The organism is Rhodococcus sp. NPDC049939 (genome assembly GCF_040656415.1).
Classification (GTDB): domain Bacteria; phylum Actinomycetota; class Actinomycetes; order Mycobacteriales; family Mycobacteriaceae; genus Rhodococcus_F.
Map to the genome: position 1 here is coordinate 57,672 of NZ_JBFAMC010000001.1, position 56,458 is coordinate 114,129.

Here is a 56,458-nt window from a genome sequence, read left to right on the forward strand (position 1 = left end):
GACACCGTGTAGTTCGATGAGCAGGTCGATCACCCGCAGGCACAGCTCCCGCGTGTTCGCAGGGGTGAGGCCGAATTCGGCGGGGGGAGCAGAGCGCACAATGGTGCCCTCGACACGTTCCATTACGTAGAAGTCACTGCCGAGCACCGCCGGATCGGTGCACAATCCCACCATCTTCGGCACGTGGGGGTACACAGGTGCGAGCAACGACTGGATCCGGAACTCGCGGACCATGTCGTGACCGGACGACGGCTTGGCGCCCGCCGGGGGTCGACGCAGTACGAGGTCGCGGTCGGGGTAGCGCAACAGGTAGGTCAGGTTCGATGCACCCCCGGCGAACTGGCGGACCTCGGGAGTGGCGGTCAGATCGCCGGACCCGTTCTCGCGCAGCCAGTTCGCCACGGCCTCGACATCGAACGCATCCTCGTCGCGAACGGTACGGGCGTTGTCCGGCATCCCGGACGCCTTCGCGGTCACTTGTACTTGCCCAACTCGAAGCGAGCCACCAGGCCCTGATGTACCTCGTCCGGGCCGTCCGCGAGCCGTATCGCCCGAGCCGTCGTCCACGCGCCTGCGAGCGGGAAGTCGTCGGACAACCCGGCGCCACCGTGAATCTGGATCGCGAAGTCGATCACCTGCTGTGCTACCCGAGGTGCGGCGACCTTGATCTCCGATACTGCCGAGCGTGCCCCGGCGATGCCCTGTGTGTCGAGCAGCCAGGCGGCGTTGAGCACCAGCAGCCGCAACTGGTTGATCGCGATGCGGGCATCCGCGACGCGTTCCCGATTGCCGCCGAGGTTGATCAGCGGCTTGCCGAACGCGACGCGCTCGGTGCCACGGCGGATGGCGAGTTCGAGCGAGGCCTCCGCGAGGCCGACCAAACGCATGCAGTGGTGCACGCGGCCGGGGCCGAGCCGACCCTGCGCGATCTCGAATCCCCGTCCGGGACCGGCGATGATCGCGTCGAGAGGCAACCGCACGTTCGTGAACGACACCTCGCCGTGGCCGGCGGGCTCGTCGTAGAAGCCCATCGTCGACAGCATCCGCTCGACCTTGACACCGGGTGTGTCGATAGGCACGAGAACCATCGAATGTCTTTGGTACTTGTGCGCTTCCGGATCGGTGAGGCCCATGAAGATCAGGATCTTGCAGTCCGGGCTGCCTATGCCGGTGCTCCACCACTTGCGGCCGTTCAGCACCACCTCGTCTCCCTCGACGACGGCGGTCGCGGCCATGTTGGTGGCGTCGGACGATGCGACGTCGGGCTCGGTCATGCAGAACGCGGAGCGGATCTCGCCGTCGAGCAGCGGTTGTAGCCAGCGCTCCTTTTGCTCGGTGCTGCCGTAGTGGTAGAGCACCTCCATGTTGCCGGTATCGGGGGCGTTGCAGTTGAAGACCGCGGAGGCGAAGGGGGAGCGACCCATCTCCTCGGCGAGCGGCGCGTACTCGACGTTGCCCAGGCCGGCACCGAGTTCGGTGTCGGGCAGGAAGAGGTTCCACAGTCCCTGAGCCCGAGCCTTGGACTGGAGCTGCCGGAACTCGTCGGGCACTTGCCACATCGCGGCGGCGGGGACGTCGGAACGCTGCGCGAACGGCTCCACCCGCTCAGCCCGCAGACGCGCCTCGACTGGGGCGATCTCAGTAGCGATGAACGCACGTAACCGGTCGAGGTACTCCTTCGACCGCGCGCTGTGAGCGAAATCCATGCCTTCCTCCATGACGCCGCGGACTAACTAAGCATTGCTCAGTTAACCTAAACGTAGACTTGCCCGGCAATCAAATCTGGAGGGTGCCCTCACGTGTCGACCGAAACCTCACTCCCCGGCACAGCAGCCAACCGGCGGCGGCTCCCACCGGAAGAGCGCAAGCGGCAACTCGTCGCGATCGGCCTACAGGAGCTGGCGACCCGACCCATCCACGCGTTGTCCATCGACCAGGTGGCCGAGAAGGCCGGGATCTCCCGCGGATTGCTGTTCCGGTACTTCCCGACCAAACAGGACTACTACGTGGCCGTTGTGGGCGCGGCGGCCCGTCGCCTGCTACGCGCTGCGAAGGCGGACCCCGACGACGCATCCGGCGAGCCGTTGCGGGTCGTGGTCCGCGCGTTCGTCTCCTTCATCGACCGGCACGGCGCGAACTACCAGTCGTTCTTCCACGGCGGCTTCGGCGCCGATGCGCAGATCCACGAAATCCGCAAGAACCTGCAGAACACCATGGTCGAGCGCACGCTCGATGCCACCGGCACCGAATCGTCGCCCGCCAACAGGGTGCTGCTGCGGGCATGGTGGGCAATGGTCGAATCCCTCGCCATCGACCGCACCGTTGACCCCGTCTTCACCGTCGACGACGTCGTCGACCGTGCGATCGAGGCGCTACCGATCCCGCACCGACGCTGACGCCCGCCGGGGTCGGTCGCGTCTGGCCTTCCCCTGCCGAGAGCTTCGGCTACTCAGATACTTGATCATCGACCCCGTCATCTAGGCATACTGGCGATCCACCGTCAGCGCGGCGACGGCACTGCCGAGAGCGGCGGCGAGGAGAACGCCCCAGACGAACCACGGCGCCCCTAGCACCCCGAGAATGATGCCGCCGAGGCCGAATCCGATGACGCCGGTGTCGTACTTGTCGAGCGCCTTCGCCTCACCGCGGCGGGCCTTCCGGATCTCCCGGTAGACGGCAGGGAGGAGCAGGGCCCAGGCGAGGCCGTGGACAGCCAGGGCGGTCGGGCTCGAGTTCTCCCTCAGCAGCAGAACGGTGGAGACCGTGAATGAGAGAAATATGCCGACGATCGGTGTCCAGTACTTGTTAGTCATCGTTCGCCCTTTCGTTCGGTACATGATCGCAGACTCAGTCACTGAACGTCCTCGAGACCAGGCCCTGTGGTAGATGCACCGAACTTCAAGCGATTTGAACGTTGTCCGCCCGGCTGCGTCCGGTCTCTTTCCGGCGACTGAACGTCCTCGAACTCAAGTGCCGACGTGGTTCAGGACGAGGTCGTGGATGTCGCGGCTGCGTAGGATGCCTGCCTCGAACGAGTCGGCGAGGGGGCCGTCCACTTTCGTGCTCAGGATCAGCGGCACCGGCTGCTCGTGGCGACCGCCGTGCGAACGAAGGGGCCCGTGCAGCTGGCTCAGATCGTGATCGGCGGAGGCGCTTCCGAGGGCGGTGTCGGCGGAGGCAGTCACCGCCAGATCGCCGATACGGTCGCGGGGCAGCTCGTACACGGTGGCGGCATCTTCCCGGTCCCAGATCTCCTCCACACCGGGCAGTGCGCTCAGTACCCGGCGAGCGGCATCGCGGTGCTCGGCAGGCAGATGGAGCCAGGCGAACGAGCCCAGGGCGCCATGGTGTTTCACGTACGGGTCGGTAATCGGCAGCACGACCTCCTCGACCGGGATACCCGCCGCCTTCAGCACGTCCTTCAGGTAGATGACGCGGGGGTCACCGTTCTCGTCGTGTTTGGCGTTCATGCCGTGGTCGGCTGTGACGGCTACCGTGCAGCCAGCGTCCAGATACTCGCCGAGCAGAACATCGAATTCAGTGAAGAACAGATCTGAGACATCCTCGCCCGGCGCGTATGCGTGCTGGACACGGTCGGTCAGCGACACGTACAGCAGCCGGATCTGCGGGGCGGCGCGCAGCGCGCTCAGGCCGATACGCATGGCGTAGTGGCTGGCCAGCGGGTCGTAGACCCCCGGCGCCGGCTCGCCGACGAGCCCCTCGACGGACTCGATGCCGTACTCGGGGATGCCCGCGCCTGCAGCCCGCTCGACGCTGACGCTGGGCACGCCGCCATTGCCGAGCAGCTGGCGCAGCTTGTCCTTGGTCGTCACCATCAGGGTCGGCACCCCGGCCTCTTTGAACCGCGCGTGGATGCTGGGCGCGCGCAGGTACTTGGCATCGTTGAGGAGCACCAGGCCGTCCTCAGGCGTCCGGCAGTAGTTGCCGGGAATCCCATGGATGGCGGGCGGTACGCCGGTGACGATCGAGATGTTGTTGGGGTTGGTAAGGCTCGGGACCTCGGAGGACCCCACGCTGAACACGCCGCCCTCGTCGAGCATTCGCTGCAACCGGGGCATGATGCCCCGTGCGAGTCCGTCGTGGAAATAGGTGGGGTCGCCGCCGTCGACGGTGATGACGACGACGGTACGATCCGGCACCCGATATGCGCGGTTGTTTGCGATGACGGTAGTCATTCGATGCCTTCCTTTTCTCGAACGTGTACGAGAAAGAGTTCTTCGCTGAGGGTCAGCGGCCGCTCTGCAAGCCGGACGAGGTTGATCGGGCGATTGGGTGGGGCCGGGTCGAGATGGATTTCGCCAATTCGCCCAAGCTGGAGTGCGTCTTCGGCGCAACTTCGTGGGAGGCAGGCGATGCCGAGGCCGTGGGCAACCGCGCCGATGATGGCGCCGTTGCTGGCGATGGTGCTGGTGTGAGTGTTCGGGACACGCCACTTCCTCAGCAGGTCGAGTTGGTACCGGCGGCTCGCTGATCCTTCTTCACGGAGAAGGATGCGACTGCCTCGTAGCTCTTGGGGACTCGCTTGACAACCAGCGAGCGGGTGGTCACCGGCGACGATCATCGTCTGCGGTTCGCTGGCCACTCGACTTGCTGTGAGTGATGGCTTGTCGGTCTCGGCGGCAATGAGCGCAAACGCTAGTCGACCATCAGTGACGGCTTGCACCACTGCCGTCGAATTGTCTACGCGCAAGTCGATCTCGACACCGGGGTATTTGCATGCGAACGACGTGACCAGCCGCGGCAGTAGCTGATGTGTCACCGTCACCGTGCCGCCCACTGCAAGTACGCCTGAAACCGGCGCTTTGCGCAGCCGCGTCACCTGGTCGGCAGCCTCGTTGGCGAGCGAGAGCAGCGTGCGGGCGTGGTCGACGAGGGCCTCGCCCGCATAGGTGAGCCGGGCGGCACGTCCAGATCGGTCGACGAGGACCACGCCCAGCTCACGCTCTAGCAGTTGTAGGTTGCCCGATACGGTGGATTGTGCGATGCCGAGCGCGCGAGCCGCGGCGGACAGCCCCCCGTGATCTGCCACAGCGACGAATGTCTCGAGCCGCTGCAGGCTGAGCTTGGGGGCCATCAAATGATCCGCGCACGGATTCGAGACGAGATGAAGTCGATCGTCGCGACCGTGACGATGATGACGATCAGGATGGCCGAGACCTTGTGGTACTGGAACAGCCTCATCGCCACCGTCAACTCGAAGCCGAGCCCGCCTGCGCCGACCATGCCGAGCACGAACGCGTGGCGCACGTTCGATTCGAGACGGTAGAGACTGTAGGTGATCACCTCGGGAAGGATCTGCGGGATGACGGACCAGCGCAGAGTCGTGAGCAATCCCGCGCCCGTCGACTCCAGAGCTTCACGCGGGCCTGGATCGATGTTCTCGACTGCCTCGGCGTAGAGCTTGCTCAGCTCACCACACGAGTACACGGTCAGCGCGAGCACACCCGGGAAGGGGCCGAGACCCACCGCCGCGACGAAGATCAGAGCCCAGATCAGGTCGGGTAGCGAGCGCAGAACACTCAGGATTGTCCGCGATACCGCGTACACCACTGGGTTGCGACCGAGCAGGTTCTTTGCGGCGCCCATCGCGAGAAAGGTGCTGATGATCATCGCGAGCAGCGTGCCCCAGAGCGCCACGGCCACCGTCGTGAGAATCGCGTCCCACAGACTGGGGATGACCGCCAGGTCGGGCGGGAACATTCGAAGTAGGAAATCGACCAGGCGGGGGACGCCCTGGATGAACCGACCAGGGCTGAGACCGAGGTCATTCGCACTCCAGCCGAGAAAGATGAGCACCGCCAAGACCACGACGATGTTCCGTACCCACAGGACGTTGCGTCGCCGCGCCGACTCGGGCGGCAGAACGGGTGGCTTCGACGAGGTTGTGGTCGAAGGTTGCTGATCCACAGTCATGTCAGGCCGCCTTCTCAGCACCCTGGCCGTAGATCCGACCGATCTCGTCTTCCGAGAGTCCGCTGGGAGTGGTATCGATGGCGATCCGCCCGTCCAGGAGCGCGACAATCCGCTCGCCGTGGCTGCGCGCGAAACCTAGCTGATGAAGGCTCAAAATGACCGTGATGCCGTCACGTTCGTTGATTCCTTTGAGCAGGTCCAGAATCTCGCCCGCAGTCACCGGGTCAAGGCTCGCAATCGGCTCGTCCGCAAGGATTACCTTGGGGTTCTGCGCGAGCGCTCGAGCAATTCCCACGCGCTGCTTCTGCCCGCCACTGAGTTGGTCGGCGCGTTGGTCGGCGAAGCCCGCGAGTCCTACGGTCTCGAGGATCGACAGCGCATGTTCGCGCTCGTCCTGGGTGAAGATTCCGGGGAGAGACCGGTAGGCAGGTATATCCGGCAGCATGCCGGCCAATACGTTCTGCAGCACGGTGATCCGGTTGACGAGGTTGTAGCCCTGGAAGATCATGCCGACTTTGCGGCGGATACCTCGCAGCGCACTACGGTCGGCGGCGTGTACCTGCTCTTCGGCCACGGTAACCGTGCCTTGGTATGGGGCTACGAGACCGTTGACGCACCGCAGCAGTGTTGACTTCCCTGTGCCGCTGCGCCCCAACAAGATACAGAAGTCCGACGCCGGAATCTCGAGATCGACCCCGCGCAGGACCGCCTCTTCCTTCCGCCTGTATGTGAGGTGGACGTCGTCAAAGCTGACTGCCTCACCCGCGCCGGTCATAGCGCAGGCTCCAGACCCGTTACCTCGTAGGCGGTACGGACCACGTCGTAGTCGGAATCGTTGGCCAGTCCGAAGTGGCTGAAGCCGGTTCCTTCGAGGGCGGCGGACAGTGCGGGGGTCTGGTCCAGGAACGCGTGTCGGAGCAGTTCCTTCTTGTCCTGGGGAAGGTCGGCACGGTAGGTGATCGGGTCGGGAGGGATCACGGGGGATTCGAACACTGTCTTGATTTCATCTTGTCCGGCGACTCCGCTGTTGATGAACTCGGGGATCTTGCGACTCGAGATGGCTGCGACGTCGACTCGCCCGTTCAGGAGCGAGAGCAGGGACGCGTCGTGACTGCCCGAGTAGACGATCTGCGAAAACAGGCTGTCGGGGTCATAGCCGGCTTCGGCGAGGGCATACTGGCCGAAAATGTGTCCGGATGTAGACGCGGGGTCGGTGAATGCGACGACCTTGCCTTGGAAGTCTGCGGGCCCATTGATGCCCGAATCGGAACGCACGATGAAGCTCGAACGGTACGGCACGGTGTCGTCGGACTGGATGGCGGATGCGAACGGCTCGACGCCACCGTTGACCCGCTGGCTGGCTAGTACGTACTCTGAGGGGCCGAACCAGGCCATGTCGAGGTGGCCGGAGTTGAGTGCCTCGATGACTGCTGTGTAGTCGGCTCCGACGTAAGGCTCGACCCTTAACCCGGTGGCTTGGCTCAAGTAGTCGACGAGCGGTTCGTACTTGGCGAGTACCGCGGCCGAATCCTCGTCGGGGGAAAGACCCAACCGGATGGTATCGCTCGAATTGTCGCTGGAGACACCGCACGCTACGAGCGTCAGCGCCAGTAGAGCAATCAATCCGGCAACTACTTTGCTGCGCCGAAAGTTACGGATTCTCATGAGGAGTCACCCTTCTCCGCGCCCGTGACGCGGCAATGCCTGCACGTTGCAGCTCAGACGCTACGAAACGCAACCCAGCCCAGGATGTCGGATAGGAATCGTGGCAGGGAACGAGAGGTAAACGACCGGTGTTGCCCGATGATACCCATCGGCAACATCGATGGAGGTGCCCTGAAGTCGACGCGGTCAGGGGCGGACAAGTGCTCCACTGCAACGCTCTCGACCCGCATGACGTGCTGAAACTCCAACCGAATTCCGTCCGCGCGCACGCCCACGGAACCGAGCGACAGAAGTAAGCGACCGCATCAGCACTCCATCGACGGGTACGTTGGAAGAAATGTAAACGCAGAGCGGCGGAAGAGAGAACGGTGCAAATCGGGCGTAAACGGTGGATCGTCTTGGTGGCGGCTGGTTCGGCCTTGGCGATCGGCGTCGCGAGTTGTTCGTCCACCGAGGTCGCCGAACGTTCGAATTTCGCTTTCGATACCTCTGAACTTGACTTGGGGATCAACCCTTGCGACGACTTCAACGGCTTCGTGAACGGCCAGTGGGCCGCGCAGACCCAGATTCCCAGTGACCAATCGTCGTACGGCGTCATAGACCAACTTCGGGACGAGAGTCTCGAGATTCAGCGCGGAATCGCCGATAGAGCAGCCGCGGATCTTGGGAGTGCGGACGAGAATTCCGACAGGGCCAAGATCGGGTTGCTCTTCGAGTCGTCCATGGACGAAAGCTCCATAGACGATGCCGGATTCTCACCCATTGCGCCCGAACTGGATCGGGTCGACTCGATCCAGTCTCCTGCGGACGTCGCAGCGTTCCTGCGCGAGGACGCCGCAGACGGCGGATCCATTCTGTTCGGTCTTTCATCCGGTGCCGATTTCCAGGATGCGAGCAGGCAGATCGGGTACGTCAGTCCGACCGGAATCTCGTTGCCGTCCAAGAATTACTACACCGACCCGCAGTACGCAGAGATCCTCGACGCCTACCGCAACTACTTGCACTCCTCGCTGGGACTGATCGGCATCGATGACGCCCAGGCCTCGGTTCAGGCAGATCAGGCTCTCGACCTCGAGAAGGCTCTGGCAGCGGCCTCGCTGTCGCCGGAAGAAGCGCGTGATCCGGGCACTCAGTACAATCTGGTCACTGTCGACGAGGCGAACGCGACGACACCGGCATTCGATTGGCGGCCATATTTCGAGGAGCAGAATGTATCGCCCGACGAAGCGTTCTCGCTGGCCGACACCACGTACTTCACACAGGTAAACCAATTGCTCGACCAAGCGCCGATTGATCAGTGGAAGTCGTATCTGCGTGCGCAAGTGGTCAATAGATCGGCAGATCGGCTATCGAAGCCGTTCCGGGACAACAAATTCGAATTCAACAAGCAACTCACGGGCAATGCTGAACAAAGCGAACGGTGGAAGCTTGCCGTCGGCGACGTGAACTCTGCCATGGGTGAGGCGATGGGGAGATTGTACGTCGAGGAGGCGTTCGACCCGGCGGCCAAGCAGAGTGCCGAGGAACTTGTCCAAAATGTGCTCGATGCTCTGAGGGTTCGCATTCAAAACGTCGATTGGATGGGTCCGGAAACCAAGCAGCGGGCGCTGGACAAGTGGTCGCAGATGGTGCCCAAGATCGGATATCCGGACAACTGGCGTGACTGGTCCGGGTTGCAGATCAACGAGGGTGAATACTTCGCCAACCTCGCCGCTGCCGACAAGTTCAATCATGCCTACGATCTGGCGAAGATCGGAGAGCCGTCCAACCGGTCGGATTGGGTGATGACGCCGCAAACCGTCAACGCCTACTACAGCCCGAACGACAACACGATCAACTTCCCGGCAGCGATCCTGCAGGCCCCATTCTTCGACCCGAACGCCGACGACGCCCTCAACTATGGCGGCATCGGGTCGGTGATCGGCCATGAAGCGACACACGCGTTCGACGATCAGGGTAGCCAGTTCGACGGCCAGGGAAATCATGTGAACTGGTGGACACCGGAAGACAGAGCGCAGTTCGACAGCAGGACAGCCAAGTTGGTGGAACAGTACGACGCGTACACGCCGATCCCCGGTATGCCTGACGTTCATGTCAACGGTGAACTGACTCTCGGCGAGAACATCGCAGATCTGGGTGGTGTCAACACCTCGTACGACGCGTTGCAGACCATACTCGACTCCCACCCGGGTGCTGCGGTCGAGGAGATCGACGGCTACACGCCGAATCAGCGGTTCTTCCTCAACTACGCGCGTGTGTGGCGGGACAAGACACGCGACGCGGCCCTCCTCACTCAGATCAACAGCGACCCGCATTCGCCGGCGCCCTTGCGCGTCAGTGGTGTCGTAGCGAACGTCCCCGGATTTGCGGAGGCGTTCGGATGTCCACCGGGTGCTCCCGAGGCGAACGTCGGTGATGAACTAGTGGCGATATGGTGATCTGTTCGCGGTAGGTGCCGCACGTGTGGGGTGTGGGAGTGCGACCACTCGCAGTGCCAACCGCAGCAATTCGTATGTTTTCGCCCAGGACCGCGCCTCATGCTCGCAAACGTCTGCTTCCTCTGCCTCACCCTCGTCGCGAGCTGTTTCCGCGGATTCTCGCCAGGCAATCTCCTGTTCCTGTGTGATCGTCAAGTACTCGAGAATCGCGTCGCGGTCGTTGCCGCACACTGCCGCGACCTCGTGTCCGCTCAGCGACCCGGAACCTTCGGGATCGAGGTGTAGCAGTGTCAGAAGGGCAGGCGGAAGTTCTTCTTCGTCCTCGTCCTCGTTGCTTTCGCGGCTCGGGTCCTCGGCGAACAGGGAGCCGCCGAACCGCGCGGCGAACCGGGCGTCGACAGACGGGGTGAACTCGCTGAAATACTTGAGCGCATCGAGCAGGTGGCGGGGGACGAACGGATGTCCGGAGACCTCGATCGACGCGTTGAGGCGGTCCTCGTCGAGGATGAACCGGATTCCGGGCCAGTGCTTGGTGAGGTCGCAGGCGTTTTCGGCGGCTCGGGTGCGTCCGACTATTCCGTGCACCAGCGGAGCCCACACACGCACGAGTGGTTGGTTGGGATTCGTGATCACCAGCACCAGTTGGTCGTCCATCTTCAGGACGACGTCCCCGTCGTCGTCAACCTGGGGTCGAGAACCGAGAGCCTTTTCGACGGTGCAGGCGACGAGGTTTCTGAGCTGATCCGAGTCGCGGGACATCACAGCGGTGTCTTCGTCGAGATGGGTGGAGTCGGGTGGCGGTTCGAACTCGACGGTGTCTACCGCAAGGTCGGAGCCTTCGAGTGTGCCGACGATTTCGGTGCGGATGAAGCTGGGATCTGGAACGCTCCAAATATCGCGCAGTGTGTTTACGGTCATCGCCGCGAGCTGGTCGGCCCAACGCTGCTCCTTGTCAACGAAGAACGCGGGTGACCCCTCGTCAGGTTCATCGTCAGGGTGGCGTGTCGGGCGATCCCACCCGAGCTCTACCAGGCGTCGCTCGGCCTCCGGCGCAAGTGCGTAGCGGGGCGCGAGGTACACGTTCGACGACACCTCAGCGCGCACGTATTCGTCTTCCCAGAGCAGGAATTGGACATATGGCGTGAAGCCGACCACGGTATTCTCCTCGATCCACTCGAGGGTCAGAGTGTCGTCGTTCTGCATCGCCGAGAGGTGGTCGGCGAGTTTGCGCTGGAACATGATCCAGGATTGGTCGACGGCTTCGTCGAAGCTGGTGCTGTCGAACAAGTTGCCCCCTTGTCTGTCGGACCCGTACTTCACCATCTGATGTTGGCTGATGCAGTCGAGCCGTACCGTTTTCAACGTAGCGTGCCGGTCTGACAAGTCAGGCAACGGCAGGTCTGCGCGAGTGTGGTCAATCAGTGAGGATTCTGGCCGCGACGGCGGGCAGTTCGGAGTCACCCTTGCGGCGGAACAGCTCGGCGGGACGGCCGGTTCCGCTTCTCGACATCTGCCCGGTCGCCTCGATCGCGTCGATGACGAGTCGCCGAAACGAGTCCTTGGGGAGGGGACGGTCGAAGACGGTCTCGTACAGGTACCTGAGTTCGAGCACGGTGAAGGTGTCGGCGAGCAGCCCGGAGGGGTCGACCCCGCGGGCATAGCGGGCACGCACATCGTCGACCGCGCGCGACACCATGGCGGCGTGGTCGAAGGCCAATGGCGCGGTCACAGTCCGTCCGTCGACGTGGACAAGAATGGCGTCGGGTGGCAACGCGTCGCGGCGCAGCGTCGCACCGTGCGCCATGGACAGGACCCAGCCGCGCTCGTCGCGGTCCGGGGCGTCGAACATCGAGAGCTGATGGAATTCCGCGCCGACCAGTCTGGCCTTGGTGCTCAGCGCTCGTTCGGCCGCTTCGGCCAGCCGCTCCCCGGGTCGCAGGAACGAACCGGGAAGTGCCAGCGCGCCATCTGGTCTTTCGACGACCAGGACGTGGAGCCGGCCCGTGTGCACGGTGAGGACCGCAACGTCGACGGCCACGGATGGCCGGGGGTAGTCGGTAAGTGCCTTGCCGTCGGCATCGCGCCAGTCGGTTCGTGCTTTCGAGGTCACTCTTGCAGATTAGCGCAACGGTGATCTAATGTTTAGTGCAAATTCGATCTAAGGGGGTTCTGTGAGGTTGTCCGAGGAACAAACCGACCGCGCGTCGGGTGTGCTTCTCGCTACTGCGTCCGGTGATGCGTTGGGTGCGGGCTACGAATTCACGACGCCGAGGCCTGACGCGGTGATCGACATGATCGGTGGCGGAGTATGTGCGTCGGCCCCGGGTGAGTGGAGCGACGACACCTCGATGGCGATCGGGATCGCCAAGGTCGCCGCGCGCGGAACCGATATCTCCGGTGGACCGGGGCTGGATGCCGTTGCGGCGCAGTTCGTCCGGTGGTACGACTCCGGGACGGCCGACACTAGGAGCCAAACGTCGGCTGTGTTGTCGAGCAGACCCGCGTCGGCCGACGAGATGCGTAAGATCGCGCGGGCTCTGCCGGGGCGTAAGGGCGGCAACAGTTCGCTGATGCGGACAGGGCCTGTCGCGCTGGCCTACCTCGGCGACGCCGATGGCTGTCTGCGGGCGGCGCGAGCGGTCAGCCTGCTCACCCACGACGACAAGCGTGCCGTCGAGGCGTGCGAGATGTGGACCTACGCCGTCCGGCATGCCGTTCTGCACGGCACGTTCGACGGCATACGCAAGTATCTAGCGCGGGCATCGACTGGAGTGCGCGACTATTGGGAGTCGTTGCTCGACCTGGCCGAGCGGGGTACCCCGGAGCAGTTCCCGAACAACGGTTGGGTCGTCGATGCGCTGCTGACTGCGTGGTGGGCGATAACCACCACCGATTCGACCGGTCCCGAGCACCTTCAGCGAGCTCTGGAACAGGCAGTGCGCGCCGGTCACGACACCAGCACCACTGCGGCAATCGCTGGAGGATTACTCGGGGCCCGGTGGGGTGCGTCGGCGGTCCCGGTCCGCTGGCGCAAGGTTCTGCACGGCTGGCCCGGGTACCGCTCGTCAGACTTGGTGCGTCTGGGCGTGCGAACGACGAAGGGAGGCGACAACCGTGAGGGAGGGCGGTCGTCCACGCAGTTGAACAGGCCCGCTAGGTCAGGGGTGACGAGTGAGCGTGCGGCTGTGCAAGATCGCCGCAACACCCAAGGAGTACGCACACGCACACCAGTCATCAATATTGTTCATGGTGACATCACCAAGCAGCGGGTGGACGCTATCGTCAACGCGACCGATTCCTTGCTGAGCGGCAACGGTGGGGTTGACCGTGCGATCCACCGGTGGGGTGGCCCGGCGCTCCCTGCGGCGTGTCGACGGCTGCGGGCCACGACACTGCCGGACGGGCTGGCAGTGGGGGCGGCCATCGCGACGACGGCGGGAAAGTTGCCCGCGAAGTGGGTAATTCACACGGTCGGGCCGGAATACTCGCGCCAGGAGGACCGCAGCGACGTGTTGCGGGCGTGCTACCGCCGCAGCCTTGCTGTCGCTGACGGACTCGACGCCACCACGGTCGCGTTCCCGCTTATCTCGTCAGGTACGTTCGGGTGGCCGCGGGCCGACGCTGTGCTGCAGGCTGTCGAAGCAGTGCGTCGAACCCGAACGAACGTCGAGGTTGTCACGTTTGTCGCGTTCGATCAGATTTTCGCCGACCTACTGCGCCGCACTGTCTGAAAGTTGCGCGCGTCAGCTATCGCCGCGTGGAATTGTGTTCTCACGGATCTTGTTTCGCTCGATGGCGTCTCGGAGTCCGCTCGTGCGTTCCGCCAGGGGAAGCGGTTCGACGAGCGCGAAAGTGCAGCCCACCTTTCGTGCGGCTCCGTCGGCTTCCTCGCTGTCGCCGATCATCAGGGTGCGTGAGGGATCGGCGTCGAGCGCGTCGAGCGCGTATTCGAAAATCTTCGGATCGGGTTTCACCACACCAACCTCGAACGAGAGTACGAACTCGTCGACGAGGTGCTTTACACCTATGTCGGCAAACGTGGGCCGGATGTCGAAGGCGATGTTGCTGAGCACCCCGATCTTGATTCCACGGTTCTTGAGCGAGACGAGTACCTCGGCGGTGTCAGGATAGGCTCTCCAACTACGTGGGTTGATCGACCGCTCGTACAGCCCTACGGCCTGGTCTTCTCGCGCTACACCGGACTTTCGCAGCACCGTGAGGAACGCCTTCCTGTGGAGTCGTGGGTCCAGGTCGCGGTGGGTCCACGCGTAGTGTTCGGCGGCATCCATCTCAACAGGCTGGCCCACCGGCGCGGTCATGCGCCGCATCAGTTCGGCTTGGTGATGGACGTCGATCGGTTCGCCTTTGTGGTTGATGAAGTCGGCCATCCAACTCGCGTCCTCTTCCAGGCGGAAGAGGGTGCCGGAGAAGTCGAAGAGCACTGCATCGAAGTCGATGGAATCTGAGGACACCTTGTCAGGCTACTGACCTCGGACTATTTGTGCTCGTGCCGTTGGAACTGGAGTTCACTTGCGGCAGCGGGGTTTCTCCTACCCCAGAGTAGAACTCGACAGTAGAGGTGGACACCGAGGTTCTTTGCTCGAACGCGTATACTTTTGCCGAAGAGCAACTTTGGGATTGGTATCGATTCGGTGACGAACGTCATCGGGTCGTTAATTTGTGTGGTAGGGATGTGCCTACCCGTGAACGACAACGCGCCTATCCGTGGATGACAGCACCGAGTGGCGACACCTCAAAAGGCGGAATCTTGGCGATTGAAGCTCGTAGCGAGAGCCGCGCATTGCAGAACCTGTCCGCATTGGACGGAGCGATTCAAATTCTGACAACTGCGCGTGGGAACGCGTACAGCACGGATCAGGCTTCAGATGAACTCCTCGACACTTCGATGCGACATCAGGTCGATCTCGGAGATCTCGCGGAGGCGCTCGTCGACATCGCTCAGGGCGTCCAGGCTGTCGCTGACGAACGCCGGCGGGCGCGTGACGTGGTCAGGCAAGAGTGGGGAGCGCTGCTTCAGCTCCTGTGACGATTGTGCAGGCCAAGTGTCCACGTTTCCCCAGACGAGGACTCAATTCGTCAACTGAGGGTAGTGGCCTGGAGTGATAGTCTTGCGGACGTCATCCGGAACTGTCGGACGCGGGAGCGATCGACACGGAGATTTCGATCATCGAACTTCGCCGAAGCATCTGCGTGGGTACGAGAAAGTTGCACCGACGAGATCCCCTTCGTCGTAACTGAACTGCCTCTGGATGATGTTCGGTTCCTTTGTCACGACACGGCATCTCGACGCCACGGCTCACTCACGCCACTCAACTAGGAGAAGGTATGAAGACCAAGGCCGCCGTCCTGTTCGAAGCAAACAAGCCGTTCGAAATCGTGGAACTTGAGCTGGACGGGCCGGGCCCTGGCGAAGTTCTCATCAGGTATGTCGCTGCAGGACTGTGTCATTCGGATTTCCACCTGATCGACGGAGTATTTTCGCCGCGGTTCCCGATCGTCGGTGGTCACGAGGGTTCCGGAATCATCGAAGAAGTCGGCCCCGGTGTCACCAAGGTGAAGCCGGGTGATCATGTGGTCTGCAGTTACGTCCCGAACTGCGGGACGTGCCGCTATTGCTCCACCGGCAGGCAGAACCTGTGCGACTTGAGCGAGATGATCCCTCAGGGTTCGATGCCGGACGGCTCGTTCCGGTTCCGCTGGGGCAAGGAAGACTGCGGCGCCATGTGCATGCTCGGCACCTTCTCCGAACGGGCCATAGTCTTGCAGCACTCCGTGGTAAAGGTGGACGACTGGATTCCGCTGGAGGCGGCTGTGCTCGTAGGCTGCGGCGTACCGGCCGGTTGGGGCACGTCGGTGTATGCGGGTGGCGTCGGTGTCGGTGACACCGTCGTCATCTATGGCGTCGGGGGACTCGGAATCAACGCTGTGCAGGGCGCGGTCAGTGCCGGCGCCAAGTACGTAGTGGTCGTGGACCCAGTGGCGATGAAGCGGTCCTTCGCACTCGAGTTCGGCGCCACGCACGCGTTCGCCGACGCGGCCGCGGCCGCAGAGAAGGTCGACGAGTTGACTTGGGGACAGGGTGCTGATCAAGCACTCATCCTGGTCGGTGTGGTCGACGAAGAGGTCGTCCAGAACGCCACCGCCATCATCGGTAAGGGCGGCACGGTGGTCGTTACCGGACTCGCGGCCGAGGACGAGCTGACGGTTCATGTCTCGGGTGCCGATCTCACCATGAACCAGAAGACCATCAAGGGCTCACTTTTCGGTTCGTCCAACCCGCAGTACGACATCGTGCGGTTGCTGAGGCTCTACAATGCCGGACGACTTCGGCTCGACGAGTTGATCACTACCAAGTACACGCTCGAGCAGGTCAATGAGGGCTACCAAGATCTGTTCGACGGCAAGAACATCCGTGGCGTGATCGTCTATTAGATGTCGCCGTCACCTGTGATTGGTCGGGCGAGCGCTCGAGTTCGTCAACCACTCACGCGTGCGGAGTGCCACGCGTCGGCGATCAGATCGTAGGACCGCAGCCAGGATTCGGTGTTCTCCGTATAGGAAGCAATGATCAGCTCGTCTGCCTGTGCGTGCTCGGCGAACTCATCGAGGTAGACCTTGACCTCGCGGGGAGTGCCTATGGCCGCGTAGCGCACCATTTGTCGTATTTGCTGACCGGCGGGAGACGCCATGATCAGGTCCAACTCCTCGGGACTGAATGTCTGTCCACGTCCGATCATCTGCACTACTCGTCGTCGAACGGCCGATTCGAACTGCCGTTGCGCTTCGGCGGTGGTGTCCGCGGCAATGGCGTTGACGCCTGCGATCACATACGGCTCGGACAGTTGATCGGACGGCTCGAAACGGTCTCGATACAAAGTGACGGCCTCGACGAGCGAGTCCGGTGAGAAGTGGGAGGCGTTGGCGTACGGGAGCCCCAGCTTCGCGGCGAGTTGTGCCCCGAACAGCGAGGACCCGAGGATGTACAGCGGGACGTTCGTGCCCTTTCCAGGGACGGCGTCGACGCCGGGCACACGCGACGCCCCTCCGAGGTACGCCTGAAGCTCTAGAACGTCTTGCGGGAACCGGTCTGCCGAAGTCGCGTCGCGGCGCAGGGCGTACATCGTTTTCTGATCGGAGCCGGGTGCCCGTCCGAGTCCGAGGTCGATGCGGCCTGGGTGAAGGGTTTCGAGGGTGCCGAACTGTTCGGCGATCGTCAGCGGTGCGTGGTTGGGCAGCATGATGCCACCCGCGCCGAGTCGAATGCTCTGGGTATGTGCCGCGACGTGGGCAATCAGGACGCTCGTTGCCGATGAGGCGATCGTTGCCATGTTGTGGTGCTCGGCATACCAGATTCGGCGATAGTCCCGAGTCTCCGCGAGTTGCGCCAGCGCGACGCTGGCATCGAAGCTGTTGCCGGCCGTGTCACCCTCACGGATATAGGCCAGATCGAGAATCGACAGCACAGCACTCACGGACTTCGTCACCTTTCGTCACCGGACAGACGCGAACCTTTAGCCTCGCGCATTACTTCCGAGTGCAACCGCAGAAGCGGCGAGCGTATTCCCGGACGCGGAGAGCCAGGAAGCCTGGGGTCAGGCGTCCACCAGCGGGCGTAACGTGCGTCCGGCCAACTCCACGATCCCGGGCTGGTGGCCGTTGGCCGCGAGGTTGAGGATGATGCCGTCGATACCCTGGTCGAGAACACGGGTCTTGATCTGTTCGGCGACTTCGTCGGGACCGCCGCAGAACATCCGGTCGGTGGCGGCGGCGCGTTCGGTGTCCGAGGCCTTGGACAGGTCGATGCCCCGCCTGAGCATGAAGTCGTGCTGGAGTTGCCGGGCGCGATCGCCGCTCTCGTCAAGGAAGACGAACGACAGGAAACTGGTTTCGAGAGTGGACCGGTCGCGGCCGATCTCGGCACACCGCTTCTCGAGGGCGTCGAGCTTGCGTGGTAACTCGCTCGCGTTGCAGACGATGTTCAAGTGGTCGGCAAATCGGGCGGCGAGGGCGAAGGTTTTCTTCTCGCCGGATCCGCCGAGCATGATGGGTAGATCGTCACGGATGCGGGGTTCGTTGATCGCGGTTTCGACGTGATACCACTTGCCGTCGAAGGTGGGTCGTTCGCCGCGGAGCATCGGGGTGATGATCTGCAGGGCCTCGTCGAGGCGTTCGAATCGGTCGGTGAACGTGCCGAATTCGTACCCGTACTGCTTGTGTTCGAGTTCGTACCAGCCGGCGCCGATACCGAGGACGGCGCGGCCCCCGCTGGCCACGTCCAGGGTGCTCACCGTCTTTGCGAGCATGGCCGGGTTACGGTATGTGTTGCCGGTGACCAGCGCGGATAGCTGGATCTTCTCAGTGGCCGTGGCCAAAGCTCCGAGGGTGGTGTAGGCCTCGAGCATCGGTTCGTCGGGCGCACCGAGACCGGGTAGTTGATAGAAGTGGTCCATCACGAGCGCGCAGTCGAAGCCCGCGGATTCGGCTTCGCGTGCCTGGGCGATGACGGTGGGAAACAGGTCCGCGACGGGGGCGGAGTAACTGAAGTTCGGCATCTGGTAGCCGAGGCCGATGGTCATGCAATCGACGTTACCTGTATTCGTGCGGTTTGTGGCCAGGCAAACGCAAGGTTGCGAGGCCGGCTCACGCGTCGACCAGCGGGCGCACCGTGCGCCCGGCCAACTCCACGATTCCGGGCTGGTGGCCGTTGGCGAGCAGGTTGACGACGATGCCGTCGACACCCTGATCGAGAACGCGGGTCTGCAGTTGTTCGGCGACCTCGTCGGGTGCGCCGCAGAACATTCGAGCGGTGGCCGCGGCGCGTTCGGAGTCCGAGGCGTTGGACAGGTCTACACCCCGGCTCAACAAGAAGTCGTGCTGGAGTTTTCGGGCGCGGTCGCCGTTTTCGTCGATGAAGACGAACGCCAGGTAGCTGGCTTCGATCGTGGCCCTGTCACGGCCGATCTCCGCACACCGCGCCTCGAGGGCGTCGAGCTTGCGGGGCAGCAAGTTCGCGTTGCAGTTAATGTTCAGGTGGTCGGCGAAGCGGGCGGCAAGGGCGAAGGTCTTCTTCTCGCCGGTACCGCCGAGCATGATGGGCAAGTCGTCGCGGATGCGGGGTTCGTTGATCGCGGTTTCGACGTGATACCACTTGCCGTCGAAGGTGGGTCGTTCACCCCGGAGCATCGGGGTGATGATCTGCAGGGCTTCGTCGAGTCGTTCGAATCGGTCTGTGGGCGTGCCGAATTCGTAGCCGTACTGCTTGTGTTCGAGTTCGTACCAGCCTGCGCCGATGCCGAGGACGGCGCGGCCACCGCTGGCGACGTCGAGTGTAGACACGGCCTTCGCGAGCATCGGAGGGTTGCGATAGGTGTTCCCGGAGACCAGCGCGCCCAACTGGATCTTTCCCGTGGCCGGGGCCAGCGCGCCGAGCGCGGTGTTGGACTCTACTACCGGTTCGTCCAGTGCACCGACATTGGACGCTTGATAGAAGTGGTCCTGCATGAACGCGGCATCGAAGCCTGCGGACTCGGCTTCCCGGACCTGGGCGATGACGGTGGGGAACAAGTCCGCGACGGGGGCGGAGTAACTGAGGTTCGGCATCTGGTAGCCGAGGCGGATTGTCACTAGATCGACCGTACCCGGTTGGTGTCCGTCGGGCGGGCGTGTGGGTCTGACGGTGCGTTAGGCGTCGACGAGCGGGCGCAATGTTCGGCCGGTCAGTTCGACGATGCCGGGCTCGTGGCCGTTGGCGATGAGGTTGACGATGATTCCGTCGATGTCCTGGTCGAGAACGCGGGTCTGTAGTTGTTCTGCGACCTCATCGGGTGCGCCACAAAACATTCGAGAGGTGGCAGCCGCGCGCTCGGTGTCCGAGGCCTCGGACAGGTCGACACCTCGGTTGAGTAGGAAGTCGTGCTGGAGTTTTCGGGCGCGGTCGCCGCTTTCGTCGATGAAGAGGTATGCCAGGAAGCTGGTTTCGAGTGTGGACCGGTCGCGGCCGATCTCGGCGCACCGCGCCTCGAGGGCGTCGAGCTTGCGGGGCAGCAAACCCCCTCTGCAACTGATGTTGAGGTGGTCGGCGAAGCGGGCGGCGAGGGCGAAGGTCTTCCTCTCACCGGTACCTCCGAGCATGATCGGTAGATCGTCACGGACGCGTGGTTCGTTGATCGCGCTCTCGACGTGATACCACTTGCCGTCGACGGTGGGTCGTTCACCGCGGAGCATCGGCGTGATGATCTGCAGGGCCTCGCCCAGGCGTTCGAATCGGTCTGTGAACGTGCCGAATTCGTAGCCGTACTGCTTGTGTTCGGGTTCGAACCAGCCGGCGCCGATGCCGAGGACGGCCCGGCCTCCGCTGGCCACGTCCAGGGTGCTCACGGCCTTCGCGAGCAGGGCCGGGTTGCGGAAGGTGTTGCCGGTGACCAGCGCGGACAACTGGATCGTCTCAGTGGCCGTGGCCAGAGCGCCGAGGGCGGTGTAGGACTCGAGTACCGGATCGTCGAGGGCACCGAGTGTGGGTGATTGATAGAAGTGGTCCATCAAGAACACACCGTCGAAGCCTGCAGACTCGGCTTCGCGCGCCTGGGCAATGACGGTGGGAAACAGGTCCGCGGCGGTGTGGCACCAACCGAAGTTCGTCATGTTGTAGCCAAGGCGGACAGCCACCTGGTCGACCGTACTCGTCTCCATTCCGGTACGCCGCGGAGCAGTCGGGGTTCAGGGTTTCGGGTACGTCACGCATCGACCAGCGGGCGCAACGTGCGTCCGGCCAACTCCACGATTCCGGGCTCGTGCCCGTTGGCAATGAGATTGAGGATGATGCCGTCGATACCTTTGTCGAGAACACGGGTCTTGATCTGTTCGGCGACTTCGTCGGGTGCGCCGCAGAACATCCGGTCGGTGGCGGCAGCGCGTTCGGTGTCCGAGACCTCGGACAGGTCGACGCCTACGCGGAGCAGGAAGTCGTGCTGGAGCTTTCGGGCGCGATCGCCGCTTTCGTCGATGAAGACGAACGCCAGGTAGCTGGTTTCGAGTGTGGATCGGTCGCGGCCGACCTCCGCGCACCGCGCCTCGAGGGCCTCGAGCTTGCGCGGTAACTCGCTTGCACCCCAGTTGATGTTCAGGTGGTCGGCGAAGCGGGCGGCGAGGGCGAAGGTTTTCTTCTCGCCGGCTCCGCCGAGCAGAATGGGAAGATCGTCACGGATGCGTGGTTCGTTGATCGCGCTCTCGACCTGATACCACTTGCCGTCGAAGGTTGGTCGTTCACCGCGGAGCATCGGCGTGATGATCTGCAGGGCCTCGCCCAGGCGTTCGAATCGGTCTGTGAACGTGCCGAATTCGTACCCGTACTGCTTGTGTTCGAGTTCGAACCAGCCGGCGCCGATACCGAGGACTGCCCGGCCTCCGCTGGCCACGTCGAGTGTGGTTACCGTCTTCGCGAGCAGGGCCGGGTTGCGGAAGGTATTGCCGGTACACAGTACGGAGAGTTGGATCCTCTCCGTGGCCGTGGCCAGAGCACCGAGGCTGGTGTAGGACTCGAGCATCGGCCTGTCGGGCTCGCCGAGTGTGGAAGTTTGGTAGAAGTGATCTACCGCGAACGCGGTATCGAAGCCCGCGGATTCGGCTTCTCGTATCTGGGCGATGACGGTCGGGAACAGCTCTGTGACGGGGGTCGAGTACTTGAAGTTCGGCATCTGATATCCGAGGCGAATCGTCACCTGATCGACGGTACTCGTCTCCGTGCACGTCAGGGGCGTGTTTGCCGGGGTGCGGGGTGTCGAGGGTGGGTCACGCGTCGACGAGGGGTCGCAACGTGCGACCGGTCAACTCCACGATTCCGGGCTGGTGGCCGTTGCCGACGAGGTTGACGATGATGCCGTCGATACCCTGATCGAGGACGCGGGTCTGTAGTTGTTCGGCGACCTCGTCGGGGGTACCGCAGATTTGCTGTGCGGTAGCCCAAGCACGTTCGGTGTCAGAGGCCTTGGCCAGGTCGACGCCTAGGTCGAGCAGGAAATCACGCTGGAGTTGTCGGGCGCGGTCGCCGCTTTCGTCGATGAAGACGAACGCCAGGTAGCTGGTTTCGAGTGTGGATCGGTCGCGTCCGACCTCTGCGCACCGCGCCTCGAGGGCCTCGAGTTTGCGCGGCAAGTCGCTTATTCCGCAGATGATGTTCAGGTGGTCGGCGAAGCGGGCGGCGAGTGCAAACGTCTTTTTCTCTCCTCCACCGCCGAGCATGATGGGCAGATCGGCACGAATTCGTGGTTCGTTGATGGCGCTTTCGACGCGATACCACTTGCCTTCGAAGGTCGGTTGTTCGCCGCGAAGCATCGGCACGATGATCTGCAGGGCCTCGTCGAGGCGCTCGAAGCGTTCGGCGAACGTGCCGAATTCGTAGCCGTACTGCTTGTGTTCGAGTTCGTACCAGCCTGCGCCGATGCCGAGGACTGCCCTGCCCCCGCTGGCCACGTCCAAAGTGCTCACGGCCTTTGCGAGCAGGGCAGGGTTGCGGAAGGTATTGCTGGTAACCAGCGCCGAGAGTTGGATCTTCTCAGTGGCCGTGGCCAGCGCACCGAGGGTGGTGTATGCCTCGGGTCTCGGTCCTCCGGCTGGACCGAGCGCGGGCGTTTGAAAAAAGTGATCCGCCACGAAGGCGCAGTCGAAGCCCGCGGACTCGGCTTCGCGCGCCTGGGCGATGATGGTCGGGAACAGGTCCGCAGCAGCGGCCGAATATGTGAACTTCGGCATTTGGCAACCAAGGCGGATGGCCACGTGATCGACGTTACTCGTCTCCGTGCACGCCAGGGTCGAATTTGTCGAGGCGCAGGGTGTCGGGGGTGGTCATGCGTCGACCAGCGGGCGCAATGTTCGGCCTGCCAACTCCACGATTCCGGGCCTGGGGCCGTTGGCACCGAGGTTGATGATGATTCCGTCGATACCTTGGGCGAGAACACGGGTACTGATCTGTTCGGCGACCTCGTCGGGTACGCCGCAGAACATTCGATCGGTGGCCGCGGCGCGTTCGGCGTCCGAGGCCTGTGTCAGGTCGACACCCTGGCTGAGCAGGAAGTCGTGCTGGAGTTGCCGGGCGTGATCGCCGTTTTCGTCGATGAAGACGAATGCGAGGAAACTGGTTTCGAGCGTGGACCGGTCGCGGCCGATCTCAGCACACCGCGCGTCGAGGGCGTCGAGCTTGCGCGGCAACTCGCTTATACCGCAGGCGATGCTCAGGTGGTCGGCGAAGCGGGCGGCAATTGCGAACGTCTTCCTCTCGCCGCCGCCGCCGACCAAGATGGGAAGGTCATTGCGGATTCGTGGTTCGTTGATCGCGCTTTCGACCCGATTCCATTTGCCGTCGAAGGTGGGTCGCTCACCGCGGAGCATCGGCGCGATGATCTGGAGGGACTCGTCGAGGCGTTCGAATCGGTCGGTGAACGTGCCGAATTCGTAGCCGTACTGCTTGTGTTCGAGTTCGTACCAGCCGGCGCCGATGCCGAGGACGGCCCTGCCTCCGCTGGCCACATCCAGGGTGCTCACGGCCTTTGCGAGCAGGGCAGGGTTGCGGAAGGTATTGCTGGTAACCAGCGCAGAGAGTTGGATCTTCTCTGTGGCGGTGGCCAATGAACCGAGGGTGGTGTAGACCTCGGGCATCGATCTGTTGGAGTCGCCGGGTGTGGCCATTTGAAAAAAGTGATCCGCCACGAAGGCGCAATCGAAGCCCGCGGACTCGGCTTCTCGTACCTGGGCGATGATGGTCGGAAACAGGTCCGCGGCAGGGGCCGAATATGCGAACTTCGGCAGCTGGTAACCGAGGCGGATGGTCACCCGATCGACGGTACTCGTCTGCGAGCACGTCAGGAGAGTGATAGTCGAGGTGCAGGGTGTCGAGAGTGGCTCACGCGTCGACCAGGGGTCGCAACGCGCGACCGGTCAACTCGAGGATTCCCGGTTGGTCGCCGTTGGCGACGAGGTTGACGACGATGCCGTCGATACCCTGGTCGAGAACGCGGGTCTGCAGTTGTTCGGCGACGTCATCGGGTGTGCCGCAGATTTGCCGTGCGGTGGCCGCGGCACGTTCGGTGTCCGTGGCCTTGGACAGGTCGACACCTCGGTTGAGTAGGAAGTCGTGCTGGAGTTGTCGGGCGTGATCGCCGTTTTCGTCGATGAAGACGAAAGCCTGATAGCTGGTTTCGAGTGTGGATCGGTCGCGGCCGACCTCCGCGCACCGCTCCTCGAGGGCGTCGAGTTTGCGCGGCAAGTCGCTTACGCCACAGAGGATGTTCAGGTGGTCGGCGAAGCGGGCGGCGAGTGCGAACGTCTTCTTTTCGCCTCCACCGCCGAGGAGAATGGGCAGGTCGTCGCGGAGTCGTGGTTCGTTGATCGCACTTTCGACGTGGTACCACTTGCCGTCGAAGGTTGGTCTTTCGCCGCGGAGCATCGGGGTGATGATTTGCAGGGCTTCGTCGAGGCGTTCGAGGCGGTCGGTGACTGTGCCGAATTCGTAGCCGTACTGGTTGTGTTCGAGTTCGAACCAGCCGGCGCCGATACCGAGTACTGCTCGGCCCCCGCTGGCCACGTCCAAGGCGGTCACGACCTTTGCGAGCAGGGCCGGGTTGCGAAAGGTGTTGCTGGTGACCAGCGCGGACAACTGGATTTTCTCCGTGGCCGTGGCCAGTGCACCGAGTGCGGTGTAGGCCTCCATCCTCGGTCCTTCGGGTGGACCGAGCGTGGGCGGTTGATATAGGTGATCCGCCAAGAATGCGCAGTCGAAGCCCGCAGACTCGGCTTTGCGCGCGTGGGCGATGACGGTGGGAAACAGGTCCGCGGAAGGGACCGAATATGTGCACTTCGGTGTCTGACAACCAAGGCGGATGGTCACCTGATCGACGGTACTCGTCCGGGCCCCGGCGCGCCTCGTGGCATATCTGCTCTTTCCGGACCGCTGGTCGCGATTCCCGAGTTCGATCTCTACACCGCATTATTCGTGGTAGAACAGGTGTCAGTCTTGGGAAGATGGACGAAGGGTGAACGTTGTGGATCTCGAGGCCGTCGCCGCGATCAGTCGGCTCAAGTACACCTACCTTCGTGCCCTCGACACGAAGAGTTGGGACGAGTTCGCAGGGACACTACTCCCCGACGCGACGGCTAGTTACGGGGAGCATCTTTCCTTCGATTCGCGCGACGCGCTCGTCGAGTTCATGAAGTCGAATCTGGGACCTCACACGATCACCGAACATCATTGCGGGCACCCCGAGATCGATGTGGATGGCGACACGGCCACGGGACAGTGGTATCTCTCAGACGTCGTCTTGATCCCGGCACAGGGCGTGGCGCTGCGGGGCGCAGCGTTCTACTCCGATCGCTACCTTCGCGACGAGGACGGGCAGTGGCGCATTGCGCACACGGGGTACGAGCGCACTTACGAGGCGATGATGTCACTGTCCGATATGCCCAGTTTTCGGCTGACGTCCAATCGCTGGGCGCCCGAATCGGATTCGGGCAATGGAGCGGTGTGATGGGGACACTGGACGGCAAGGTCGCGCTGATCACGGGTGCGGGTCAAGGTGTCGGCGCGGGGATGGCGTTCGCGCTGGCAAAGGAGGGAGCCCACATCGCGGTGGTCGGGCGTACGGAGGCCAAACTGGTCGACACCTGTGCTGCCATCGCAGGGTTCGGGGGTGTCGCGGAACCGATTGTCTGTGACATCAGTAAACGAGACCAGTTGGAACCGATGGTCGCGAAAGTCGTAGACCGATTCGGTGGCCTCGACATCTTGATCAACAACGCCAACGCCAGCGCGCTCGGACCGCTTCTCGAGGTGACGCCCAAGCTGCTCGATCGGGCGATGGCGGTCGGCCCGGTGGCGACACTGCTTCTCATGCAGCTGTGCCACCCGCATCTGAAGGCGCGCGGCGGCGGGTCGATCATCAACTTGGTCAGCTCGTCGGCCGTGCGCTGGGACACCAGCGGGTACGGGCTGTACGCGGCCACCAAGGAGGCGATGCGCTCGCTGACCCGGACTGCGGCCAGTGAATGGGGCACCGACGGAATCCGTGTCAATGCTGTTGCCCCGCACGCATTGTCGCCTGGTCTGCAGTGGTGGACGGAGACCTATCCCGACGAGGCCGAGGAATTCGTCAAGTCCATCCCGTTGGGTCGAATCGGGGACTGCGAGCAAGATATCGGACGTGCCGTGGTCTTCTTGGTCGGGCCGGACGCGCGCTACCTCACCGGTGCCACCATCCCGCTCGACGGAGGCCAGGCGCGCTGGGGTTGACAACAGCCTCGGAGCTGGCCCGCAGACGCGCGAAAACCCAAACCCCGGGGCATCGTTTCGCCCGGTAGGAGGGTGTTCTCGCCGGGCAGGCGACTCTCGCAGCGACTACCATCACAAGACGTGACCCCGGCATCGGAGATCTCGCGTCGGAAGTTTCTCGCCTCCGCCGCGGCGGCGGGTGGTACCGCGTTCCTCAGTTCATGGGCAGGCCCGGTGATCGACCGGGCATACGCGTTCGACCCGGGCGGTAGCGGATCACTTGGCGACATCGAGCACTTCGTCTTACTCATGCAGGAGAACCGGTCGTTCGACCACTACTACGGCACGCTATCCGGTGTCCGCGGATTCGACGATCCGTCGCCGGCCTGGAACCAATATGGCTATGCACCGGGGGAGGGGCCGACGCCCGACGGATACCTCAATCCGTTCCGGCTCGACACCAACCAGGGCACACACCTGGACGGTGAGTGCATCAACGATCCGACCCACACATGGGGGTCGCAGCACGATGTCTGGAACGGCGGCGCAATGGACCAGTGGTTGCCGGTCCACATCGCACACGCAGGACCCCTGAACGGCCCGGCCACGATGGGTTACTACACCCGGGCCGACATACCCGTCCACTATGACCTCGCCGATGCGTTCACGATCTGCGACCACTACTTCTGCTCGTTGCTCGGGCCAACCGACCCGAACAGGTTGTACTGGATCAGCGGAACGATCGACCCTGACGGTCAGGCCGGCGGCCCACTCGTCGAGACGCCGACGCTGATTCCCAAGTTCGTCTACTCGTGGCGCACCTACCCGGAGAACCTGCAGGAAGCAGGTGTCAGCTGGAAGGTGTACGCGAACAAGGATCTAGGCCCGGTATCGAGTGTGGTGCTGGACGGGATGCTGGGTTCGTTCACGCAATACGGCGACCCTGCATCCGAACTCGCGCGTCGCGGCATCGACCCGACCTACCCCAACGACTTCCGCGCCGATGTCGAGGCCGGTACGTTGCCTTCGGTGTCCTGGATCGTCCCGAGTGTTTTCACGTGCGAACACCCGGCGTTGCCTCCGGCCGGGGGAGCGGTCGGGATCGTCGAGGTGCTCGACATTCTCACCTCGAAACCCGAGATCTGGGAGAAGACGGCGCTGATCATCAGCTACGACGAGAACGGTGGGTTCTTCGACCACGTACCCCCGCCGACACCGCCGCCTGGTACGCCGGGCGAGTTCCTCACAGTGCCGCTCGACTCGGTCTCGTCGAGCGACGGCAACCCAGGACCGATCGGGCTCGGGTTCCGAGTGCCTGCGCTGATCATCTCGCCCTACAGCCGAGGTGGACTGGTCGCATCCGACACCTTCGATCACACGTCGCAGTTGCGGCTGCTCGAGACGCGTTTCGGCGTCCCGGTCCCCAATCTCACACAGTGGCGCCGCGGAGTCACCGGTGACATGACATCCGCGTTCGACTTCGGTTCTGCACCGAACGCCGTTGTGCCGCCAATGACCGACCCCGGGCCACGCCTGCAGGCTGCCATCGCGCAGTGCGGTGTCAACGTGGTGGCCGGAACGTTGAACGTCGGTGCACCGTATCCCGTCCCGCCGAATTCGATGCCGGTGCAGGAACAGTCGCCGCTACGGCGACGTCCGAGCGGTCTGGTGGTGTAGGGAGGTGCTGGTTACGTCACCGCCTCCGCGCAACGCTCAGCGGCTTGGCGAGTCGATCGAAACGGTTTCGAATTCTGTTGCGCCGGGCTTTCCCTTGTGTGCTCCGTATCGGTCGTTGTATACCCCGAGTCCGACTACGACGATCGCGAGCGCCAGCGAAACGTACATCTGACTCCTGGTGTCGGGTATGACGAGCATGCCGACGCACAAGATGACAATGGCGGCGATCGTGGCCCACGTGAGATACGGGAACAGCCACATCTTCAGCTTCAGTTCCCTTCCCTCACTTTCGAACTGGCGTCGCATACGTAGTTGCGACACACAGATCGTCAGCCATACGAACAGAGCTATCGCGCCCGAGGAGTTGACGAGGAACAGGAACACCGTGTCCGGGTACAGATAGTTGAGGACCACCGTGAGGAATCCGACGATCGTAGAGACGAGGACAGCCACTCGCGGAACGCCGGAGGTACTGATCTTACCCAGCACAGGTGGGGCGTCCCCGCGGCGTGAGAGCGAGAAGATCATGCGGCTCGCCGTATAGAGGCCCGAGTTCAGGCAGGACAGAACCGAAGTGAGGACGATGAAGTCCATGATGTTGGCCGCTGCCGGAATACCGAAGGAGTCGATGACCGCGACGTACGGGCTGAGTGCGACCGAGGCATCGTTCCACGGGAGCAGTGTGACGACGATCGCGATCGAACCGATGTAGAAGATGAGAATTCGCCACACCACGGTCCGCACTGCGCTGCGCACCGCTGCGACCGGGTTCGCGGATTCGCCTGCAGCGATGGTAGCGATCTCGGCGCCGAAGAAAGAGAACACGACTACGAGAATCGCGGCAAATACCGCGCCTGCCCCGTTGGGGAACAGCCCGCCGTGACCGGTGAGGTTGCTGAGGCCGGGAGCTTCGACGCCGGGGAGGAAGCCGAATATCGCCACAACGCCGAGCACGATGAAGATGGAGATAGCCGCGACTTTGATCGACGCAAACCAGAACTCGAACTCGCCGAAGGACCTCACCGAAACGATATTCGTCAGGGTGAGCACGATCATCATGATCAGTGCCCAACTCCATTGGGGGACCTCAGGGATCCAGCGGTTCATGATGAGCGCGCCCGCTGTCGCCTCGATGCCGAGTACAAGAATCCAGAACCACGCATAGAGCCATCCGATGCTGAATCCGGCCCATCGTCCGATCGACCGGTCGGCATAAGCCGAGAATGATCCGGTGTCGGGGTTTGCGGTCGACATCTCACCGAGCATCCGCATGACGAGGACGACGACGAGGCCCGCAAGCGCGTAGGCCAGCACAACACCGGGGCCGGTTTCACGAATCGCGGCGCCGGATCCGACGAAGAGGCCTGCTCCGATCACCCCGGCGATAGCAATCATCGAGAGGTGGCGCTTCTTGAGGGTGTGCTGAAGTTGCGGATCCAAGGTGCCCGACATTGCTCACTCCCTTCGGCTCACCCCCTTCGGCGCAACGTCAGGTCGGATGTGAGTCGCGCACCCCATGAAGTTTATGCCTGTCCTGGGGGTTCAGGGAACCCGAACTTTGGTGAGTTCAGGCCTCTGAAATGGACAAATGGCACATCTCGCCTCCGAGTGCCGCCCTGCGGGGGACGATGATGGTGAGAGGAGTTGCGCGACGGGAGGGATCTGGCATGGGACGGCAATTCTTGGCAGTCGCGGCGGTATTCGTGGCAGTCGGGTGTACGGGGAGTCAGTCGGATGAGAGTCCACTGTCCCCATCGACGAGCGCGGTGATGGCCTCGTCGGCTGTCGCCGGCCCCACCGTGATCGCGGAAGACCTCGAGGTGCCGTGGGGGATCGCGTTCCTGCCCGACCGTACGGCGCTGATTGCCGAGCGCGACAGCGGCAAGATCCGCCACCTTCTGCCGAACGGCGAAGTATCCGACATCGGCGAAATTCCTGGCGTGTCGGCGCGAGGTGAGGCGGGACTGCTCGGCCTCGCGGTTTCGCCCACATACGACACAGACCAGATGATTTACGCGTACCTCACCACGGACGACGACAACCGGGTAGTGGCTCTCCGGTTCGATGGGACCGTGCTCGGAGAACCCGACCCCATCCTGACGGGCATACCGGCCGGGGCGATCCACGACGGTGGCAGGATTGCGTTCGGACCCGACGGTGCGCTGTACGTTGCGACCGGCGAAGCCGGTGACAAGCTCCTCTCACAGGACCCATCCTCGCTCGGCGGCAAGATCCTGCGACTCGACGCAGACGGGTCGATCCCCGCCGACAACCCCACTCCTGGATCCCCCGTCTGGTCACTCGGGCATCGCAATGTGCAGGGTCTGGCCTGGGACGATGCCGGCCGGCTCTGGGCTACCGAGTTCGGGGCGAACACGTGGGACGAACTCAACCTGATCGAACCTGGGAACAACTACGGCTGGCCGTATGCGGAGGGCAGTGCCGGTATCGACGGATTCACCGACCCGGTGCTGCAGTGGCGTCCCAGCGAAGCGTCACCGTCCGGGCTGGCTTTCCTCGACGGGTCGTTGTGGGTGGCGGCGCTACGCGGCGAACGACTTTGGCAGATACCGGTGGGGGCTGACGGTTCGCTAGGTGAACCACAGTCGCTGTTCGAGGGTGAATACGGGCGACTGCGCACCGTCGTCGCTACCCCGGATGGTGCACTTTGGTTCACCACGAGCAATCGTGACGGTCGCGGTACGCCTGCGGAGGGGGACGACCGCATACTCGAAATTCGGCCGGTTCCGTGACCTGTGTCAGTCCCAGGGTTGGACTGGCGGCTTCACCCACATGATCTTTTCATCGAGGTGATCGCGGGCTGCCGCGGGATGATCGGAATGCCGCTCGGCCCATGCCGACTTCTGGTCGAGTAATTCGACGACGACGAGCCAAGTCTCCATGGTGCTCGGCGGGTTCGATCCCGCCGCACGGGCAAGTTTGCGCAGCGTGCCGTCTTCGAGGGCGAGGAGTTCCTTCCCGCTGATCCCGCGGTCCCAGGCGTATTTCGCTAAGCCCACCGCCTTTTCTCGTCGCTTTCGCGCTGCGCCGTCCGTGTGCGCGAAATCGACTTCTCGAGGTTCCATGTTGTCTCCCTCGTGCGTGTCAACGGACCCGCGACATCGGTCAATAGAAGGTGTGGATCAGGTCGATAACGACCGCATCGTCGGAATTATCGCCAATGACGAGAATCCAGCGCCACTTGTCGAACGCCCTACCGGATCGGAGCACCACTTCGTTCTGTCGCCGGATAGTTCGGCGAGGACTTCTGTAGCTACGTAGAAACAACAGCTGCCACCCGCTGTCACATGTGCAGGCCGTCGAGCCAGTGCAGCGTGACGTCTCCGCAGGCCAAGCCGACGAGTTCGCTGCGACAGAACGCGCTGGCGAACCCCAGCAACAGCAGTGCGGTGTCGCGGCGCTGGAGGACCTCGTCGGCCCACCCGGCGTAGCCGCCGCGGGCGGTGTCGACGATCGTCACGATGTCGGCGGCCAGCAGCAGTATAGAGGGGTGGTTTAGGTGTCCTACGCCGACGAACACGATATCGAGCGCTTGCTGCGTGCGGTTCCCGCGCGCAGTGAACTGGCGAAGAAGCTTAAACTCCGCGCGGTCAGCGAAGCGATCAAGGCCGGGTGGACTCAGCGTCAGATCGCCGAACGGGTCGGCGTCGAACAGCCGGAGATCAGCCGCCTGGCCAAGGCGGCGCGTCTGACCCCCGAGGTGTGTGAGCGCGGCCCCCGCGAAGTTCTCCTCGAGTACGCTGCGGGACTGATCGACCACACGGCGATGATGGACGAACTCGAACACTGGGACTACACGTTCGGTCGGCTCGATCCCACCGGCGAGACCTACCTGCGCGGTACGTGGGATCAGATCGAACATGCCGGGGATCTGATCTCGGATGCGGACTACGAGCGCCTGTTCGAGTTGACCGCCTCTCGTCGCGTGGCGAGCTTTACCCAGATGTTCCAGCACGAGTAGTCCACGAGTAGTCAGAGAACGAGACGTCGGTCCGCCCCAATCCGGGGGTGGGCCGATTTCGTGGAGCGATACCGACGTTGCGTCGTCTCCGCGCTCGCACCGTCGCGTCGATCCCGCGACGCCGCTACACCCAGTCCAGATTGCTGACGACTGTCGTCAGCAGGCTCAGCGACTGGTTGCACAGGTCGTCGGGGGTGCGCCCGTCACCCGGTCGGGCTTTGACATCCATGATGGCCAGTCGGAATCCGGAGTAGTGCACGTACATATTGCACCGAGCCTGGTTGCCGAACATCAGGATCACCTCGCGGCCTTCGATGTCGGCGATGACGGCGCGCTCTCCCATGTTGATAATCTGGTCGGACTGGAGAAACTCGATGGCGGCCGACCCCTCTTGGGATCCCCACGTGCAGCCGGACGTAGCCGAGACCGACTCCCCCTCTGGCGTTTGGACGGTCGCCATCATTACTTCACCCGGTTGCTGCGGCTCGCCCGTCGTTGCGGCGACCTCGTCGGCGGTCAGCACCGCACACGGATCGAAGTCCGTCCACGTTGGAGTCAGGAGCGGGCCGAGGGCTGCGGGTGCGGTCTTTCGGGTGGATAGACCGGTGGGCTTGGCCGTTTCAATTTTTGTTTCCGAGGGTGCCGACGACGTCGGTGTTCCGGAGGTGGTCGCGGTTCCGCTGCTGGTGTCTTCGGCGTTGCCGCACGCGGTGGCGAACAGCGCGGTGAAGGCCAAGCAGGCGGCGATGGTCGATGAACGGACTGACATCGTGCTCATTTCTGATAGTGGTGTCTTGCGGACCCGGGCTATTCCCAGGGGATGCGGTACGGCCCGTCGTTATCGGGGCTGGGCGAGCATGGATCGCAGGTACTCGAAGATCCGCCCGTCGACGATCTCGGCTCTCAGCGGCGGCTGGGTGTGCAAGTCGTAGAGCAGGTTCAGCATCAACACCGGGTCGATGTCGAAGTGCTGGAAGGGCAGTTCGATCTTCGATCGGGTCTGTGGAACGAACAGCATCGTCAACCTGCCGAGCATCCCGGACGGGAGTCGCACCGACCTGGCTCCAGGAGCGAAGTCGAGGCGAATCATGTCCACCGGGATCCGACCCTCGCGGTTGCGGGTCGGACGGACCCAGGCGATCTGCTGCCACGGGATCATTCGCGCGAAGAGCGGGTTGGACACAAGGATCCCATCCGCGACGACGGTGATCCCATATCGCCCTCCCTGCACGGTCGCGACAGCGACGGCGATCGTTGCGAGCGCGGGTAGAGCGGTGATTCCCCCGATCACGTACGAGACGATCCCCCAAGAACCGGTGACAGGGTCGCGGAACGGCGTTCCGAACCACCACGGGATCAGCAGCATGAAGGCTCCCAGGCACAACAGGGTGAGGACTCGAATCCAGCTGTGCGGGAAAATGACCCCCCGTACTGCTCCGGGAGCCGGTGGAGCGGACTGGTCAGCGGCGCGGACACGACCCGTGCGCGGGTCGACGTCGACCGAACGCACACGCGACGACAGGACCTTCGTGCGCGTGTTGGCATGTGCCGCCATCACCGACAGTGCCGGAATCATGCCGAAGATTCCGACCCCGAGCGCGGCCAACCAGGAACCGGCGACCGCCAGCAGGAGCGCCGGGATGAGCGCGACGACAAGCATGATCACATCGCTGGCGCCGACTGGGAGACCCGATGTCCGTTTAAGGTGCTTGCCCCAGGGGAAAGGGACGGCCATCCTGCTCACCGGCTGGGGTGGCAGAGCGTGCGGTGGGGGTTGTGCCGGGTTCAAATCCTCTCCTATGTTGCCTCGTGCTCAGCAGCTCAGCTCGGACGGAGTGTGCCGATGATCTGGTCGATCGTTTCTGCTTCGATCGCACCAGGCAGTCCCTGGTGGGCCTCGACGACGAGGACCATCACCTCAGCCGTCGCGAAGCCACGGGTCGCGACCACATCGAACCGGGCGCGTGGTGGATCGCATTCATTCGATTTCGGGACGTCGTCGACAAAGGCGGTGTATCGCACGGCGGGGTTACCGGCGATTGTGAAGTGTTGCGCCTCCGTGTACGTCACCTTCGGCATACGGTCGCCGTCTGCGAATATCCGCTCGGCGGATCGCACCTCTTCGAGTGCCGCGGTCTCGATGTCGATACCGCGCTTGCCCGTTGCTCCTGTGACAGCAAGGGTTGCGCCGTCGATGGCGTCGCAGTATTCGTACCCGTACTGTCCGTGAGCTCCGTAGCCGGCGATCAGACCGTCATCGTCGGACCATCCGAACACCGCACTCCATTCGTTGTCCCAATCCGGTGGAATGTCGTAGGTGAGACCGAACTTCGTGGCAATAGGCTGCGGCTCTCCAGGCTCGACGTCGATCTTCGGCGGCGGGAACTGCATCGACGGGAAACCCGGTGGCAAAGGTGGCGGTGGAGTTGTAGACGCCGGCGCGGACCATGTCGGCAGGGCGAGTGCGGGACCGAGCTCGTCAGGGTTGGGCGCGTCCGGTCCCATAGCGGCGAGACGGGGAATCAGCAGGATGAAGCCGTAACCGACCGCAACGGTCGCGGCGAGCCTGAGCAGTGCAACGAGAAGACGCCGCCGCGCAGGCTTTGCAGACACAGTTCCCCCGAGCCGATTCGATTCATCCATCCATGCCATGACGCCCCGTCCCGGCGGTGTCATCGTAGCTAGCCGTGACTGGAGTACCGCTCTGCCTGGTCTCGCGACAATCGTGCCACTCAGCCGTCAGACTGATACAATTCAGTATAATTCCAGTACAGGAGGTGGTTTAGGTGTCTGTTGCTTCCGACCACGATGTCATCGAGCGCCATCTGCGGGCGGTGCCGGCGCGCAGTGAACTGGCGAGGATCCTCAAGCTCCGGGCCGTCCGCGACGCGATCGAGGATGGGTGGACGCAGCGCGAGATCGCGGAGCAGCTCGACGTGGCACAGCCGGAGGTCAGCCGCCTGGCCAAGACAGCGCGTCTGACACCCGAGGTGTGCGAGCGCAGCCCCCGCGAAGTCCTCCTCGAATACGCCACGGAACAGATCGACCACGCGGCGATGATGAACGAACTCGAAAACTGGAACTACACGTTCGGTCGGACTGACCCCACCGGCGAGACCTACCTGACCGGTACGTGGGATCAGATCGAACGGGCAGGGGATCTGATCTCGGATGCGGACTACCAGCGCCTGTTCGAGTTGACCGCCTCTCGTCGCGCGGAGAGTCTCGCGTAGTGCCGGGCGGCCTGAGGGCGGCGACCGCCGCGGAACTCGAGCACATGTGCGCTGCCGAGGGCATCCTCGACCGGAACGGGGCCAACGCCACCCACCGTGTGCACGTCAGCAAACCGCGACGACACCGCATCATCGACAGCTACCTCGCCGAACAGAGCGGCGTCGATCTCGGGCCAGTTCCAAGCGATCGCGACAGCAGGTGTCCCCGGTGCCGGCAAGGCGACCAGCATCCGCGACAACCGGCTCATAGACGAAGGCTGGCGTGTCCTTGACGCCGACCGGGTCAAGGACTATCTGATCCGTGAAGCACTCGAGGCCGGTACTTACAACCACATCCTCAGCATGAGACTGCCCGACGGCGGGACTGTCAGGCCCCGTGAACTCGCGACGCTGGTGCATGTCGAGTCGACAAAGATCGTCGACGAACTCCAGAAGAGGTGCACGGAGCGCGGCGAGAACATCATCATCGAGGGCACATTCAGCTGGTCAGGCCTCGGCGAACGGCTGCCGAAACAGCTCGGCGTCGCAGGATACGAACGGTTCACCATCCTGGATGTCGAGGTTCCGCGTGAACGAGCCGAAGAGCAAGCGTTGCATCGATGGTGGAGCGGCCGAATCGACACCGGCGATGAGCTCGGCAACCGATTCACACCGGCGGCCGTCATCGCCGCCCTGCACCAGGACCCGGGATCCCCAACGATCTGCGCAACGAACGTCCGCGCGACGTTCGATCATCCGCTGACCAAAGAGATCCACACCGTCGAACTCATCGTCGACGACTCCACCAGCGGCAAGCCGATGCGACGGACGTTCACCCGAACCGACGGCAAGCAACTCTTACTCAAGAAAAACCTTGGATCTGCCCGAGTCGTTCATCAGGTGCGGCCCAATCAGGCTCGTTGGCGACGCCAACAGGCCAGCGCGCCAAACTTCGGGCCACCGGCATCGGGGCCCGAGGAGCAGACCGACACCGGGTACGAGGTCTAATCCCGGTCCAATACCGTTTCGAGGTCACGCTCGGTCCCCACCTCGGGGGCGAACGCGGACTGATTGGTTCGGTCTGGCTCGCGCTCGATGTTGGGCATCTCCTTCGCGCGGAAATTGCCTTAGGCACGGGTGCTACTTCTCGGCATCATCACCGTCAACTCGACAACGGCATAACTCAGATCAAGATCGCCGAAATCCTGGTTTGGTGCGCAACAATGTATTCACCAAACTCATCGAGTGATGGAACCGCGGGAGCCTGAGAGCTGTATGGACTTCGAAGCTGCAAAGAAGCTCGTCAGTCAGTCTGTACCCGAACCGATCCGAAAACACTGGGTCGATGTCGACGGCGTGCGCTACCCACCGAAGCAGGCGTATCAGCTGATCAGCAGACTTCCGAAGGAGAGCTTCAAAACTCACACCGCCCTGGCGCGCCTCCGGGGAATCGGCTTCATCACCAGCGCCTACCAGCCCGAGACCGGTGCGAATCAAACCGAACCAAACGCTGCAGGCGGGGCAACGCAAGCGGACTACACGAATCTGTTGGCGGCGTTCTCGACCGTGTTGGGGTTCCTCCATGCCAAAGACCTCACCGAGCGTCTGTCCTCCGCGGAATCGGTCTTCGTCGGCTCAGGCATGACGGGGTGCGCTGACACCGTCGAACGTTTCGAATTCAGCGAGGATCTCCTCGACGCAGCCCTCGCCGTTCGTCAGCACGTCGGACGGCTCAATGACGTCATTCATGCCACCGTCATCGCGCGTTGCCTGCCGCTGATCCTCGAACCTGGTGAGACCGTCAAGGCCAGACCATCACTCGGCGCCGGCAACGACCCCAGCAGGCCATTTGATCTCGAGACCGATCGGCGAATCGCCGAGTTCAAGACAGCGCAGTGGAAAGGCGCCGACACAATGCGCGAGCGGGGTGTGTTTGTCGATCTGGTTCACCTGGCATTGGACGATACGGGCCGGCGTGCGCAGCTATTCGTCGTCGGGCCGGATCCGAAAAAGTTCTTGGTGACCTCGACACGATCTGCCGAGAAGGTCCTGGACCGTTCCTCCCCCCGCACCCGGACTCGATTCGAAGAGAAGTTCGGACCTGCCGGACAGATCACCGTCGCCGAGTTCACCGGCGGACCGGCAGCACATATCGAGATCATCGACATCGCAACCTTGGTGCCGTCTCTGAGCTGAATGACCAGTTGTTAGGTGAGGTCAGGTCCAAACGCGGAGGCATCGCCACCCCAAAATCCACGATGACCCGTCGCAGTTCGACCTGATTGAAGGCGCAGCCGATACCCATACCGGTTGAAGGAGGGCGGTGGGCCCGTCACAAGTATTTCGAGACCGTGGGAACATTCCAGGATGTTGTGGCATCAGGTTGTCGAGGGCGGTGTTTCCGGCGCCGCCGGGGTCAAGTTCGGACCTCCATCTGCGCGGCGAGCCACTGCAACACCGTCGGATCGATGAAGGTGTTCGGAATCTGCAATCGGCGAACTCCGAAATGCCTGCGCCCCAAAGTTAACCGAAATTCGTAAGCCACGTCAAAACCATTTCGACGAGGAGCGAAACTGGTGTGTTGAAGGCGCAGAGTCGCGGCTGCCGTGACTGGAACTGGTGTTGGTCCGGCTGTTCGCGCGGTCGGAATGCGCGCAAACTACCCCGCGCAGCGGACACCGAATCAGTCCGTTGACGACAATCCAAACCGATGCTAAACCGGAGTGGGTCAAAGCATAACCTTCATCGCACGTAGCGCAGCTCATCATTCGAGACCTCAGTTCAGCGCAGCTGAGAGGGTGATGTGAGCACTGGAACGGACCCGACATGACGATTACTGAGACGAAGGCGTTGGAGCCGGTACGTCATTTCAACCACCTCGATCCTGAAACCCAACGGCAGCTGTTCCTGCGCCCGCCGGAGCCGCTCGGTCCGAACGAGGATCGCACGGTACTTGCCGTTGCTTTGGGTGCCACGCTGTACGTTCCCGCGACAAGGCAAGACCTCGCGGAGACCATCCTCCGCAGGTCCGGCGACGGGGTGTGCTCGATGATCATCGACCTCGAGGATGCTCTTGCCGACCGCGACGTGGAGGCCGGTCTTCTCAATGCCGTCGAGGCGCTCGATCGGATTGCGGTACTCGGTGGTGCGCGCATGCAGTTGTTCGTGCGAGTTCGGGAGGCCGAAGATATTCGCCGCATCTGCAGCCTCTTGACCGACGGTACGCAGGTGCTGTCCGGGTTTGTGATTCCCAAGTTCGGCAGCGCTACAGCGGTAGGGTTTCTCGACGAGTTGATTTCGATGTCCGAGCGACTCGGCAAGCGGTTGTATGCAATGCCCGTGCTCGAGTCATCAGAATTGATCCACCGCGAGACCCGGCACGACGAGCTCATCAGGATCTCCGCTTTGGTCGACGAACACCGTGACCGGATCCTCGCTGTGCGCATCGGGGCCACCGATATGTGCGGTACGTTCGGCATCCGTCGCGACCGCGATCTGACGATCTATGAGGTCCGGGTGGTTGCGGATGTCATCGCCGAGATCGTAAATCTCCTTGGTCGTGCAGACGGCACCGGGCACGTGATCACCGGACCTGTGTGGGAGTATTTCGCCGACCGCGAGAGGCTGTTCCGGCCCACTCTTCGCACCACCCCCTTCGAGAAACACGACATGGTGCAATTTCGCCAGCAGTTGGTCAGCAGCGACATGGACGGGCTGTTGCGCGAAATCGCCCTCGACCGTGCCAACGGTATTCAGGGAAAGACGGTCATCCATCCGACGCACGTCGCGGCCGTCCACGCGTTGTCGGCGGTCACACATGAGGAGTACCAGGATGCTCTCGACATCCGCGGCGGTGAGAGTCGCGGAGGCGTTCAACCGTCGAAGTATCGCAACAAGATGAACGAGATACGCCCGCACCTGGCCTGGGCTGAGAAAACACTCATCCGGGCGAGGGTGTTCGGCGTCACCAACGAGGGAGTCACGTTCGTGGACCTGATGACCGCATCGGGTGTCCAATGAACTCGTATACCTCGCTGCGTGAAGTTCCTTGGACCACAATGCTTTGCTCACCAAGGAGGCGTCGAACCTGACTGCGGTGGCAGTCGGACTCGGGATGCGGGTGTATCGACCAATCGGCTTGTAAGCCATTGATTCCCGGCCTTGTCCGTCCGATCGGAAATCTGCGACACCCAGGAGAGTCGATATGTCCGACACCACCGTCATCAGCACCGGGGATGCGCCGGCGTCTGCGTACACGTTCAGTCAGGGAATCAAGAAGGGCAACATGCTCGCGGTGTCGGGGCAAGGCGCGATGGACCCCACCACCAACGAGTACGTCGCTAGAGGCGACGTTCGCCGGCAGACCCGCCGCACCCTCGCGAACGTGAAGGCGATCCTCGAGGCCGGGGGCGCAACCGTGGGGGACGTGCTGATGTTCCGCGTCTATCTCACCACACGAGACGACTTCGCCGCGATGAACGACGTGTACGACGAGTTCATCACCGAGAATGTGCCGAGCGATCAGCTACCGTGCCGAACCACGGTGTTCGTTGGGCTTCCGCACGAGGACATGCTGGTCGAGATCGACGCACTGGCTGTCACTGGATAGCAACAGGGGAGTGTCTTGCAGTGCGGCGAGGCCCCGGAGTGGAGACACAGGGTCCGGGCATGTGATTGGGTGGGATATGAGCCTCGATGTGAATGAAGCAAAGCGGCCGCTACTCGACTTCGTCGCTACGCACAAGCGTGCGGTCTTGGCCACAATCAAACGCGATGGACGGCCACAGCTGTCGAACGTGGTGTACGCCTGGGACCCTGATACGCACACGGCGCGTGTGTCGGTAACGGCGGATCGAGCAAAGACTCGCAACGCTATACGCGACCCCAGGGTGTCTCTGCACGTCAGCGCCCCTGACTTCTGGAGTTACGTGGTAGTCGAGGGTGACGCGGAACTGAGCGAGGTCACGACCGATCCTCACGACGCCGCCGCAGACGAACTCGTAGAGGTGTACCGGCTCGTTTCCGGGGGAGAGCATGAGAACTGGGACGAGTTCCGTCGCGCGATGATCTCCGATCGGCGGCAGATTCTCAGGGTTCGCGCGACGCACGTATACGGCACAACCCAAACGCCCTGAGTACCCGTTCCGCCTGACGTTGGTAGCCACAAAGTCAGGCGGCAGTGCTCGTGAACTGGTCACGAGCACTGCCGCTGCGTTGTGGTGCGAGCCGGGAATCAGCCCACGGAGACTGGCTTCTGTTCGTCCACGTCCAGGTCATCGTTGGTGCCACCGATCGCGGCAGCCTTGCGGTTGCGCACGACGCTCGAGATGAAGGCGGCGCCGATGAGGGCGACGCCGACGAGTCCCGTGATGTTCTCGTTGACGTGGTAGCCGATGGAGACGAGCAAGATCATCGCCAGCGCGCCGATGGCCCAGTGGGCACCGTGCTCGAGGTACACATACTCCGACAAGGTGCCTTTGCGAACCAGGTACACAGTGATCGACCGGACGAACATTGCGCCGACGAAGCCGAGTCCGAGGGCGATGATGATCGGGTCCGATGTGATCGCGAACGCACCGATGACACCGTCGAAGGAGAAGGACGCGTCGAGGACCTCGAGGTAGAGGAAGAGGAAGAACCCGGCCTTGCCGGTGGCCTTGGCCAACTGGGTGGGCCCACTTCCAGACCTCTCGGCTTCCTCGCCGTTCTCGCCCTCCTCCGGCGTGTTGAACAGCTCACCTAGCCCATTGACGGCGATGTAGGTAATCATGCCGAGCACACCGGCGATCATGACGGTGCCGATCTCGTGCTCGGGCGCGATGTATACGGCGGTGATCAGGAGCAGCGTGCCTGCGACGACGACCGCGAGTTGGTCAAGCTTGCCGATGCGGGCGAGGGGACGCTCTAGCCAGGACAGCCAGGTGATTTCGCGTTCCTCGAGGATGAAGCCGAGGAACAGCATCAACAGGAACATTCCGCCGAAGGCCGCGATCTGCGGGTGCGCGTCCGTGAGCAAGGTCTCGTAGCTGGCGCTGCCGTCAGGGAAGTACGCAGCACCGTCTGCGGGAGGGTTGAGGGCGAGGTCGATGGCGGCGACGGGGCCGAGGCCGGTGGCCAGCCAGACGATTGCCAGGGGGAAGACCAGGCGCATGCCGAAGACGGCGATGACGATTCCGATGGTGAGGAAGATCTTTTGCCAGAACTCGCTCATCCGCCTAAGGACGGTGGCGTTGATCACGGCATTGTCGAAGGACAGGGAGATCTCGAGAATCGACAGGATCGCTACGAGCAGTACGGCCTGTGGGCCGCCGTACAGCGCGGCGATGATCAATGCGATCACCGTCACGGCGAAGGAGAGACCGAATATTCGTACAACCACTAAGCGCGGCCTTTCTCTGATGGGCGATGTCAGGTGATTAGCAGATGTTCACATACCGGGGCGGGTATTGAGCCGAAGCTACGAAACCCACCCCGGTTGGAGAACGACGAGCCTCTGTCAGATAACGACGAGCCTCTGTCAGATATTCACGGTCAGATATTCACGCCGTAGTCCCGGGCGATGCCGCTCAGCCCGGACGCGTAGCCCTGACCGATCGCGCGAAACTTCCAGTCCCCGCCGTGGCGGTACAGCTCGCCGAAGACCATTGCCGTCTCGGTCGAGGCATCCTCGGACAGGTCGTAGCGTGCGAGCTCTTCGCCGTTGGACTTGTCGACGACGCGGATGAAGGCGTTGCGCACCTGGCCGAAAGACTGCCCACGCGCTTCCGCGTCGTAGATCGAGACGGGGAACACGATGCTTTCGATATCGGCCGGGACGCCCGCGAGGTTGACGTTGATCACCTCGTCGTCGCCTTCACCTTCGCCGGTGAGGTTGTCGCCTGCGTGCTCGATCGAACCGTCCGGTGAACGTAGGTTGTTGAAGAACACGAAGTGCTGGTCCGACACGACCTTCTTGTCGGCACCCGTGCCGATGGCGCTCGCATCGAGGTCGAACTCGGTGCCGGTGGTCGATCGGGCATCCCATCCGAGTCCGACCGCCACCGCGGTCAGGTTCGGCGCCTCCTTCGTGAGAGAGACATTGCCGCCTTTGGTCAAACTGACACCCATTACGGGTCCTTTCCGGATGAGGTGAGTGAACCCTCGACAACTGCCGAAGCTCCGAGTTCGTAATGCAGCATCACGATAGTGAATGATGGTCGCAGTGTTTCTCCGGATCGACAACAGCTGGCGCATCATTGGTGCCCAGAATGTGCATAACGCCACGCGTCTGCCTATCCTGCCGTGCTCAGCAAGTCCAACGCGGCAGTTCGGGCGGACCGGTATCCCTACCGAAGTCGCGGTGGTTGGCAAGGCGAGAACACGGACAGGACAACCATGTGGCACGGGGGACGATGAGCGTCAGCGAAGAGATCACGATGTCCGGCGTAGGGGCGGCGGTATCGGTACGTCATTTTCACCACCTCGATCCCGAAACCCATCGGCGGCTGTTCCTGCGCTCGCCGGAGGCGCTCGGCCCGGACGAGGATCGGGCGGTACTTGCCGTCGCATTGGGGGCGACACTGTACGTTCCCGCGACGAGACCAGACCTCGCGGAGACCATCCTCCGCAGGTCCGGCGACGGGGTGTGCTCGATGGTCCTGGATCTCGAGGATGCCGTAGCCGACCGCGAGGTGGAAGCGGCGCTACTCAATGCCGTCGAGGCGCTTGATCGGATCGCGGTAGTCGGCGGTGCGACGGCGCAGCTCTTCGTCCGGGTTCGGGAGGTCGAAGACATTCGCCGCATCTCCGGTTTGCTGACCACCGGTACACAGGTGCTGTCCGGGTTCGTGATCCCCAAGTTCGGCAGCCCAACCGGGGGCGCGTTTCTCGACGAGTTGGCCACCGCGTCGGAGCGACTCGGCAAACGCCTGTATGCGATGCCCGTGCTCGAGTCGTCGAGCGTAGTGCGCCGGGAGACCCGCGACGACGAACTCGCGAAGATCGCCGCATTGCTCGATGAACACCGTTCCAGCATCCTCGCAGTGCGAATCGGAGCCACCGATATGTGCGGTACGTTCGGCATCCGGCGCGATCGTGATCTGACAATCTACGACGTTCAGGTGGTCGCGGACGCGATCGGCGCGATCGTAAATTTCCTCGGCCGTACCGACGGCACCGGGCACGTGATCACCGGACCTGTGTGGGAATACTTTGCCGACCACGAGCGGATGTTCCGGCCGACTCTTCGCGCCACGCCGTTCGAGGAACACGACGAGGTGCGCTTCCGCCAGCGGTTGGTGAGCAGGGACATGGACGGGCTGTTGCGCGAGATCACCCTCGACCGTGCCAACGGTATCCAGGGAAAGACGGTCATCCACCCGACGCACGTCGCCGCCGTCCACGCGTTGTCGTCGGTCACACATGAGGAGTACCAGGATGCCCTCGACATCCTCGACGGTGAGAGCTCCGGGGGAGTTCGAGCGTCGCGTTATCGCAACAAGATGAATGAAATGCGCCCGCACCGAGCCTGGGCAGAGAAGACACTCGTCCGGGCGAAGGTGTTCGGCGTCACCAACGAGGGAGTCACGTTCGTGGACCTGTTGACCGCATCGGCCATCCAATGAGCTCGCATACCTTGTTGCGTGAAGTTCACTGGGCCACAAAATATCTAGGATTGGAATTCACCCATATCGGTTCGGGTGTCGGGATGACCATCTCAGATCTGGTCGTGCCGGGGCTGCGCCGCAACCCGCGCCGCGCGCATCTGCTCGTCTCGACGGTCCTCGGCAAGCACGTGCCCACCGATCCGGGCGTCGTGATCGCCGCGGGCGACCGGCTGGGTGATCAGGTGATGGACGTCCTCGGGACGGATGCAGATCCGGTGGTACTCGGATTCGCCGAGACCGCCACCGGTCTGGGACAGTGCGTCGCAACCAGACTGAATGCCCGCTGCTACCTGCACTCCACACGCCGGGATGTTCCCGAGATCGGGACGTTCGCCGGGTTCGAGGAGGGGCACTCGCACGCCACCAGTCATCAACTGCAGCCGACATCTGTCGAGTTGTTCACAAATGACCATCCTCTCGTGCTGGTGGACGACGAGATCTCGACCGGCGCGACCGCGATTGACGCGATTCGCGCATTGCACGAACACAATCCGCGCAGTCACTACATCATTGCCTCGCTCGTCGACATGCGAGCACAGCACCATCGGGACGCGGTAGACAGTGCTGCCGCCGAACTCGGTGTGAAGATCGACAGCGTGAGCCTGGCGGAGGGATACACAGTCCTTCCGGATGGGCTGGTCGAGTCGGTTGGTGCTCTTCCGGATCCAGTGCTCAACCCGGTCGGGGCGCGGACCGGAACCGTCGAACGTATCGATATCGACTGGCCTGCAGCGGTCCCGGAGGGAGGACGTCACGGGTTCCTGCGGGAAGACTCAGAGGAGTTCGACGCGGCGATCGAATCGGCTGCGGCGGCGCTCTGTGGACGACTCGACCCAGATCGCCCGGTGATCGTCATCGGGCACGAGGAGTTGATGTACCTGCCCTTGCGGATCGCGGAATCCATGTCGACGTCCGGGTACCGGGTTCGATTCCAGACCACGACGCGGTCACCTGCCTACGTGCTCGACCATGCGGGCTACCCCTTGCGCCGTGGATTTCGTTTCACCGCACCGGAGAATGGTGAAGACGAGCCGCGCTTCCTCTACAACGCACAGTGGCCGGAAGAGGACCCTGTCGTTGTCGCGGTGATCGACACCGCGGCAGATACAGACCGACTCACTGCGCGCGGTGGGCTGCTCGACGTTCTCAGCGCGTCGGGAACAGACGTGCTTCTCGCCGCCGTATCCGGCGCAGATCCGCAGTCGCTTCAGGCTGCGCGCGTGGGAGTGTCGGCGTGACGGCGCCGCTGGTCGGCCCGGACTTCGGCTCCTACGCTGCCGACGAGGTGGGGTGGCTTCTGAAGGACTTGTCGCACGTGGCCCTCGAAGCCGATGTCGCCGAGCGTGAGCGGCGCATCCAGGCAGGAGATGCCCACTATGCGGAGACACTGCCCATCGAGTACCAACCAGATGTCGAATACCGCGAACTGTTCGAGAAGGTGTTGCAGGACAGTTCTATCCGGTTGGCACGCGCGGTGGGGTCGGTTACCGAACTCGTACTGGCCGAGAGGGGTCAGGACATCACTCTGGTTTCGTTGGCTCGCGCCGGCACTCCGATAGGTGTGCTGATGCGCCGCTGGGCGCGCGAGGTTCGCGGGTTGACCCTGCCCCACTACGCCGTTTCGATCGTCCGGGATCGGGGCATCGATTCTGTTGCTCTCGATTACCTTTCTCGACACCATGATCCGAAGAAAGTCGTCTTCGTCGACGGCTGGACTGGCAAGGGCGCCATCGCACGCGAATTATCGCAGGCGCTCATCGCTCACCGTGATGCCGGCGGTGCGGAATTCGATGACGATCTGGCAGTCCTGGCCGATCCGGGTCATTGTGTCCGCACGTTCGGTACCCGCGATGATTTCCTGATCGCCTCCGCGTGCCTGAACTCGACCGTTTCGGGGTTGGTGTCGCGAACCGTACTCAACGATGCGCTGATCGGCCCCGGTGAGTACCACGGCGCCAAGTTCTACGCGCATCTGTCGAACGAGGACGTGTCCAATCATCTCCTCGACTCGGTAAGTTCCGCGTTTTCCGATGTCCGCGAGCATGTTCCCGGCGACGTCGAGGAATTGCTTCGTGCTGATCGAACCCCGACGTGGGAAGGGTGGAAGTCCGTCGAGGCGATCCGAGAACAGTACGGTATTTCGAGTGTGAACTTCGTCAAGCCGGGAGTAGGCGAGACCACCAGGGTGCTCCTGCGGCGCGTGCCGTGGCGGGTACTCGTCCGTGACCTCGACGCTCCCGAGCACGCACACATCCGACTGCTCGCCGCTGCGCGCTCGGTACCCGTCGAAGAGGTTCCCTCCCTGGCATATTCGTGCATGGGACTGATCAAGGATCTGGCATGACAACACTGATCGCGACCGATCTCGACCGGACCATGATCTACTCGCGCAGTGCTATGGAACTAGCCGCGGGCGAGAAGGATGTGACCGACCCAGCCGCACAAGACGATTTGCTGTGCGTCGAAGTGTACGACGGCAAGCCCCTGTCCTACGTCACGACGGCCGCCGAGTCCATGCTGCGGCGACTCGCCGACACCACGGTGGTCGTTCCCACCACCACCCGCACAGTCGCACAGTTCCAGCGCATCGAGCTGCCGGGGGCACCGTGGCGGTACGCGATCACCACAAACGGAGGGAACATCCTCGTCGACGGTGTGCCTGACGAGGGGTGGCGGAGCGATGTCGACGCTGCCATCGCTGCCGGTGCGGCATCGTTGTCCGAGATCGGCGACGAGTTGGCTCGCCGGGTCGACGACAGCTGGGTCCGTTCGTCCCGAATCGCCGACGAACTGTTCTCGTATCTGGTCGTCGACGTCGACGCGATGCCTACAGGGTTCGTCGAGGACTGGGACGCCTGGTGTTCGGATCGGGGGTGGGGAGCGTCTCGGCAGGGCCGCAAGGTCTACACGATGCCGAAGGCGGTGTGCAAGAGTCGGGCGGTTGCCGAGGTCCGCGCGCGTCTTGTCAAGGACGGGGTGCTCGAGCAAGGGACTTCCGTATTGGCGGCAGGTGACGGAGCGCTCGACGCCGCCATGCTCAGCAAGGCTGACGCCGCGATCCGCCCTCGACACGGTGAACTCGAAGCACTCGACTGGCAGCATCCGAGTGTGGCTGTCACCGACAGCAGTGGCATCGCCGCCGGCGAGGAGATTCTGCGATGGTTCTGGGACCGCGTGGAATGCGGTGCCGGGTCGACGCCGGCCGCGTCGCCTTTGTAGCGTGCGTGCGAGCCTGGCCGACATTGAAGAAATCGACATTGAAGAAATGATGTGCTCGATCTCCGGCGATCCGAGGACCTTGCTTGCGTCACACCCCCGTCACCTGGCGAGACGTGTGCACAGGTGGCGCGAATCGCACACCGTCGATGCGGTGCTCGTGTTCGATGCGAGCTAGTCTCACCCCCGTTGTTCTGCCGTGGGCCGACCGAGGCTGTAGGTTTCGCGTTCGATACCGGACCGGTGTTCGGGGCGGTATGGCACAGAGAGTCGAACGAGGCGGCAATGGATCGGATAGTAGGTGAGGTGAGTCGGCTGTTGGCACACGCTCGCGGAGTTGAATCGGCTTCGGTCTTCGGGCTGGTGCGCACCGTGGAGCGAATGCGTGGCAGGCCGCTGACCGTGAAGGAGAGCGCGGAGCTGCCACCAGGGATGTTCGGCTTGTGGCGCAACGGTGACGACCGAGACGAGGTGTTCTATGCGCCGTGGGTCGCTGCACCCGATCGCACGGTGGCTCACGAACTCGGGCATATCCTCCTCGGACATGGTGGGCTGCCAGTGGAAGAGGCCGTTCGGCACACTCTGCCTCCCGAATGGCATGACATGGCCTCATTCATGCTTCGTCAGTGCGGGCACGATGCGGGCGCGGACGAGCAGCTGCGGCAACTCGAGCGAGACGCCGAGGGGTTCGCGTCGGAGCTGTGTCGGCGAATCTCCGGAGCGGGCCGTGCACGTTCGGCGCGTATTCGGTCACATTTCAACGAAATCCTCTGAGCTATGGGCCTGATGATCGCATTGTCAGTGCTGCTCTGGTTCGCTGCCGTGACAAGGGCGCGGCGGTGGTGGCAGGCTCGGTCGGTGTTTACGCTCGGCGCCGCAATCGTGTTCACGTTCATGGCGATACACACCACCATCAACATCGGGCCGATCGACCGCGCTGTCAGTGAAGTGCTGGGGTTCCCGAATGCGACGTCGGCGGTCAAGCATGTCGTATTCATCGGGATCAGCCTGGGCGCATCACTCATGATTGTGGCGCTTCGGGTGCCAGGGGCCGCCATCCAACGCCGATGGACGGTGCCTGTGTTCATCGGCGCTGCGGCGACCTCGTCCGCGGCCCTCGCGTTGTTCTTCTCTGCCGATCGTGTTCCACAGGCGGATAGTGGATACGAATTCGACCACCAGTACCTGCACCTTCCTGGATATGCGGAGGCTGCTCTGCTGGTGATGGGCGTGGCGGCGGTGGTCTGTACGATCATTTCGATCGTTGTGCTGCTGGGATGGGACCTCGGCACGCCGGAGGGTCGTGGCCTGGCGATTCTTGCTCCAGGTGTCACGATTCTTGCGGTTTACGCATGGATGAGAACCGGTTACATCACGGCTGTTCGAGCAGCGTGGGTTGAGCCCACCACCACGATATTTGATCTGGGTACCAAGCTGGCCGCCATCGGGATCGTTCTCACGACAACGGGTCTGCTGTGGGCGAGCGTCGAAGGCGGACTCACGGTGCGCCTGCTGCGTCGAGACATCGCGCAGTTGCACCGGAGCTTGGTGGGCGAGCGCTGGCCAGGTGTCGCACGCGAGTCTCACGCCACTGCCGGACCCGCTCGCTATGTCGAGGACCGGGCCACTGAGGTGCTCGACGCTCTCTCGATGCAGGCGCGTCTCGATGGGCTTCCCGAGGTTGGACAGAGGATGGCGAGAGCTGAGTTGATAGCTGATTGGTTGCGATCGGGTGAACCCGCAGGCATCGGGGTATCGGACCTCCGTCCGCCTCCAGGTGCAGATGCTGTCAAATGGGTCCGTGCCATCGGGCGGGCCTATGCGTCGAACTCGGCTCCAACCGGGGCAGGTGACTCGAGGTGACGGCGCGCCTCGCACGACTCCTCACGGAAATCGCCGCCCCGTGGACGGTCAACATCGCGTCGTGTCTGATTCTGGGGTGGTCCATCGGGCATCCAGGTTGGGGCGCGTTCGTCGCGTTGTTCACGGGAGTGCTGCCGATGCTGCTCATCGTGGGTGGCATTGTGCAACAGCGCTTCGGGAATCATCACGTCACGGAGCATTCCGAGCGTCATGGTCTGATTCTGGCCATTCTCGCGCTGGTACTTGTGGCCCTCGTCGTGCAGCTCCTCGCGAGCGCGCCGTCTCAGATGATCGCCCTGACCTGCGCGGGGCTGGCAACTCTCGGAGCGATCGCGGTGTGGACATCCATCGTGCACGTCAAGGCGTCGGTCCACATGGCCGTGTGGTGTGGTGTGGTTGCCATCCTCGCCGTGGCGCTCGGTCCGTGGTGGTGGCTGGCCCTGGCCCTGGCGCCGGCCATCGCCTGGTCGCGAATCTACCTCGGACATCACACGATCGGCCAGATCGTGGTCGGCGCGTCCACAGGATTGGTCATCGCGCCGCTGGTGTACCTTCTGGTCGCTTGACGGCCTACGCCTGCTCGGAGTGTGCGGCTTGGTTTCCGGTCAGGTACGGGTTGTAGGCCCGCGCGGCGGTGGGCACGTCGTCCTCGCGTAGCGACCGGATCCAACTGATATATCTCTGGAAGTCGGCGTAAGAGGAGTCGTCGGCGAAGTAGTCGAGTGGGACGTGGAAGAACCGGGCAATGTCCTGGACGACCTGGAGACTCGGGTTCGGTCGCAGTCCGTTGAGGAGCATCGACACGTATCCCTGGGTGATGGTGCCGCCGTTGCTCCGAATACCGTCCACGATCTCGGACACGGTGAACGGCGGTCGATCTTTCGGATGGACGTTGTCGATCAAGTATCGGAACTTCTCGGCGAAAGTCGCCACCCGATTCTCCCTCTTGTCTGAATGGGCAACCATCGATGGACAGTTCGAATCTACCGGTACACCTGGCCCGAGCTGAGAACCAGTTGCGGTATCACAATCGTAATATTACTATCGTAATGCCCGGGTAGGGGAGGGTCGGAGCGGCTGGGTGAGTAGAGCTGACGGTGGCGGCCCTATCGCACAGGGGGTTCAGGAGTGCGGTTGTGGTTTCGCTCCCATTCGGGGACGACTAGAGCGTTCTCGATCAGCATCTCACCCAGCCGCTCCTTCTTGTATGACGTGAGCGAAAAGCGAGCGTCGCGCCACGTCCACTGCGCGACGCTTCTATCGAAAATGGGATGCGGCTCGGACATCGGCGATGTACTGTCCGACGTTTCCGATACCCATTGAAAAGTACGTAAGGATGCCGCATGGACGAGCGGGCGGGTGGTTGTTCGATCGGTGAATACCTGATCAGCTCGAGGTCGCCCGCGGAGTACCGCGCAATGTTTGCGCTGGACGACTCCGATCTGACCGGCAAGGTGCTCGACTGTCCAGGCGGCGGAGCGAGTTTCACCGCAGAGGCGAACGAACTCGGTGCCGACGCGACCGCGGTTGATCCGCTGTATCGACGGAATGCTGCGGTGATCGCCCAGTACGCTCTGGACGAGGTTGCGCGTGGTTCCGACTGGATGGCGAAGAACAGGGACCGGTACCGCTGGGACTTCTACGGCGACCTCGAGGGGCATCAGAGGATGCGCCGAGCGTCGGCTGAGAAGTTCGCCACCGATATCCTCGCGCACCCGGAACGGTATCGGGCGGGTGCGCTACCGAGGCTACCGTTTCCGGACGGCACGTTCGACCTCGTGCTGTCGTCTCACCTGCTGTTCACATACGCAGACCGCCTGGACTATCGATTCCACATCGACGCACTGCGAGAGTTGGCCCGGGTAGCGAGGGGGAACGTCCGAGTCTTTCCGCTTGTAGACCAGGCAGGCGAACGGCGCGATGATCTGTTGCCACCACTGCTGGTCGAACTCGAATCGTTGGGGCTGAGTCCGCAGGTCCGGACCGTCGACTACGAGTTTCAGCACGGCGCCGATGCGATGCTCGTGTTGGATGCGAGTCACCGTCGCTCAGACGGAACGTCTCATCCCTAAACCTGTTTTCTTCGAATCGATTTCGCCGTGGCAACACCAACCGGTCTGCGCGGTTGGTTTTCGGTCCTGAGATGGATCGGCGCGGGTACGATGCACTCCGGCGCGAACCCCAGGGTTCGTGCGGTTTTCTGCCATCAGGGAGGGGGGCTATGTATCGAGTTCGGCCACCACTGGCTGGACGAGTCGAGGTAAAGGGCGGTCTCGCAAGACTTCTCACGGAGCTTGCGGCCCCGTGGACGGTCAACGTCGCATCGTGCCTCATCCTCGGCTGGTCAGTTGGGCACCCGGGTTGGGGCGCTTTCGTGGCGTTGTTCTCAGGGTTGCTGCCGATGCTGCTCATCGGGCGAGGCGTTGTGCGGGAGAGCATCGGAAACCATCACGTAACCGAGCACTCCGAGCGTCACGGTCTGCTTCTGGCGATCCTCGGCATGATCTTCTTCGCCCTCGTCGTGCAGCTCGTTGCGGGCTCGCCGCCGGAGATGATCGCCCTGACATGCGCCGGCTTGGCCACTCTCGTGGGTATCGCGTTGTGGACGAGCATCGTGCGCATCAACGCGTCGGTCCACATGGCGGTGTGGTGTGGTGTGGTTGCCATCCTCGCGATCGCGCTCGGTCCGTGGTGGTGGTTGGGTCTGGCCCTGGCGCCTGCCATTGCATGGTCGCGGCTCCATCTCGACCATCACACCGTGGGGCAGATTTCGGTCGGCGCGGCGACGGGATTGATCGTCGCGCCGTCGATCTACCTCCTCGTGGCGTAACCGCCGATTCTTCTACCGCCACATACTCTCTCGTATGACAGAACTCTTCGTTCGGCGAAGCTCAAATTCCCAAGGCGCCAGCGATCTTCTGCAGATCGGAGATGGGATCGTCGGCTATGGGGAGTACCTGAATGGCTACGTGATCGGCGCCCGCATCGAGATGCTCCTTGAGTCGGCCCGCCACGTACTCGGCGTCACCGTGCGCGACGAGTGCATCGATCAGTTCGTCGCTGCCGCCGTTGGCAATCTGCTCGGTCGTGTAGCCGAGCCGCTCGAGGTTGTTCACATAGTTTCTTAGGTGCAGATAGGGGTTTTCGACAGCCTCGCGGCCGATCGGGCGTGCGCGGTCGGCGTCGGTGTCGAGAACCACCTTGTGTTCGGGCGCGAGAACTGGCCCCGGACCGAGAAGTTCCCGGGCTTCACGAGTGTGTTGTGGCGTGGTCAGGTACGGGTGGGCTCCAGCCGATCGTGCCGCCGAGAGTGCGAGAACCTTGGGTCCGAGCGCGGCAAGGACGCGCCTACTTTTGGGCACGGCGGCATTGTCGAGGACGTCGAGGTATTCGACCAGCGAGGAGTACGGCTTGCTGTAGTTCAGGCCGGGTTGTTCCGAGTGGCCGACGCCGACGCCGAGGAGGAAGCGTCCCGGAAAACGGGCCTCGAGCCGATGGAACGAGTCCGCGACCTCCGCAGCGGGAGCCATCCAGATATTGGTGATACCGGTTGCTACGGTGATTGACGAAGTGGCGTCGAGGAGCTTCTCGGCGATCTCGAGATCTGCAGGCGGAGAACCGCCGATCCAGATTGCTCCGTAGCCTGCGTCCTCGATGGCCTTCCCGACTTCAGGCTGCAGTCCCGCCGCGTGACGCCAGACGCCGAATTGTCCGAGCTGGGGGGTTTCTTCAATTGTTCGTGACATGTGACATGCACTCTCTATTCTTCGTTCCCGTTCCGGCAGGGTGTCTGTCAGGTGCCGGGCGGCCGGTACTCGGCGTCCCGTCGCACCGCCTCATCGATCTGCTGCGGCGTCAGCAACACCACGGATTCGGATCTCGCCGCACCAGAGGCGGCGGTGCGGATCCCCAGCGTGGCGGCCGCGACCTCGTCCGGCACATCCCCGATTACGAACAGGTCTCTGCCGCCGAGCGCGTAGTAGCAGGATTCGACCGTGCCCCCGACACTTTCGACCATCCGCGTGATTTCCTGGTGTCGTGCGGTGCCACCTTCGGTAAGCAATCCCTGCGCGCCTTCGGGTGAGTACGTGACCTGCCAGAGGTATCTCGGCATCGGTGCCTCCTCGATAGTGGGGTCATCCCCATGGTTCTACCGAGAGCGGCCACATGCAATAGCTGCCGGCGATAGGGTTGTGAGATGGCGAAGGCCAGGGTGGGCATCTCGGGCTGGACGTACCCGGGCTGGCGTGGTGACTTCTACCCGGAGGGTCTGGCTCATCGCGAGGAGCTGGCCTATGCGGCGCGGCGATTTTCGTCCATCGAGATCAACGGATCGTTCTACGCGTTGCAGAAACCGGCAAGCTACGCGAAGTGGCGGGACGAGACCCCGGACGATTTCGTATTCGCGGTCAAGGGGAGCAGGTACATCACCCATATGAAGCGGCTCGCCGATGTCGAGACCGCGCTGCCGAACTTCTTCGCGTCGGGTGTACTGGCACTCGGGTCGAAACTCGGTCCGTTTCTGTGGCAACTGCCGCCCACACTCGCGTTCGACGAAGCAAAGGTGAGCCGGTTCCTCGAACGGCTGCCAAGCACTACCGAGGAGTTGGCGCACCTGGCCCGCGCGCATGACGACAAGCTTCGGGATGACGGCACGCTCACCGAGACCGACGCGAATCGCCTAGTCCGCCATGCGGTCGAAGTTCGGCATCAGAGCTTCGATTCACCCGAGGCGGTCGAACTTCTCCGCGCCCACGCCGCGGCGTTCGTCGTTGCGGACACGGCCGGCCGATACCCGCTGGTGAAGACACCGACGAGCGATTTCGTATACGTACGATTGCACGGCGACGCGAAGCTGTACACCAGCGGCTACAGCGACGGCGCCCTCGACCAGTGGGCCGACGACATCCGCGCATGGACCGATTCCGGCTTGGACGTGTTCGTGTACTTCGACAACGACGTGAAGGGGTACGCCCCGTTCGATGCTCAGCGACTGAGCACCCGGTTGGCGTGAGTTGTCGTCGGCGCATGGCACAGTGGTCGTGCATCAGTGACGCGACGAGATGAGGAAACCATCGTGTGGCCCACCCACTGGCCGACGGTCCCACGGGAGATCGCGGAGGCGGTAGACGCGGCTGTCAGCGCGGCCGTTGCCTCGAATACCACCGCGTTCGCCGTGGCGTTGGAGGATCTCGATGGGCTGCCTGCCGAGCAGGTGCGTCTCGTGCTCTCCACGATCATCCACGAGCTGCTCGAGACGATGCACCCTGATGGCCTCACGGGCGAAGACGTGCAGAACGTTCTCACCCTCGCGGTGCGGAGGGCACACGAGTGGGTGCCCGACGTCGATGTGGCGTCGTTCGTCGCAGTCCTCACAGGCGCACTCGGTGTCGCCGACGCGGACGAATCCGATCCGCCCGCATCCCCCATCCCGTCGGCGATCTTGCTGATCGCAGAACTGTTGTCGAGCACGCAGAAGTCAGTGCACGACTACGTTCGTCGCGCACTGGACGAGGTGGCGCGTGCCGAGACCATCGAAATGCCTTGAGGCGAAATCATATGGAGCGTCGCGCCTAGAGGAATCAACCTCCGTCGGAAGTAAGTCCAAGACCTTCGAGGAATCTGTACTTGTCCCAATCGACCCAGGTTTCGACGATCTTGCCGTCTTCGTATCGATCCGTGTCGACCCCGGTCCATGTGCTCGTATTGCCGGTGGCGGGGATGCCCTCGAATGTTCCGGTCTGTGTGGCCGTCATTCGAAACCGTGAACAGACGTAGTCCTGATCCTGAACCTGAAGCAGGACCTCGAGTTTCACGTCTGAGAAGGCCTCATGGAAGCTCTCGAGCAGAGCCCTCCATTCGTCCAGCGACTTGGTCGACGTGCCACCCGCGACGTCGGGCATCTGATGATTGATGTAGTTCGCGGCCAGGTAGTCGTCCGGGCCGGGCGGGGTATTGTCACCCCAGAGTTCGAGGAAGTGCTTCGATGTCGCTTTGTGATCGGTAGCCATGCTTACCTCCTATGTGGCGAGCGAAGTCTCCACATTCGATACTGCATCAGTCGACCCCGATTTGCCTAGAGGATTTCCGAAGCGACCTGGTATCCGCCAAATCGTCCTATCCGTGGTAGATGACAGTGACAGTTTGCTGAGCTCAGGAAAATTTTCTGATGTTTCATCGAAAATGGTTGCAATGCAGTAGATGTAAGAAATATAGAGGCAAAAATCTGTTGCATGACAATCAATTTGGAAATGTATGCATGGGTTCGGGAACTAGGCCTTCATGACCAGCACCCGAGTCCGCGGTTGTCCGAGCTGAAGTTGGATGACGCTGTGGTTGGATGGAGAGATGGAAAGACGGGTAATCCGCCGGCTGGTCGGCGCCGGGGTGGGACTCGTCGTGCTCGCCGGTGTGATCGTAGCCGCGTCGACGGTATGGACGTCACGTAAGGCGTCCGGTCACGTCTACGATGTCGACGCTGCGCCCGCCGCACCCGTGGTGATCGTGCTCGGGACGCAGGTTCGCGACGGTGAACCCGGGGAGTACCTCGCCGGACGCCTCGATGTCGCGTTGCAACTTCTCGCGGATGGTCGCGCTGGGGCAGCGCTGGTCTCGGGAGACGGGGCGGGTCGGTCCGGTGACGAAATCGCCGCGATGACGAAATACCTGGTCGAGAACGGGGTGGACCCGAGTCGGATCGTCGGCGATCCGTACGGCCTGGACACCTACGACACCTGCAACCGTGCTGCCCGGACGTACGGAGTCACCGAGGCGCTGATCGTCACACAGTCGTTCCACGTGTCGCGAGCGGTGGCGCTGTGCCGAGGGGTCGGGATCGAGGCCGCTGGTGTCGCTGCCGGATGTGACTGCGGCACGATCACGATGGCCCGGAACACGGTGCGCGAATCGCTGGCCCGCCCCAAAGCAATTCTCGACCTTCTGACCGCACGAGACCCTGCGGTTGTTTCCGGGCCCGACGATCGGCTCGGCAAGGCACTCGGCTTCGATGGCTGACCAGATCCGGCGTTGCAGGGAGGACGAAATCGGTAGGCTCTTCGCTGACGACGAGCGGAGGCGCGATCATGGTTTCCCCGACCGATTCGAATGCGAGACCCGACCCGACTCCCCGCGAAATTCGTAGGTGGCGCCGCTACCTCGCGGACGAACGTGCCGAGGCTGCGGTCTACCGGGACCTCGCGAAACGACGCTCGGGTGAGGAACGGGAAATCCTGCTTGCGCTCGCAGAAGCAGAGGGGCGGCACGAGTCTCACTGGCGCACTCTGCTCGGCGAACAAGTCGGAAAGCCCGCACGTGGCGGAATCCGCACTCGCCTCCTCGGTTTTCTGGCCAGGCGGTTTGGATCGGTATTCGTGCTGGCGCTCGCGCAACGCGCCGAGACCCGCTCGCCGTATCCGACAGACTTGGATGCCACCGACGCAATGGGAGCGGACGAACGCATCCACGAAGAAGTGGTGCGCGCTCTTGCCACGCGCGGGCGAAGCCGTCTTTCCGGGACTTTTCGCGCTGCCGTGTTCGGCGCCAACGACGGA

59 protein-coding genes and 1 pseudogene (2 of these 60 only partly in view) are annotated in these 56,458 nt (G+C 63.0%); 29 read left to right on the forward strand and 31 right to left on the reverse strand.

Annotated elements, in window-relative coordinates:
• Together AB0I57_RS00240 and AB0I57_RS00245 are read right to left on the reverse strand one after the other, a co-directional pair.
• On the reverse strand, positions 1-456 hold the start of the coding sequence (locus AB0I57_RS00240; RefSeq protein ID WP_358332978.1) for a phosphotransferase family protein. The gene continues 618 nt to the left of window position 1, outside the view; 456 of the gene's 1,074 nt are visible here — the first part of the coding sequence; its start codon is at positions 454-456; its stop codon lies off the left edge, out of view.
• Positions 457-473: 17 nt separating this feature from the next.
• A complete protein-coding gene (locus AB0I57_RS00245; RefSeq protein ID WP_358328156.1) occupies positions 474-1,706 on the reverse strand; it encodes an acyl-CoA dehydrogenase family protein in 1,233 nt (410 codons plus the stop codon).
• Positions 1,707-1,799: 93 nt separating this feature from the next.
• Here AB0I57_RS00245 and AB0I57_RS00250 point away from each other — a divergent pair, with 93 nt between their 5' ends.
• Positions 1,800-2,396, forward strand: a complete 597-nt coding sequence (locus AB0I57_RS00250; protein ID WP_358328159.1) for a TetR/AcrR family transcriptional regulator — start codon at positions 1,800-1,802, stop codon at positions 2,394-2,396.
• A gap of 81 nt (positions 2,397-2,477) precedes the next feature.
• On the opposite strand, the gene AB0I57_RS00255 is transcribed toward AB0I57_RS00250, so the two are convergent.
• The 6 genes from AB0I57_RS00255 to AB0I57_RS00280 all read right to left on the reverse strand — a co-directional run bounded on the left by AB0I57_RS00255 (position 2,478) and on the right by AB0I57_RS00280 (position 7,599).
• Entirely contained in the window at positions 2,478-2,813 is a 336-nt protein-coding gene (locus tag AB0I57_RS00255; protein ID WP_358328162.1) for a hypothetical protein, read from the reverse strand.
• Positions 2,814-2,966: 153 nt separating this feature from the next.
• A complete protein-coding gene (locus AB0I57_RS00260; RefSeq protein ID WP_358328165.1) occupies positions 2,967-4,196 on the reverse strand; it encodes an alkaline phosphatase family protein in 1,230 nt (409 codons plus the stop codon).
• On the reverse strand, positions 4,193-5,095 hold the full coding sequence (locus AB0I57_RS00265) for a LysR family transcriptional regulator (protein WP_358328168.1): 903 nt from the start codon (positions 5,093-5,095) through the stop codon (positions 4,193-4,195). Before AB0I57_RS00265 ends, AB0I57_RS00260 begins: the two co-directional genes overlap by 4 nt.
• Positions 5,095-5,934, reverse strand: coding sequence for a phosphonate ABC transporter, permease protein PhnE (phnE, locus tag AB0I57_RS00270; protein ID WP_358328170.1), 840 nt, complete (start codon positions 5,932-5,934; stop codon positions 5,095-5,097). Before phnE ends, AB0I57_RS00265 begins: the two co-directional genes overlap by 1 nt.
• Before the next feature lies 1 nt (position 5,935).
• Entirely contained in the window at positions 5,936-6,709 is a 774-nt protein-coding gene (gene phnC / locus AB0I57_RS00275; RefSeq protein WP_358328173.1) for a phosphonate ABC transporter ATP-binding protein, read from the reverse strand.
• Positions 6,706-7,599, reverse strand: coding sequence for a phosphate/phosphite/phosphonate ABC transporter substrate-binding protein (locus tag AB0I57_RS00280; protein ID WP_358328176.1), 894 nt, complete (start codon positions 7,597-7,599; stop codon positions 6,706-6,708). Before AB0I57_RS00280 ends, phnC begins: the two co-directional genes overlap by 4 nt.
• Positions 7,600-7,967: 368 nt before the next feature.
• Between AB0I57_RS00280 and AB0I57_RS00285 the strand changes: the two genes are divergently transcribed.
• Complete coding sequence (locus tag AB0I57_RS00285; protein ID WP_358328180.1) at positions 7,968-10,037, forward strand: M13 family metallopeptidase; 2,070 nt, start codon at positions 7,968-7,970, stop codon at positions 10,035-10,037.
• On the opposite strand, the gene AB0I57_RS00290 is transcribed toward AB0I57_RS00285, so the two are convergent.
• Both AB0I57_RS00290 and AB0I57_RS00295 read right to left on the reverse strand, forming a co-directional pair.
• Positions 10,020-11,324 carry a hypothetical protein gene (locus AB0I57_RS00290; protein ID WP_358328182.1) on the reverse strand — a complete coding sequence of 435 codons (1,305 nt, stop codon included), beginning with the start codon at positions 11,322-11,324 and terminating at the stop codon, positions 10,020-10,022. The genes AB0I57_RS00285 and AB0I57_RS00290 overlap by 18 nt on opposite strands.
• Before the next feature lie 127 nt (positions 11,325-11,451).
• Positions 11,452-12,147 (reverse strand): NUDIX hydrolase, encoded by a 696-nt coding sequence (locus tag AB0I57_RS00295; protein ID WP_358328185.1) that lies wholly within the window; start codon positions 12,145-12,147, stop codon positions 11,452-11,454.
• Between the two features lie 61 nt (positions 12,148-12,208).
• Between AB0I57_RS00295 and AB0I57_RS00300 the strand changes: the two genes are divergently transcribed.
• A complete protein-coding gene (locus AB0I57_RS00300; protein WP_358328188.1) occupies positions 12,209-13,768 on the forward strand; it encodes an O-acetyl-ADP-ribose deacetylase in 1,560 nt (519 codons plus the stop codon).
• A gap of 12 nt (positions 13,769-13,780) precedes the next feature.
• On the opposite strand, the gene AB0I57_RS00305 is transcribed toward AB0I57_RS00300, so the two are convergent.
• Complete coding sequence (locus AB0I57_RS00305) at positions 13,781-14,509, reverse strand: HAD family hydrolase (RefSeq protein ID WP_358328191.1); 729 nt, start codon at positions 14,507-14,509, stop codon at positions 13,781-13,783.
• A 296-nt stretch (positions 14,510-14,805) separates the two neighbouring features.
• Here AB0I57_RS00305 and AB0I57_RS00310 point away from each other — a divergent pair, with 296 nt between their 5' ends.
• Together AB0I57_RS00310 and AB0I57_RS00315 are read left to right on the forward strand one after the other, a co-directional pair.
• Positions 14,806-15,084 (forward strand): ANTAR domain-containing protein, encoded by a 279-nt coding sequence (locus tag AB0I57_RS00310; protein WP_358328194.1) that lies wholly within the window; start codon positions 14,806-14,808, stop codon positions 15,082-15,084.
• Positions 15,085-15,383: 299 nt separating this feature from the next.
• Entirely contained in the window at positions 15,384-16,490 is a 1,107-nt protein-coding gene (locus AB0I57_RS00315; protein WP_358328197.1) for an NDMA-dependent alcohol dehydrogenase, read from the forward strand.
• Between the two features lie 44 nt (positions 16,491-16,534).
• Here AB0I57_RS00315 and AB0I57_RS00320 read toward each other — a convergent pair whose 3' ends face one another.
• The 8 genes from AB0I57_RS00320 to AB0I57_RS00355 all read right to left on the reverse strand — a co-directional run bounded on the left by AB0I57_RS00320 (position 16,535) and on the right by AB0I57_RS00355 (position 24,936).
• A complete protein-coding gene (locus tag AB0I57_RS00320) occupies positions 16,535-17,530 on the reverse strand; it encodes an LLM class flavin-dependent oxidoreductase (RefSeq protein ID WP_358328200.1) in 996 nt (331 codons plus the stop codon).
• A 120-nt stretch (positions 17,531-17,650) separates the two neighbouring features.
• Complete coding sequence (locus AB0I57_RS00325) at positions 17,651-18,634, reverse strand: LLM class F420-dependent oxidoreductase (RefSeq protein ID WP_358328203.1); 984 nt, start codon at positions 18,632-18,634, stop codon at positions 17,651-17,653.
• A gap of 64 nt (positions 18,635-18,698) precedes the next feature.
• Positions 18,699-19,682 carry an LLM class F420-dependent oxidoreductase gene (locus AB0I57_RS00330; RefSeq protein ID WP_358328206.1) on the reverse strand — a complete coding sequence of 328 codons (984 nt, stop codon included), beginning with the start codon at positions 19,680-19,682 and terminating at the stop codon, positions 18,699-18,701.
• 57 nt (positions 19,683-19,739) lie between these two features.
• Positions 19,740-20,723, reverse strand: coding sequence for an LLM class F420-dependent oxidoreductase (locus AB0I57_RS00335; RefSeq protein WP_358328209.1), 984 nt, complete (start codon positions 20,721-20,723; stop codon positions 19,740-19,742).
• Positions 20,724-20,791: 68 nt separating this feature from the next.
• Positions 20,792-21,775 carry an LLM class F420-dependent oxidoreductase gene (locus AB0I57_RS00340; RefSeq protein ID WP_358328212.1) on the reverse strand — a complete coding sequence of 328 codons (984 nt, stop codon included), beginning with the start codon at positions 21,773-21,775 and terminating at the stop codon, positions 20,792-20,794.
• 70 nt (positions 21,776-21,845) lie between these two features.
• Complete coding sequence (locus tag AB0I57_RS00345) at positions 21,846-22,829, reverse strand: LLM class F420-dependent oxidoreductase (protein WP_358328215.1); 984 nt, start codon at positions 22,827-22,829, stop codon at positions 21,846-21,848.
• 69 nt (positions 22,830-22,898) lie between these two features.
• A complete protein-coding gene (locus tag AB0I57_RS00350; protein WP_358328218.1) occupies positions 22,899-23,882 on the reverse strand; it encodes an LLM class F420-dependent oxidoreductase in 984 nt (327 codons plus the stop codon).
• A gap of 70 nt (positions 23,883-23,952) precedes the next feature.
• Entirely contained in the window at positions 23,953-24,936 is a 984-nt protein-coding gene (locus AB0I57_RS00355; protein ID WP_358328221.1) for an LLM class F420-dependent oxidoreductase, read from the reverse strand.
• A gap of 154 nt (positions 24,937-25,090) precedes the next feature.
• Between AB0I57_RS00355 and AB0I57_RS00360 the strand changes: the two genes are divergently transcribed.
• From AB0I57_RS00360 to AB0I57_RS00370, 3 genes are all read left to right on the forward strand, one after another.
• The gene (locus AB0I57_RS00360) at positions 25,091-25,573 is read left to right on the forward strand and encodes a nuclear transport factor 2 family protein (RefSeq protein ID WP_358332981.1); all 483 of its coding nucleotides are present in this window, start codon (positions 25,091-25,093) and stop codon (positions 25,571-25,573) included.
• The gene (locus tag AB0I57_RS00365; protein ID WP_358328224.1) at positions 25,573-26,334 is read left to right on the forward strand and encodes an SDR family oxidoreductase; all 762 of its coding nucleotides are present in this window, start codon (positions 25,573-25,575) and stop codon (positions 26,332-26,334) included. The genes AB0I57_RS00360 and AB0I57_RS00365 overlap by 1 nt, the downstream gene beginning before the upstream one ends.
• Before the next feature lie 120 nt (positions 26,335-26,454).
• Positions 26,455-27,990, forward strand: coding sequence for an alkaline phosphatase family protein (locus AB0I57_RS00370; RefSeq protein ID WP_358328227.1), 1,536 nt, complete (start codon positions 26,455-26,457; stop codon positions 27,988-27,990).
• Positions 27,991-28,026: 36 nt separating this feature from the next.
• Here AB0I57_RS00370 and AB0I57_RS00375 read toward each other — a convergent pair whose 3' ends face one another.
• The gene (locus AB0I57_RS00375) at positions 28,027-29,442 is read right to left on the reverse strand and encodes an amino acid permease (protein ID WP_358328230.1); all 1,416 of its coding nucleotides are present in this window, start codon (positions 29,440-29,442) and stop codon (positions 28,027-28,029) included.
• Positions 29,443-29,657: 215 nt separating this feature from the next.
• Here AB0I57_RS00375 and AB0I57_RS00380 point away from each other — a divergent pair, with 215 nt between their 5' ends.
• The gene (locus AB0I57_RS00380; protein ID WP_358328233.1) at positions 29,658-30,743 is read left to right on the forward strand and encodes a PQQ-dependent sugar dehydrogenase; all 1,086 of its coding nucleotides are present in this window, start codon (positions 29,658-29,660) and stop codon (positions 30,741-30,743) included.
• A gap of 6 nt (positions 30,744-30,749) precedes the next feature.
• On the opposite strand, the gene AB0I57_RS00385 is transcribed toward AB0I57_RS00380, so the two are convergent.
• Together AB0I57_RS00385 and AB0I57_RS00390 are read right to left on the reverse strand one after the other, a co-directional pair.
• On the reverse strand, positions 30,750-31,076 hold the full coding sequence (locus tag AB0I57_RS00385; RefSeq protein ID WP_358328236.1) for a hypothetical protein: 327 nt from the start codon (positions 31,074-31,076) through the stop codon (positions 30,750-30,752).
• 221 nt (positions 31,077-31,297) lie between these two features.
• Positions 31,298-31,489, reverse strand: a pseudogene (locus AB0I57_RS00390) (integrase); the annotation flags it as partial.
• Positions 31,490-31,510: 21 nt separating this feature from the next.
• Here AB0I57_RS00390 and AB0I57_RS00395 point away from each other — a divergent pair.
• Positions 31,511-31,972, forward strand: a complete 462-nt coding sequence (locus tag AB0I57_RS00395; protein ID WP_358328239.1) for a hypothetical protein — start codon at positions 31,511-31,513, stop codon at positions 31,970-31,972.
• 124 nt (positions 31,973-32,096) lie between these two features.
• Here AB0I57_RS00395 and AB0I57_RS00400 read toward each other — a convergent pair whose 3' ends face one another.
• The 3 genes from AB0I57_RS00400 to AB0I57_RS00410 form a co-directional block, all read right to left on the reverse strand.
• Positions 32,097-32,741: a DUF3558 family protein gene (locus AB0I57_RS00400; protein ID WP_358328242.1), complete on the reverse strand. Its 645-nt coding sequence runs from the start codon at positions 32,739-32,741 to the stop codon at positions 32,097-32,099.
• Positions 32,742-32,810: 69 nt separating this feature from the next.
• Positions 32,811-33,707: a hypothetical protein gene (locus AB0I57_RS00405; protein WP_358328245.1), complete on the reverse strand. Its 897-nt coding sequence runs from the start codon at positions 33,705-33,707 to the stop codon at positions 32,811-32,813.
• Positions 33,708-33,793: 86 nt separating this feature from the next.
• Entirely contained in the window at positions 33,794-34,585 is a 792-nt protein-coding gene (locus AB0I57_RS00410) for a hypothetical protein (RefSeq protein ID WP_358328248.1), read from the reverse strand.
• 173 nt (positions 34,586-34,758) lie between these two features.
• On the opposite strand from AB0I57_RS00410, the gene AB0I57_RS00415 reads away from it, so the two are divergent.
• From AB0I57_RS00415 to AB0I57_RS00440, 6 genes are all read left to right on the forward strand, one after another.
• Positions 34,759-35,205, forward strand: coding sequence for a hypothetical protein (locus tag AB0I57_RS00415; RefSeq protein ID WP_358328251.1), 447 nt, complete (start codon positions 34,759-34,761; stop codon positions 35,203-35,205).
• A gap of 96 nt (positions 35,206-35,301) precedes the next feature.
• Positions 35,302-36,192, forward strand: coding sequence for a zeta toxin family protein (locus AB0I57_RS00420; protein WP_358328254.1), 891 nt, complete (start codon positions 35,302-35,304; stop codon positions 36,190-36,192).
• Between the two features lie 267 nt (positions 36,193-36,459).
• Positions 36,460-37,380, forward strand: a complete 921-nt coding sequence (locus tag AB0I57_RS00425) for a hypothetical protein (RefSeq protein ID WP_358328256.1) — start codon at positions 36,460-36,462, stop codon at positions 37,378-37,380.
• A gap of 630 nt (positions 37,381-38,010) precedes the next feature.
• Complete coding sequence (locus AB0I57_RS00430; RefSeq protein WP_358328259.1) at positions 38,011-39,204, forward strand: HpcH/HpaI aldolase/citrate lyase family protein; 1,194 nt, start codon at positions 38,011-38,013, stop codon at positions 39,202-39,204.
• Between the two features lie 184 nt (positions 39,205-39,388).
• Positions 39,389-39,793, forward strand: coding sequence for a RidA family protein (locus tag AB0I57_RS00435; protein WP_358328264.1), 405 nt, complete (start codon positions 39,389-39,391; stop codon positions 39,791-39,793).
• Positions 39,794-39,869: 76 nt separating this feature from the next.
• Positions 39,870-40,319, forward strand: a complete 450-nt coding sequence (locus AB0I57_RS00440; protein WP_358328266.1) for a PPOX class F420-dependent oxidoreductase — start codon at positions 39,870-39,872, stop codon at positions 40,317-40,319.
• A gap of 98 nt (positions 40,320-40,417) precedes the next feature.
• Here AB0I57_RS00440 and AB0I57_RS00445 read toward each other — a convergent pair whose 3' ends face one another.
• Positions 40,418-41,563, reverse strand: a complete 1,146-nt coding sequence (locus AB0I57_RS00445) for a DUF475 domain-containing protein (RefSeq protein ID WP_358328269.1) — start codon at positions 41,561-41,563, stop codon at positions 40,418-40,420.
• Between the two features lie 152 nt (positions 41,564-41,715).
• A complete protein-coding gene (locus tag AB0I57_RS00450) occupies positions 41,716-42,291 on the reverse strand; it encodes a TerD family protein (RefSeq protein WP_358328272.1) in 576 nt (191 codons plus the stop codon).
• Between the two features lie 284 nt (positions 42,292-42,575).
• Between AB0I57_RS00450 and AB0I57_RS00455 the strand changes: the two genes are divergently transcribed.
• The 7 genes from AB0I57_RS00455 to AB0I57_RS00485 all read left to right on the forward strand — a co-directional run bounded on the left by AB0I57_RS00455 (position 42,576) and on the right by AB0I57_RS00485 (position 49,474).
• Entirely contained in the window at positions 42,576-43,787 is a 1,212-nt protein-coding gene (locus AB0I57_RS00455; protein ID WP_358328275.1) for an HpcH/HpaI aldolase/citrate lyase family protein, read from the forward strand.
• Positions 43,784-45,067, forward strand: coding sequence for a phosphoribosyltransferase family protein (locus tag AB0I57_RS00460; RefSeq protein ID WP_358328277.1), 1,284 nt, complete (start codon positions 43,784-43,786; stop codon positions 45,065-45,067). Before AB0I57_RS00455 ends, AB0I57_RS00460 begins: the two co-directional genes overlap by 4 nt.
• The gene (locus tag AB0I57_RS00465; protein WP_358328280.1) at positions 45,064-46,173 is read left to right on the forward strand and encodes a cysteine protease StiP family protein; all 1,110 of its coding nucleotides are present in this window, start codon (positions 45,064-45,066) and stop codon (positions 46,171-46,173) included. The genes AB0I57_RS00460 and AB0I57_RS00465 overlap by 4 nt, the downstream gene beginning before the upstream one ends.
• Positions 46,170-47,048: an HAD family hydrolase gene (locus AB0I57_RS00470; protein WP_358328283.1), complete on the forward strand. Its 879-nt coding sequence runs from the start codon at positions 46,170-46,172 to the stop codon at positions 47,046-47,048. Before AB0I57_RS00465 ends, AB0I57_RS00470 begins: the two co-directional genes overlap by 4 nt.
• Before the next feature lie 282 nt (positions 47,049-47,330).
• Positions 47,331-47,819 carry a hypothetical protein gene (locus AB0I57_RS00475; protein WP_358328286.1) on the forward strand — a complete coding sequence of 163 codons (489 nt, stop codon included), beginning with the start codon at positions 47,331-47,333 and terminating at the stop codon, positions 47,817-47,819.
• Between the two features lie 3 nt (positions 47,820-47,822).
• A complete protein-coding gene (locus AB0I57_RS00480) occupies positions 47,823-48,908 on the forward strand; it encodes a hypothetical protein (protein ID WP_358328288.1) in 1,086 nt (361 codons plus the stop codon).
• Positions 48,905-49,474, forward strand: coding sequence for a hypothetical protein (locus tag AB0I57_RS00485; protein ID WP_358328291.1), 570 nt, complete (start codon positions 48,905-48,907; stop codon positions 49,472-49,474). The genes AB0I57_RS00480 and AB0I57_RS00485 overlap by 4 nt, the downstream gene beginning before the upstream one ends.
• 4 nt (positions 49,475-49,478) lie before the next feature.
• Here AB0I57_RS00485 and AB0I57_RS00490 read toward each other — a convergent pair whose 3' ends face one another.
• Complete coding sequence (locus AB0I57_RS00490; protein ID WP_358328294.1) at positions 49,479-49,874, reverse strand: helix-turn-helix transcriptional regulator; 396 nt, start codon at positions 49,872-49,874, stop codon at positions 49,479-49,481.
• Between the two features lie 377 nt (positions 49,875-50,251).
• Here AB0I57_RS00490 and AB0I57_RS00495 point away from each other — a divergent pair, with 377 nt between their 5' ends.
• Positions 50,252-50,980 carry a methyltransferase domain-containing protein gene (locus AB0I57_RS00495; RefSeq protein ID WP_358328297.1) on the forward strand — a complete coding sequence of 243 codons (729 nt, stop codon included), beginning with the start codon at positions 50,252-50,254 and terminating at the stop codon, positions 50,978-50,980.
• A gap of 149 nt (positions 50,981-51,129) precedes the next feature.
• Positions 51,130-51,738, forward strand: coding sequence for a hypothetical protein (locus AB0I57_RS00500; RefSeq protein ID WP_358328300.1), 609 nt, complete (start codon positions 51,130-51,132; stop codon positions 51,736-51,738).
• 61 nt (positions 51,739-51,799) lie between these two features.
• On the opposite strand, the gene AB0I57_RS00505 is transcribed toward AB0I57_RS00500, so the two are convergent.
• Together AB0I57_RS00505 and AB0I57_RS00510 are read right to left on the reverse strand one after the other, a co-directional pair.
• Complete coding sequence (locus AB0I57_RS00505; protein ID WP_358328303.1) at positions 51,800-52,654, reverse strand: LLM class F420-dependent oxidoreductase; 855 nt, start codon at positions 52,652-52,654, stop codon at positions 51,800-51,802.
• A 47-nt stretch (positions 52,655-52,701) separates the two neighbouring features.
• Positions 52,702-53,022 carry a GYD domain-containing protein gene (locus AB0I57_RS00510; protein ID WP_358328306.1) on the reverse strand — a complete coding sequence of 107 codons (321 nt, stop codon included), beginning with the start codon at positions 53,020-53,022 and terminating at the stop codon, positions 52,702-52,704.
• Between the two features lie 84 nt (positions 53,023-53,106).
• Between AB0I57_RS00510 and AB0I57_RS00515 the strand changes: the two genes are divergently transcribed.
• Both AB0I57_RS00515 and AB0I57_RS00520 read left to right on the forward strand, forming a co-directional pair.
• Positions 53,107-53,922: a DUF72 domain-containing protein gene (locus AB0I57_RS00515; RefSeq protein ID WP_358328309.1), complete on the forward strand. Its 816-nt coding sequence runs from the start codon at positions 53,107-53,109 to the stop codon at positions 53,920-53,922.
• 63 nt (positions 53,923-53,985) lie between these two features.
• Entirely contained in the window at positions 53,986-54,456 is a 471-nt protein-coding gene (locus tag AB0I57_RS00520) for a hypothetical protein (protein WP_358328312.1), read from the forward strand.
• A 34-nt stretch (positions 54,457-54,490) separates the two neighbouring features.
• Here AB0I57_RS00520 and AB0I57_RS00525 read toward each other — a convergent pair whose 3' ends face one another.
• Entirely contained in the window at positions 54,491-54,919 is a 429-nt protein-coding gene (locus AB0I57_RS00525; RefSeq protein ID WP_358328315.1) for an ester cyclase, read from the reverse strand.
• A gap of 337 nt (positions 54,920-55,256) precedes the next feature.
• On the opposite strand from AB0I57_RS00525, the gene AB0I57_RS00530 reads away from it, so the two are divergent.
• Complete coding sequence (locus tag AB0I57_RS00530) at positions 55,257-55,922, forward strand: ElyC/SanA/YdcF family protein (protein WP_358328318.1); 666 nt, start codon at positions 55,257-55,259, stop codon at positions 55,920-55,922.
• A 68-nt stretch (positions 55,923-55,990) separates the two neighbouring features.
• Positions 55,991-56,458, forward strand: the beginning of a protein-coding gene (locus tag AB0I57_RS00535) for a VIT1/CCC1 transporter family protein (RefSeq protein ID WP_358328321.1). Its footprint extends 624 nt past the window's final position; 468 of the gene's 1,092 nt are visible here — the first part of the coding sequence; it begins with the start codon at positions 55,991-55,993; its stop codon lies off the right edge, out of view.

What these genes read in the sequence shown, in the direction of transcription:
- AB0I57_RS00315 (WP_358328197.1), top strand. Translation starts at nt 15,384, where the DNA reads ATGAAGACCAAGGCCGCCGTCCTGTTCGAAGCAAACAAGCCGTTCGAA.
- AB0I57_RS00380 (WP_358328233.1), top strand. Translation starts at nt 29,658, where the DNA reads ATGGGACGGCAATTCTTGGCAGTCGCGGCGGTATTCGTGGCAGTCGGG.
- AB0I57_RS00470 (WP_358328283.1), top strand. Translation starts at nt 46,170, where the DNA reads ATGACAACACTGATCGCGACCGATCTCGACCGGACCATGATCTACTCG.
- AB0I57_RS00430 (WP_358328259.1), top strand. Translation starts at nt 38,011, where the DNA reads ATGACGATTACTGAGACGAAGGCGTTGGAGCCGGTACGTCATTTCAAC.
- AB0I57_RS00475 (WP_358328286.1), top strand. Translation starts at nt 47,331, where the DNA reads ATGGATCGGATAGTAGGTGAGGTGAGTCGGCTGTTGGCACACGCTCGC.
- AB0I57_RS00325 (WP_358328203.1), bottom strand. Translation starts at nt 18,634, where the DNA reads ATGACCATCGGCCTCGGCTACCAGATGCCGAACTTCAGTTACTCCGCC.
- AB0I57_RS00245 (WP_358328156.1), bottom strand. Translation starts at nt 1,706, where the DNA reads ATGGATTTCGCTCACAGCGCGCGGTCGAAGGAGTACCTCGACCGGTTA.
- AB0I57_RS00490 (WP_358328294.1), bottom strand. Translation starts at nt 49,874, where the DNA reads ATGGTTGCCCATTCAGACAAGAGGGAGAATCGGGTGGCGACTTTCGCC.
- AB0I57_RS00425 (WP_358328256.1), top strand. Translation starts at nt 36,460, where the DNA reads ATGGACTTCGAAGCTGCAAAGAAGCTCGTCAGTCAGTCTGTACCCGAA.
- AB0I57_RS00365 (WP_358328224.1), top strand. Translation starts at nt 25,573, where the DNA reads ATGGGGACACTGGACGGCAAGGTCGCGCTGATCACGGGTGCGGGTCAA.
- AB0I57_RS00440 (WP_358328266.1), top strand. Translation starts at nt 39,870, where the DNA reads ATGAGCCTCGATGTGAATGAAGCAAAGCGGCCGCTACTCGACTTCGTC.
- AB0I57_RS00255 (WP_358328162.1), bottom strand. Translation starts at nt 2,813, where the DNA reads ATGACTAACAAGTACTGGACACCGATCGTCGGCATATTTCTCTCATTC.
- phnC (WP_358328173.1), bottom strand. Translation starts at nt 6,709, where the DNA reads ATGACCGGCGCGGGTGAGGCAGTCAGCTTTGACGACGTCCACCTCACA.
- AB0I57_RS00280 (WP_358328176.1), bottom strand. Translation starts at nt 7,599, where the DNA reads ATGAGAATCCGTAACTTTCGGCGCAGCAAAGTAGTTGCCGGATTGATT.
- AB0I57_RS00480 (WP_358328288.1), top strand. Translation starts at nt 47,823, where the DNA reads ATGGGCCTGATGATCGCATTGTCAGTGCTGCTCTGGTTCGCTGCCGTG.
- AB0I57_RS00505 (WP_358328303.1), bottom strand. Translation starts at nt 52,654, where the DNA reads ATGTCACGAACAATTGAAGAAACCCCCCAGCTCGGACAATTCGGCGTC.
- AB0I57_RS00260 (WP_358328165.1), bottom strand. Translation starts at nt 4,196, where the DNA reads ATGACTACCGTCATCGCAAACAACCGCGCATATCGGGTGCCGGATCGT.
- AB0I57_RS00375 (WP_358328230.1), bottom strand. Translation starts at nt 29,442, where the DNA reads ATGTCGGGCACCTTGGATCCGCAACTTCAGCACACCCTCAAGAAGCGC.
- AB0I57_RS00495 (WP_358328297.1), top strand. Translation starts at nt 50,252, where the DNA reads ATGGACGAGCGGGCGGGTGGTTGTTCGATCGGTGAATACCTGATCAGC.
- AB0I57_RS00385 (WP_358328236.1), bottom strand. Translation starts at nt 31,076, where the DNA reads ATGGAACCTCGAGAAGTCGATTTCGCGCACACGGACGGCGCAGCGCGA.
- AB0I57_RS00510 (WP_358328306.1), bottom strand. Translation starts at nt 53,022, where the DNA reads ATGCCGAGATACCTCTGGCAGGTCACGTACTCACCCGAAGGCGCGCAG.
- AB0I57_RS00530 (WP_358328318.1), top strand. Translation starts at nt 55,257, where the DNA reads ATGGAAAGACGGGTAATCCGCCGGCTGGTCGGCGCCGGGGTGGGACTC.
- phnE (WP_358328170.1), bottom strand. Translation starts at nt 5,934, where the DNA reads ATGACTGTGGATCAGCAACCTTCGACCACAACCTCGTCGAAGCCACCC.
- AB0I57_RS00515 (WP_358328309.1), top strand. Translation starts at nt 53,107, where the DNA reads ATGGCGAAGGCCAGGGTGGGCATCTCGGGCTGGACGTACCCGGGCTGG.
- AB0I57_RS00460 (WP_358328277.1), top strand. Translation starts at nt 43,784, where the DNA reads ATGAGCTCGCATACCTTGTTGCGTGAAGTTCACTGGGCCACAAAATAT.
- AB0I57_RS00500 (WP_358328300.1), top strand. Translation starts at nt 51,130, where the DNA reads ATGTATCGAGTTCGGCCACCACTGGCTGGACGAGTCGAGGTAAAGGGC.
- AB0I57_RS00455 (WP_358328275.1), top strand. Translation starts at nt 42,576, where the DNA reads ATGAGCGTCAGCGAAGAGATCACGATGTCCGGCGTAGGGGCGGCGGTA.
- AB0I57_RS00400 (WP_358328242.1), bottom strand. Translation starts at nt 32,741, where the DNA reads ATGTCAGTCCGTTCATCGACCATCGCCGCCTGCTTGGCCTTCACCGCG.
- AB0I57_RS00435 (WP_358328264.1), top strand. Translation starts at nt 39,389, where the DNA reads ATGTCCGACACCACCGTCATCAGCACCGGGGATGCGCCGGCGTCTGCG.
- AB0I57_RS00450 (WP_358328272.1), bottom strand. Translation starts at nt 42,291, where the DNA reads ATGGGTGTCAGTTTGACCAAAGGCGGCAATGTCTCTCTCACGAAGGAG.
- AB0I57_RS00405 (WP_358328245.1), bottom strand. Translation starts at nt 33,707, where the DNA reads ATGGCCGTCCCTTTCCCCTGGGGCAAGCACCTTAAACGGACATCGGGT.
- AB0I57_RS00525 (WP_358328315.1), bottom strand. Translation starts at nt 54,919, where the DNA reads ATGGCTACCGATCACAAAGCGACATCGAAGCACTTCCTCGAACTCTGG.
- AB0I57_RS00265 (WP_358328168.1), bottom strand. Translation starts at nt 5,095, where the DNA reads ATGGCCCCCAAGCTCAGCCTGCAGCGGCTCGAGACATTCGTCGCTGTG.